The organism is Stenotrophomonas sp. GbtcB23, assembly GCF_019091045.1.
Lineage (GTDB): Bacteria > Pseudomonadota > Gammaproteobacteria > Xanthomonadales > Xanthomonadaceae > Stenotrophomonas > Stenotrophomonas rhizophila_A.
Genome location: NZ_JAGXKC010000001.1, coordinates 55,492 through 111,095, shown reverse-complemented (window position 1 = coordinate 111,095; position 55,604 = coordinate 55,492). Strand labels below are relative to the sequence as shown.

53 protein-coding genes (2 of these 53 only partly in view) are annotated in these 55,604 nt (G+C 66.6%); 23 read left to right on the top strand and 30 right to left on the bottom strand.

Going from position 1 to position 55,604, the window contains the following annotated elements; all coding sequences use genetic code 11:
• Together mreC and KVS69_RS00540 are read right to left on the bottom strand one after the other, a co-directional pair.
• Positions 1–500 carry the 5' end (the start) of a rod shape-determining protein MreC gene (mreC, locus tag KVS69_RS00545; RefSeq protein WP_210131082.1) on the bottom strand. It extends 505 nt beyond the left edge of the window, so only the first 500 of its 1,005 coding nucleotides appear in the window; its start codon is at positions 498–500; its stop codon lies beyond the left edge, outside the window.
• 159 nt (positions 501–659) lie between these two features.
• Positions 660–1,706: a rod shape-determining protein gene (locus KVS69_RS00540; protein WP_038686189.1), complete on the bottom strand. Its 1,047-nt coding sequence runs from the start codon at positions 1,704–1,706 to the stop codon at positions 660–662.
• A 274-nt stretch (positions 1,707–1,980) separates the two neighbouring features.
• Between KVS69_RS00540 and KVS69_RS00535 the strand changes: the two genes are divergently transcribed.
• Positions 1,981–2,919: a carbohydrate kinase family protein gene (locus KVS69_RS00535; protein WP_184125666.1), complete on the top strand. Its 939-nt coding sequence runs from the start codon at positions 1,981–1,983 to the stop codon at positions 2,917–2,919.
• Between the two features lie 274 nt (positions 2,920–3,193).
• Here KVS69_RS00535 and KVS69_RS00530 read toward each other — a convergent pair whose 3' ends face one another.
• The 3 genes from KVS69_RS00530 to ubiE form a co-directional block, all read right to left on the bottom strand.
• Positions 3,194–3,925 (bottom strand): hypothetical protein, encoded by a 732-nt coding sequence (locus KVS69_RS00530; RefSeq protein WP_217535760.1) that lies wholly within the window; start codon positions 3,923–3,925, stop codon positions 3,194–3,196.
• 109 nt (positions 3,926–4,034) lie between these two features.
• Positions 4,035–5,966, bottom strand: a complete 1,932-nt coding sequence (locus KVS69_RS00525; protein ID WP_217535758.1) for a M1 family metallopeptidase — start codon at positions 5,964–5,966, stop codon at positions 4,035–4,037.
• A gap of 150 nt (positions 5,967–6,116) precedes the next feature.
• Positions 6,117–6,878: a bifunctional demethylmenaquinone methyltransferase/2-methoxy-6-polyprenyl-1,4-benzoquinol methylase UbiE gene (ubiE, locus tag KVS69_RS00520; protein ID WP_068854053.1), complete on the bottom strand. Its 762-nt coding sequence runs from the start codon at positions 6,876–6,878 to the stop codon at positions 6,117–6,119.
• 71 nt (positions 6,879–6,949) lie between these two features.
• On the opposite strand from ubiE, the gene KVS69_RS00515 reads away from it, so the two are divergent.
• The 3 genes from KVS69_RS00515 to KVS69_RS00505 all read left to right on the top strand — a co-directional run bounded on the left by KVS69_RS00515 (position 6,950) and on the right by KVS69_RS00505 (position 8,396).
• Positions 6,950–7,402 (top strand): nucleoside deaminase, encoded by a 453-nt coding sequence (locus tag KVS69_RS00515; protein WP_068854054.1) that lies wholly within the window; start codon positions 6,950–6,952, stop codon positions 7,400–7,402.
• Positions 7,403–7,601: 199 nt separating this feature from the next.
• The gene (locus KVS69_RS00510; RefSeq protein WP_068854055.1) at positions 7,602–7,934 is read left to right on the top strand and encodes a hypothetical protein; all 333 of its coding nucleotides are present in this window, start codon (positions 7,602–7,604) and stop codon (positions 7,932–7,934) included.
• A 69-nt stretch (positions 7,935–8,003) separates the two neighbouring features.
• Positions 8,004–8,396 (top strand): low affinity iron permease family protein, encoded by a 393-nt coding sequence (locus KVS69_RS00505; RefSeq protein WP_217535755.1) that lies wholly within the window; start codon positions 8,004–8,006, stop codon positions 8,394–8,396.
• On the opposite strand, the gene KVS69_RS00500 is transcribed toward KVS69_RS00505, so the two are convergent.
• Genes KVS69_RS00500 through smeD form a run of 3 tightly spaced genes read right to left on the bottom strand, consistent with a single transcriptional unit; the run spans position 8,397 to position 14,148 of the window.
• Positions 8,397–9,791: an efflux transporter outer membrane subunit gene (locus KVS69_RS00500; RefSeq protein WP_217535752.1), complete on the bottom strand. Its 1,395-nt coding sequence runs from the start codon at positions 9,789–9,791 to the stop codon at positions 8,397–8,399. It lies immediately after the preceding gene.
• On the bottom strand, positions 9,784–12,960 hold the full coding sequence (gene smeE, locus KVS69_RS00495) for a multidrug efflux RND transporter permease subunit SmeE (RefSeq protein ID WP_217535749.1): 3,177 nt from the start codon (positions 12,958–12,960) through the stop codon (positions 9,784–9,786). The genes KVS69_RS00500 and smeE overlap by 8 nt, the downstream gene beginning before the upstream one ends.
• 12 nt (positions 12,961–12,972) lie before the next feature.
• Positions 12,973–14,148, bottom strand: coding sequence for a multidrug efflux RND transporter periplasmic adaptor subunit SmeD (smeD, locus tag KVS69_RS00490; RefSeq protein ID WP_217535735.1), 1,176 nt, complete (start codon positions 14,146–14,148; stop codon positions 12,973–12,975).
• Between the two features lie 161 nt (positions 14,149–14,309).
• Between smeD and KVS69_RS00485 the strand changes: the two genes are divergently transcribed.
• Positions 14,310–14,978 (top strand): TetR family transcriptional regulator, encoded by a 669-nt coding sequence (locus KVS69_RS00485; RefSeq protein WP_217535733.1) that lies wholly within the window; start codon positions 14,310–14,312, stop codon positions 14,976–14,978.
• Positions 14,979–15,402: 424 nt separating this feature from the next.
• Here KVS69_RS00485 and hslU read toward each other — a convergent pair whose 3' ends face one another.
• From hslU to KVS69_RS00445, 8 genes are all read right to left on the bottom strand, one after another.
• Positions 15,403–16,776, bottom strand: coding sequence for an ATP-dependent protease ATPase subunit HslU (hslU, locus tag KVS69_RS00480; RefSeq protein WP_254621945.1), 1,374 nt, complete (start codon positions 16,774–16,776; stop codon positions 15,403–15,405).
• Positions 16,777–17,008: 232 nt separating this feature from the next.
• Positions 17,009–17,560: an ATP-dependent protease subunit HslV gene (hslV, locus tag KVS69_RS00475; protein ID WP_017356659.1), complete on the bottom strand. Its 552-nt coding sequence runs from the start codon at positions 17,558–17,560 to the stop codon at positions 17,009–17,011.
• A 91-nt stretch (positions 17,561–17,651) separates the two neighbouring features.
• Entirely contained in the window at positions 17,652–18,542 is an 891-nt protein-coding gene (xerC, locus tag KVS69_RS00470; RefSeq protein ID WP_093533981.1) for a tyrosine recombinase XerC, read from the bottom strand.
• Between the two features lie 22 nt (positions 18,543–18,564).
• Positions 18,565–19,242, bottom strand: coding sequence for a DUF484 family protein (locus tag KVS69_RS00465; RefSeq protein ID WP_068854063.1), 678 nt, complete (start codon positions 19,240–19,242; stop codon positions 18,565–18,567).
• The gene (gene dapF / locus KVS69_RS00460; RefSeq protein ID WP_093533983.1) at positions 19,239–20,090 is read right to left on the bottom strand and encodes a diaminopimelate epimerase; all 852 of its coding nucleotides are present in this window, start codon (positions 20,088–20,090) and stop codon (positions 19,239–19,241) included. Before dapF ends, KVS69_RS00465 begins: the two co-directional genes overlap by 4 nt.
• Positions 20,083–20,328 (bottom strand): lipoprotein, encoded by a 246-nt coding sequence (locus KVS69_RS00455; protein ID WP_068854065.1) that lies wholly within the window; start codon positions 20,326–20,328, stop codon positions 20,083–20,085. Before KVS69_RS00455 ends, dapF begins: the two co-directional genes overlap by 8 nt.
• 127 nt (positions 20,329–20,455) lie before the next feature.
• Entirely contained in the window at positions 20,456–20,872 is a 417-nt protein-coding gene (locus KVS69_RS00450; RefSeq protein ID WP_095362982.1) for a YbaN family protein, read from the bottom strand.
• Positions 20,873–20,929: 57 nt separating this feature from the next.
• Positions 20,930–23,047, bottom strand: a complete 2,118-nt coding sequence (locus tag KVS69_RS00445) for a S9 family peptidase (protein WP_217535724.1) — start codon at positions 23,045–23,047, stop codon at positions 20,930–20,932.
• Positions 23,048–23,144: 97 nt separating this feature from the next.
• Between KVS69_RS00445 and KVS69_RS00440 the strand changes: the two genes are divergently transcribed.
• Positions 23,145–24,332 (top strand): pyridoxal phosphate-dependent aminotransferase, encoded by a 1,188-nt coding sequence (locus tag KVS69_RS00440; protein WP_176472591.1) that lies wholly within the window; start codon positions 23,145–23,147, stop codon positions 24,330–24,332.
• 137 nt (positions 24,333–24,469) lie between these two features.
• On the opposite strand, the gene KVS69_RS00435 is transcribed toward KVS69_RS00440, so the two are convergent.
• On the bottom strand, positions 24,470–26,563 hold the full coding sequence (locus KVS69_RS00435; RefSeq protein ID WP_217535722.1) for a prolyl oligopeptidase family serine peptidase: 2,094 nt from the start codon (positions 26,561–26,563) through the stop codon (positions 24,470–24,472).
• A gap of 34 nt (positions 26,564–26,597) precedes the next feature.
• Positions 26,598–26,954 (bottom strand): hypothetical protein, encoded by a 357-nt coding sequence (locus tag KVS69_RS00430; RefSeq protein ID WP_217535720.1) that lies wholly within the window; start codon positions 26,952–26,954, stop codon positions 26,598–26,600.
• Between the two features lie 164 nt (positions 26,955–27,118).
• Between KVS69_RS00430 and KVS69_RS00425 the strand changes: the two genes are divergently transcribed.
• Complete coding sequence (locus tag KVS69_RS00425) at positions 27,119–27,721, top strand: lipocalin family protein (protein WP_217535718.1); 603 nt, start codon at positions 27,119–27,121, stop codon at positions 27,719–27,721.
• On the opposite strand, the gene KVS69_RS00420 is transcribed toward KVS69_RS00425, so the two are convergent.
• From KVS69_RS00420 to KVS69_RS00400, 5 genes are all read right to left on the bottom strand, one after another.
• Positions 27,722–28,024 (bottom strand): HigA family addiction module antitoxin, encoded by a 303-nt coding sequence (locus KVS69_RS00420; protein WP_095363104.1) that lies wholly within the window; start codon positions 28,022–28,024, stop codon positions 27,722–27,724. It lies immediately after the preceding gene.
• Positions 28,025–28,035: 11 nt separating this feature from the next.
• On the bottom strand, positions 28,036–28,314 hold the full coding sequence (locus KVS69_RS00415; protein ID WP_217535715.1) for a type II toxin-antitoxin system RelE/ParE family toxin: 279 nt from the start codon (positions 28,312–28,314) through the stop codon (positions 28,036–28,038).
• Positions 28,315–28,446: 132 nt separating this feature from the next.
• The gene (locus KVS69_RS00410) at positions 28,447–29,136 is read right to left on the bottom strand and encodes a methionine ABC transporter permease (protein ID WP_217535714.1); all 690 of its coding nucleotides are present in this window, start codon (positions 29,134–29,136) and stop codon (positions 28,447–28,449) included.
• A complete protein-coding gene (locus tag KVS69_RS00405; RefSeq protein WP_217535859.1) occupies positions 29,133–30,140 on the bottom strand; it encodes a methionine ABC transporter ATP-binding protein in 1,008 nt (335 codons plus the stop codon). Before KVS69_RS00405 ends, KVS69_RS00410 begins: the two co-directional genes overlap by 4 nt.
• Before the next feature lie 132 nt (positions 30,141–30,272).
• The gene (locus KVS69_RS00400) at positions 30,273–31,169 is read right to left on the bottom strand and encodes a DMT family transporter (RefSeq protein ID WP_217535713.1); all 897 of its coding nucleotides are present in this window, start codon (positions 31,167–31,169) and stop codon (positions 30,273–30,275) included.
• A 78-nt stretch (positions 31,170–31,247) separates the two neighbouring features.
• Here KVS69_RS00400 and KVS69_RS00395 point away from each other — a divergent pair, with 78 nt between their 5' ends.
• Genes KVS69_RS00395 through KVS69_RS00385 form a run of 3 tightly spaced genes read left to right on the top strand, consistent with a single transcriptional unit; the run spans position 31,248 to position 33,124 of the window.
• Complete coding sequence (locus KVS69_RS00395) at positions 31,248–31,730, top strand: YajQ family cyclic di-GMP-binding protein (protein WP_095362991.1); 483 nt, start codon at positions 31,248–31,250, stop codon at positions 31,728–31,730.
• A 6-nt stretch (positions 31,731–31,736) separates the two neighbouring features.
• On the top strand, positions 31,737–32,330 hold the full coding sequence (locus KVS69_RS00390; protein ID WP_095362992.1) for a DUF1415 domain-containing protein: 594 nt from the start codon (positions 31,737–31,739) through the stop codon (positions 32,328–32,330).
• Positions 32,321–33,124 (top strand): SDR family oxidoreductase, encoded by an 804-nt coding sequence (locus KVS69_RS00385; protein ID WP_217535712.1) that lies wholly within the window; start codon positions 32,321–32,323, stop codon positions 33,122–33,124. The genes KVS69_RS00390 and KVS69_RS00385 overlap by 10 nt, the downstream gene beginning before the upstream one ends.
• 119 nt (positions 33,125–33,243) lie before the next feature.
• Here the strand turns inward: KVS69_RS00385 and KVS69_RS00380 are convergent, their stop codons facing one another.
• A complete protein-coding gene (locus tag KVS69_RS00380; protein ID WP_217535711.1) occupies positions 33,244–35,274 on the bottom strand; it encodes a M3 family metallopeptidase in 2,031 nt (676 codons plus the stop codon).
• 117 nt (positions 35,275–35,391) lie between these two features.
• On the bottom strand, positions 35,392–36,504 hold the full coding sequence (locus tag KVS69_RS00375; RefSeq protein WP_093534005.1) for a PLP-dependent cysteine synthase family protein: 1,113 nt from the start codon (positions 36,502–36,504) through the stop codon (positions 35,392–35,394).
• Positions 36,505–36,606: 102 nt separating this feature from the next.
• On the opposite strand from KVS69_RS00375, the gene gloA reads away from it, so the two are divergent.
• The 6 genes from gloA (at position 36,607) to KVS69_RS00345 (ending at position 41,648) form a co-directional block, all read left to right on the top strand.
• On the top strand, positions 36,607–37,134 hold the full coding sequence (gene gloA / locus KVS69_RS00370; protein ID WP_217535709.1) for a lactoylglutathione lyase: 528 nt from the start codon (positions 36,607–36,609) through the stop codon (positions 37,132–37,134).
• A 92-nt stretch (positions 37,135–37,226) separates the two neighbouring features.
• Entirely contained in the window at positions 37,227–37,655 is a 429-nt protein-coding gene (locus tag KVS69_RS00365; RefSeq protein WP_068854082.1) for a VOC family protein, read from the top strand.
• Between the two features lie 131 nt (positions 37,656–37,786).
• Positions 37,787–39,094, top strand: a complete 1,308-nt coding sequence (locus KVS69_RS00360; protein ID WP_217535706.1) for a putative DNA modification/repair radical SAM protein — start codon at positions 37,787–37,789, stop codon at positions 39,092–39,094.
• Positions 39,091–40,554 (top strand): UdgX family uracil-DNA binding protein, encoded by a 1,464-nt coding sequence (locus KVS69_RS00355; protein ID WP_217535704.1) that lies wholly within the window; start codon positions 39,091–39,093, stop codon positions 40,552–40,554. Before KVS69_RS00360 ends, KVS69_RS00355 begins: the two co-directional genes overlap by 4 nt.
• 249 nt (positions 40,555–40,803) lie before the next feature.
• The gene (locus tag KVS69_RS00350; RefSeq protein WP_217535702.1) at positions 40,804–40,947 is read left to right on the top strand and encodes a hypothetical protein; all 144 of its coding nucleotides are present in this window, start codon (positions 40,804–40,806) and stop codon (positions 40,945–40,947) included.
• Entirely contained in the window at positions 40,944–41,648 is a 705-nt protein-coding gene (locus KVS69_RS00345) for a hypothetical protein (protein ID WP_217535701.1), read from the top strand. Before KVS69_RS00350 ends, KVS69_RS00345 begins: the two co-directional genes overlap by 4 nt.
• Before the next feature lie 54 nt (positions 41,649–41,702).
• Here KVS69_RS00345 and KVS69_RS00340 read toward each other — a convergent pair whose 3' ends face one another.
• Both KVS69_RS00340 and glmS read right to left on the bottom strand, forming a co-directional pair.
• Complete coding sequence (locus KVS69_RS00340) at positions 41,703–42,134, bottom strand: CBS domain-containing protein (RefSeq protein ID WP_095362998.1); 432 nt, start codon at positions 42,132–42,134, stop codon at positions 41,703–41,705.
• A gap of 252 nt (positions 42,135–42,386) precedes the next feature.
• The gene (gene glmS, locus KVS69_RS00335; protein WP_068854088.1) at positions 42,387–44,228 is read right to left on the bottom strand and encodes a glutamine--fructose-6-phosphate transaminase (isomerizing); all 1,842 of its coding nucleotides are present in this window, start codon (positions 44,226–44,228) and stop codon (positions 42,387–42,389) included.
• 203 nt (positions 44,229–44,431) lie between these two features.
• On the opposite strand from glmS, the gene KVS69_RS00330 reads away from it, so the two are divergent.
• The 7 genes from KVS69_RS00330 (at position 44,432) to KVS69_RS00300 (ending at position 52,189) form a co-directional block, all read left to right on the top strand.
• Positions 44,432–45,700 carry an efflux RND transporter periplasmic adaptor subunit gene (locus KVS69_RS00330; RefSeq protein WP_093534630.1) on the top strand — a complete coding sequence of 423 codons (1,269 nt, stop codon included), beginning with the start codon at positions 44,432–44,434 and terminating at the stop codon, positions 45,698–45,700.
• Positions 45,701–45,732: 32 nt separating this feature from the next.
• Entirely contained in the window at positions 45,733–46,452 is a 720-nt protein-coding gene (locus KVS69_RS00325) for an ABC transporter ATP-binding protein (protein ID WP_068854090.1), read from the top strand.
• Positions 46,453–46,463: 11 nt separating this feature from the next.
• On the top strand, positions 46,464–47,765 hold the full coding sequence (locus KVS69_RS00320; protein ID WP_068854091.1) for an ABC transporter permease: 1,302 nt from the start codon (positions 46,464–46,466) through the stop codon (positions 47,763–47,765).
• 16 nt (positions 47,766–47,781) lie between these two features.
• Positions 47,782–49,002 carry an FtsX-like permease family protein gene (locus tag KVS69_RS00315; RefSeq protein ID WP_184125710.1) on the top strand — a complete coding sequence of 407 codons (1,221 nt, stop codon included), beginning with the start codon at positions 47,782–47,784 and terminating at the stop codon, positions 49,000–49,002.
• Position 49,003: 1 nt separating this feature from the next.
• Entirely contained in the window at positions 49,004–49,414 is a 411-nt protein-coding gene (locus tag KVS69_RS00310; RefSeq protein WP_217535700.1) for a PDZ domain-containing protein, read from the top strand.
• 79 nt (positions 49,415–49,493) lie between these two features.
• Entirely contained in the window at positions 49,494–50,837 is a 1,344-nt protein-coding gene (locus KVS69_RS00305) for a sigma-54 dependent transcriptional regulator (protein WP_068854093.1), read from the top strand.
• Positions 50,834–52,189, top strand: a complete 1,356-nt coding sequence (locus KVS69_RS00300; RefSeq protein ID WP_217535698.1) for a HAMP domain-containing sensor histidine kinase — start codon at positions 50,834–50,836, stop codon at positions 52,187–52,189. The genes KVS69_RS00305 and KVS69_RS00300 overlap by 4 nt, the downstream gene beginning before the upstream one ends.
• A gap of 132 nt (positions 52,190–52,321) precedes the next feature.
• Here the strand turns inward: KVS69_RS00300 and glmU are convergent, their stop codons facing one another.
• From glmU to atpD, 3 genes are all read right to left on the bottom strand, one after another.
• Positions 52,322–53,686 carry a bifunctional UDP-N-acetylglucosamine diphosphorylase/glucosamine-1-phosphate N-acetyltransferase GlmU gene (glmU, locus tag KVS69_RS00295; RefSeq protein WP_217535696.1) on the bottom strand — a complete coding sequence of 455 codons (1,365 nt, stop codon included), beginning with the start codon at positions 53,684–53,686 and terminating at the stop codon, positions 52,322–52,324.
• A gap of 134 nt (positions 53,687–53,820) precedes the next feature.
• Complete coding sequence (locus KVS69_RS00290) at positions 53,821–54,243, bottom strand: F0F1 ATP synthase subunit epsilon (protein ID WP_068854096.1); 423 nt, start codon at positions 54,241–54,243, stop codon at positions 53,821–53,823.
• 2 nt (positions 54,244–54,245) lie between these two features.
• Positions 54,246–55,604, bottom strand: the 3' portion of a protein-coding gene (gene atpD, locus KVS69_RS00285) for a F0F1 ATP synthase subunit beta (RefSeq protein WP_068854097.1). The gene runs 48 nt beyond the window's last position; the window shows 1,359 of its 1,407 coding nt (coding positions 49–1,407); its start codon lies beyond the right edge, outside the window — the gene reads right to left on this strand; the stop codon is at positions 54,246–54,248.

The following is a 55,604-nucleotide window of genomic DNA, read 5'->3' as shown; positions in this document are numbered from 1 at the left end:
TGCCCCATCAGGCCGCCGGCGTCGATCACCGCCTGCCCCATGTGCACGCCATCGCGGGTGCCGGCGGCCAGCACCAGGCGCTGCCGGACCGGGTCCAGGTCGATGTCCAGGATCGGGGCCAGCTGCACGTCCAGCCCGCTGCGTTCGGCCACGTTGAGCAGTTCGCGCAGCTGGGCGTTGTCCAGCGCGGCGGTCTGCAGGCGGGTCAGGCGTGCATTGGCGATCAGCAGCTGGTTGCGCAGCTCGCGGTTCTCATCGACCAGCTGGCCGTGGCTGGCCGCATTGTCCTTGACCTGGGTGCCAAGCCGGCCCGGCAGGCCGGCCAGCGCCCACACCGGCTGCACCAGCACGTTGGCCTGGGCGCGCGCGCGCGCCAGCCAGCCGGCCTGGTCATCGAGCACGATCAGGGTGATGGCCAGGGCCAAATAGGCGAGCAGCCGCAGGGGGCTGCTGGCATCACCCTGGCGGGAGGCTACGGGAGGACCGGCGTAGGGCGGCACGACTGGCTTCGACTGGACAAGGTGGAAAGGGAGCGCGGGGCCGCCACGTGCGGCGGCACCGGGATGCAACAACGCCCCGGCGCTGCGATGCCCGGCGTGGCAGGCACGCAGCGGGCATCACGCCGCAGGGGCGCGTCCAACACACAGGACCGGTACGGCTTACTCCGGCGCAAAGAACTCGTTGCCGTGCATGTCCACCAGCTCCAGCGCACGACCGCCACCGCGGGCCACGCAGGTGAGCGGGTCGTCTGCCACCTGCACGTGCAGGCCGGTTTCCTCGGAGATCAGGCGGTCCAGGTCGCGCAGCAGGGCGCCACCACCGGTCAGCACGATGCCGCGCTCGGCGACGTCGGCGCACAGTTCCGGCGGGGTCTGCTCCAGCGCCAGCTTGACCGCACTGACGATGCCCGAGAGCGGTTCGTGCAGCGCTTCGAGCACTTCGTTGGAGTTGATCTTGATCATCTTCGGCACGCCCTCGGCGAGGTTCCTGCCGGAGATTTCCATCTCGATGACCTCGGCCTGCGGGTAGGCGCAGCCCAGCTCGACCTTGATCCGCTCTGCGGTGGCCTCACCGATCAGCATGCCGTGGTTGCGGCGCACGTAGTTGGTGATCGACTCGTCGAAGCGGTCGCCGCCGATGCGCACCGAGGCCGAATAGACGATGCCGTTCAGCGAGATCACGGCCACTTCGGTGGTGCCGCCCCCGATGTCGATGACCATCGAGCCACGGGCTTCGGTGACCGGCATGCCGGCGCCGATCGCGGCGGCCATCGGCTCTTCGATCAGGAACACGTCACGGGCACCGGCTTCCTCGGCCGATTCCTTGATGGCGCGGCGCTCGACCTGGGTCGAACCGGCCGGCACGCAGACCAGCACGCGCGGGCTCGGGCGCAGGAAGCGCGACTTGTGCACCTTCTTGATGAAGTGCTTGAGCATCGCCTCGGTGTAGGTGAAGTCGGCGATGACGCCATCCTTCATCGGGCGGATGGTGGTGATGTGGCCCGGGGTACGGCCCAGCATCTGCTTGGCTTCGGCGCCGACGGCGGCCACCGAGCGGGTGCCACCGATGGCACGGTCCTGGCGCACGGCCACGACCGACGGTTCGTTCAGCACGATCCCCTGCCCGCGCACGTAGATGAGGGTATTGGCCGTGCCCAGGTCGATGGACAGGTCATTGGAGAACATGCCACGCAGTTTCTTGAACATCTGGGAGTTGATCCTGAGGGGTGTCGCGCCCAACGCGGGATGGCGAAAAATTGGGCAGAATTCGAGGTCGACAAGCCTAGCAATCCCCCTGTGCGCGAGCAAGGAGAAATGTCCGTCAACGCCAGCCTTGGCGGCCATTCAGCCCAATCCGGACAGCCGGGGTTCTGGCCCTGCGGCGCCGCACCCGTTAACCTTTGCGCCATTGGGCGCCTCAGGGCGCCGTTTCGTTGCCCGCCTGCCGGGCCTCAAACCCCTTCCGCATAGGCCTTAATCGATGTCCGCTTTGATCTGTGGTTCTCTTGCCTTCGACACCATCATGGTGTTCCCGGACCAGTTCAAGAATCACATCCTGCCGGACAAGGTGCACATCCTGAACGTGTCGTTCCTGGTGCCGCGCATGCGCCGCGAGTTCGGCGGCTGCGCAGGCAACATCGCCTACAACCTGCACCTGCTGGGCGGCGAGCCGATCCCGATGGGCACGGTGGGCTCGGACTTCGGCCCGTACCGCGAGTATTTCCAGGGCCTGGGCATCGACCTGAGCCGGATCAAAGTGATCGACGAGCTGTTCACCCCGCAGGCGTTCATCACCACCGACCACGACAACAACCAGATCACCGCCTTCCACCCGGGCGCGATGATGCGGTCCTACGAGAACCATGTGAAGGACGTGCCGGGCGTGACCCTGGGCCTGGTCGGCCCGGACGGGCGCGAGGGCATGATCCAGAACTCGCAGGAGTTCTTCGAGGCCGGCGTGCCGTTCATCTTCGACCCGGGCCAGGCCATGCCCCTGTTCAACGGGCCGGAGCTGCGCACCTTCATCGAGCAGGCCGACTACGTGGTGGTCAACGACTACGAGTCCAACCTGCTGCAGGAGCGCACCGGCTGGGACGAAAAGGAGATCGTGAGCCGGGTCAAGGCCTACATCACCACCCGCGGCCCCAAGGGCGCGGTCATCCACACCCCGGAAAAGACCTACGACATTCCGCCGGCGCACGAGCGCCGCGTGGTGGATCCGACCGGCTGTGGCGACGCCTTCCGCGCCGGCCTCATCTACGGCATCGAGAAGGGCTACGACTGGCTGACCATCGGCCGCATGGGCAACCTGATGGGCGCGCTGAAGGTGGAGCATCCCGGCACGCAGAACCAGCGGTTCACGTTCGAAGAATTCAACGAGCAGTTCAAACAGCAGTTCGGTTACGCGCTGGGCGGTTGATTCGCCCGGTGGCGCCGGCTGTTGGCCGGCGGCGCTTTGTTCCAAGGCCATGAACGCCTGACGCCCGACTCCGGTTCGTGTCAACGTTGGACGGAATACGGAGGCGGTGATTCTTCCGCTTCCTGATGCTCGGGCCGCGCTACGCGCGGTGTCCGGCCAACGGCCGGACCTACGAATTGCTACGTGCCCATTGGGATCGGGATGAATCAACCATGGGCTCCGGACACCGGTAGCGCCGGCCGTTGGCCGGCCCAGGCGGTGCCTCACCGCTCGGTTAATTCCACCAGTTCGGCATTCGGCTGGCGTCTACGCCGCCGGTTTCGAATACTGCGGTGCGGGTGCCGCCGGCCTTGACCGGGAATTCGATGGTGATGGACCTGGCCTTGCGGGCCAGCTTCCAGAGCGCCTTCTGGTCGGTGATGAACATGGCGATGGCCTCGTCCGTCTTCGGGCGCCAGGCGGCCATCGAGATCGGCTTGCCGTCGTCGACCGTCACCTTCACCGTGCACTGCGGGCAGCGGAAATCACCGGCCTGCAGCACCAGGTAGGCGTGGCGCTTCCACTCCGGGTGGTCTCGGAAGATCAGCTGCACCGTCGTCGGGCCGCTGCCGTCCACGTCCACCCGCTCCTTGCTGTAGATCGAGGCCGAGACCTGGTTGCCCTTGCTGCCCACCGGCACCTGGTTGTACTGCCACAGGCCCTGCATGCGGCGCAGTTCGCGCGCGGTTTCGGCCTTGGCCTTGACCTCGGCGTAGCCCGGTTCGATCCGAGCGGCGACGTCGGTGTCCTTGTACTGGTCCAGCAGCGAACCGCCATGGATGCGCGCACGCTCCCAGTCCTGCGCGACCACGGCCATGTCGTACTGCTTGGCCACGCCTTCGGCCTTTTCTTCCTGCTGCGCCTTGGCGGCGGCAGTCGCGGCTTCCTGCGCCTTGCGCTCTTCTTCCGGGTTGCTGCAGGCAGCCAGGGCCAGTGCACAGGCCGCGGCAAGGATCAGTCGTTTCATTACAGGCTCCAGGTGTCAGCGAGGACGCCAAGAGGCGTCACCTGTGTACTTTAACAATGAAAAACGGCGGGGTTTCCCCCGCCGTTCCTGATCAACGCAGCGCTGGCGGTTACTTGCCCGCGCTTGCCTTGTCCAGCATGTCCTGCACCGATGCCGTGGTGATCGGGTGGTAGCTGGGCTTGGCCTTTTCAAAGGCCGCCTTGGCGAACGCCAGGCCTTCCGGGGTCTTCACCAGTTCGGCGTAGATCGGCAGGATCAGCTTGCGCCGGCCAACGCGTTCGATGAAGGCACCGGCCGCTTCATTGGCCTCCAGATAACCGCTGCGGATGGCCAGCGGGTACCAGCGCATGGCGATCTCGCCATTGGCGGTGCCGGTGAACGCGTACGCCTTGTCCAGCGCGGCCAGCTTGTCCACGGGCAGGGTCTTGCCCATGCCGTCGATGAAGTGCACCCATTCCTGGGTACCCCACTCGCTGGTGATCTGCGCGCTCGGCAGCGTGCCACTGCCCTGCCATGCAATGCGCGCGGTATCGACGATGGAGAAGTTGCGCGAACGCGCCTTGGTGGCGAACGCCGGAATGCCCGGCTCGTCCAGCCATGCCTTCAGCTCGGCGTCGGTCACCGCGCCCGGCTTCTTGGACAGCAGGTTCTTCTTCAGGTACTCGACGAACTGGTCGGTGTTGGCGCTCTGGAACGCATGGTCATCGAACCAGCCACGCAGGAACGGATCGAACACTTCACGCCCAAAGCGCTGCTCCAGGAACTGCAGGAACCACGAGCCCTTGACGTAGGCCACGTTGCTCAGCGCCTCGTCCGGGTCGCGCTCGGTCAGCGGCGGCAGGGCCAGGGCCTGGTCGGCCGGGCTCATGTCCTTGACCTCGGCCAGCAGGTCGTTCTGGTCGATCTCGCGCTCCATCTCGGCCATTTCCTGGCCATACAGCGCTTCGGTGATGCGGCCCTGCACGTAGGTGGTGAAGCCTTCGTTGAGCCAGATGTCCTTCCAGCTGGAGTTGGTCACCAGGTTGCCCGACCAGCTGTGCGCCAGCTCATGGGCCACCAGCGAGACCAGCGACTTGTCGCCCACGATCACGGTCGGGGTGGCGAAGGTCAGGCGCGGGTTTTCCATGCCGCCGAACGGGAACGACGGCGGCAGTACCAGCATGTCGTAGCGGCCCCAGCGGTATTCGCCATAGAGCTTTTCGGCCGCACCGATCATCTTCTCGGTGTCTTCGAACTCCTTGGCGGCCTTGCCGACCATGGTCGGTTCGGCCCAGACGCCGGAACGCCCGGAGATCGGCTCGAACACCAGGTCGCCGGCGGCGATGGCCAGCAGGTAGGACGGAATCGGCTGCGGCATCTTGAAGGTGTAATCACCGTCACGCGCGGCCTTGGGGTCGTTGTCGGCGCTCATCAGCACCATCACGTCCGGGCGCGAAGCCACGTGCGCGCTGTAGGTGAAGCGCACGCTCGGCGTGTCCTGCAGCGGCACCCACGAACGCGCGTGGATGGCCTGGGACTGGCTGAACATGAAGGGCAGCTGCTTGCCTTCGGTCATCGACGGCTCCAGCCACTGCAGGCCCGAGGCGGTCGGCGCGGTGTGGTAGGTCACCCGCACCTTGACCGGCTGGGCCGGGGCGTCGATGGTCAGCTTGCTGCCGAACACCTTGTCGGCCGGCGCCAGCGCGAACTGCAGCGGCGCGGCGCTGCCATCGGCGGCGACGGCTTCGACCTTCTCGATGGTCAGCTCGCGGGTGTCCAGCACCAGCTGCTTGGCTGCCTTGTCCTTCCACTCCAGGGTGTAGGTGGCGGTGCCGCCGATCTGCCTGCTGTCGAAATCCAGCTTCAGGTCCAGGCCCAGGTCCTTGATGACGACCTTGTCCGGTTCGGCGTAGGAACTTTCGTCGTGGCTGCGGTTGACGGCTTTCACGGCAGTGTCGGCGCTCGGCTGGGCGGCGGGGGCCGCGGTCGGGGCGGCGGGCTCTTTGGAGCAGCCGGCGGCAAGCGCGACGGCCAGGGGAATCAGCAGGAACGGGGATCGCATGAATCGGGACCGATCAGGGTGAAACCGCCAGTTTACCCCCGACTTCGCTCGCCCGGGATGTGACCGGCTGCCCATTCCCCATTCAGTCACCCTCGCACAGCAGGCGCGCCCCACTGGCCGCCTCGGCTCAGCGGGAACCGGACCGGTGTCTCAAACCTTGTAACCGGAGTGGATCGAGACGATGCCGCCGGTCAGGTTCTTGTAATGGCAGCGCGCGAAACCGGCCTCGCCCATCATGGTCTTGAGCTGCTCCTGCGGCGGGTGCTTGCGGATGCTCTCGGCCAGATACTGGTAGCTGTCGCCGTCGCGGGCGAACAGCTGGCCCAGCTTGGGCAGGATCTTGAACGAATGGAAATCGTAGATCGGCTTGAACCAGTCGGCGGTGACTTCGGAGAACTCCAGCACCCGCGCCTGGCCGCCCACCTTGAGCACGCGGTACATCTCGCGCAGGGCGGCATCCTTGTCGGTGACGTTGCGCAGCCCGAAGGCGATGGTCACCAGGTCGAAGCTGGCATCCGGGAACGGCAGCGCCTCGGCGTTGCACTGGACGAAGTCCAGGCCAGCCACCAGGCCGCGGTTGGTCAGGCGGTCGCGGCCCACGGTGAGCATGCCGGCGTTGATGTCGCCGACCACCACCTGGCCGTCGTCGCCCACGCGCTCCTTGAGCAGCGCGGCGATGTCGCCGGTGCCGCCAGCCAGGTCGAGCACGCTGTCACCCGGCTTCACCTGCGCGGTAGCCACGTAATAGCGCTTCCACGCCCGGTGGATGCCCAGGCTCATCAGGTCGTTCATCAGGTCGTAGTTGCGCGCGACCGAGGTGAACACTTCGCCCACCAGCTTCTGCTTGTCCTTGGCGGCGACATCGCGGAAGCCGAAATGGGTGGTGCCAGTCTTGTAGGGGGATTCGCTCATGGCCCCGATTATCGCACCGCTGGCCGGCCGGCGGCACCTTATGATGGCCCCTTCAGTTGAACGGACCGCCCATGATCACCACCCCCGACTACGCCGCCCTGCTTGAAACCGCCATCGCCGAAGCCCGCCAGGGCCTGGCCGAAGGCGGCATCCCCATCGGCGCTGCCCTGTACCACAACGACGGCCGCCTGCTCGGCTGCGGCCACAACCGCCGGGTCCAGGAGGGCGACCCGTCCGTCCACGGTGAAACCGACGCGTTCCGCAAGGCCGGCCGCCAGCGCCGCTACCAGGACACCATCATGGTCACCACCCTGGCCCCGTGCTGGTACTGCAGCGGGCTGGTGCGCCAGTTCAACATCGGCACGGTGGTGGTGGGTGAATCGGTCACCTTCCAGGGCGGTATCGACTGGCTGCGCGAAAACGGCGTGCAGGTGATCGACATGCAGAGCCAGGAATGCATCGACCTGCTGGGCGGTTTCATCTCGGCCCATCCCGAGGTGTGGAACGAAGACATCGGCGAGTAAGTACCGGTTCCTGCGCGGCCGCGCAGCGAAACATGCCAGATGCGCCACACCGCCTGCGTGTGGCGCCGCGCAGTCATGAATGCTTCAGTTGAATGGCAGTGCGCGCACGCGCGCTGCACATCGCCATGACGCGCCATGCACCGGGTTTTACGCACTATCAGGTTGCCTTTCCCTTCCTTCCTTTCGAATCGAAGCAGCCATGTCCTCCGTCCCACGCTCCATTCCCGCCGTTATCAATGTCGAGGCCGAGGTGAACTACTGGCGCGAGAAGCATGTCGCTGACGAGCTGAAATCCGCGTCCTTCGGGCATTACATCCCCTGGATCAAGTTCGCCTGCGATTCGCTGATCACCCACCCCAAGGCCTCCGACGAAGAGCGCGAAGAAGCCTTCCAGCACCAGTACGCGGCGCAGATCATGGCCAAACTCAGCGTGGATGACGCGCGGAAATTCGTCGAGGACGTCTGGGAACACGTCTACCTGATGAGCCAGCACGACCAGAATGCCCGTCCGCGCCTGAGCGCGAGCGCCTGAGCCAGGGCTGCACGGCGCCTACACGGGGCGCCTGCCATTGATGGGACCCGTTCCAGCGTTCCGGTTCCCATGAAACTTCGCAGCGTGTTCAACCTCGTCGCCAAGAAGGCGTCCTACGCGGCGGGTACGCCGTGGACCTTCCTCGGTGCGGTCAGCATCGTGCTGATCTGGGCCCTCTCGGGGCCCGTATTCAAGTTCAACGACACCTGGCAGCTGGTGATCAACACCGGCACCACCATCATCACATTCCTGATGGTGTTCCTGATCCAGCACAGCCAGAACGCCGACACCGCCGCCATCCAGATCAAGCTCGACGAGCTGATCCGGGTGACCGCGGCGGCCAACAACGAACTGCTGGATCTTGAAGAACTGGACGAGGAGCGGCTGGAAGAGATCCGCCGCACCTACGAACAGATGGCGCGCGATGCGACCAAAGCCCTGGAAAAGGCACGGAATCGGTAGTTACCGCGCGGCCACATCGCCGCGTTCATACCATCCCCCACCCAGCACCTTGTACAGGGCCACCTGGTTGGACAACCGGTTCAACTGCGTGGTCACCAGCGACTGCCGTGCGGTGTACGCGGTCCGCCGAGCGTCCAACAGGGTCAGGAAGCTGTCCAGCCCAGCGTCATAGCGCGCCTGCGACAGCGTCCGTGCCTGTTCGGCCGCCGCCACCAGCGCCTGCTGTGACGCCAGCTGCGCGTCCAGGCTGTCGTTGAGCGCCAGTGCGTCGGCGGCCTCGCGGAACCCGGACTGGATCGCCTTCTCGTACTGCGCCAGCGCGATATCGCGGTTGGCATTGGCCACGCCCAACCCGGCGCGCAGCTTGCCGCCCTGGAAGATCGGCAGGTTCAGCGTGGGCATGAAGCTCCACGCGCGGGTGCCGGCATCGAACAACCCCGACAGCTCCGACGAGGTGGACCCAACGCTGCCGGTGAGGCTGATCGACGGGAAGAACGCCGCGCGTGCGGCGCCGATGTTGGCGTTGGCCGCCAGCAGCGTGTGCTCGGCCGCCATCACGTCCGGGCGGCGCAGCAGCACCTCACCGGGCACGCCCGCCGGCACCGCGCGCACGGCGGCTACGTCGGTGGCTTCGCTGTCGGGCAGCAACGCCTCGTCGATCGGGCCACCGGCCAGCAGCGCCAGCGCGTTGCGGTCCTGCGCGACCTGGCCCTGGTAGCGGGCAACATCGGTGCGCGCGGTTTCCACCAGCGTGCGGGTCTGGCTCAGTTCCAGCGCCGAGGCACCGCCCAGCTGGTGGCGCGCCTCGCTCAGGCGCAGCGAATCCTCATGGGTGGCCAGGGTGGCCTTTGCGATCTTCAGCTGCTCGCTGTCGGCGCCCAGGGTCAACCACGCATTGGCCACTTCGGCCACCAGCGACAGCTGCGCGTTGCGGCGGTTGGCCGCCTCGGCGAAGTACTGCTGCAGCGCCGCCTGGCTCAGGTTGCGCACACGGCCGAACAGGTCCAGTTCGAACTCGACCACACCCAGGTTGGCGCTGAACTGCTCGGTGACCGGCACATCGCCACCGCTACGGGTCATCTGCCCCTGCACGCCGAGCGCGGGAACCCGGTCGGCACGCTGGATGCGGTACTGCGCACGCGCCTTGTCCACATTGAGCACGGCCACGCGCAGGTCGCGATTGTTCTCCAGCGACTGGGCGATGAGCGATTGCAGCCGCTCGTCGACGAAGTAGTCGCGCCAGCCGATGTCGGCCACCTGCACCGCCGCAGCGGTGGAGGTGGTGGCCGGCCACTGCGCCGGGATCGCCGGGGCGACCTCGGTGCTGCGTGGCTCGAGCATGGCGCAGCCGGAGAGGGCGGCGGTCATGGCCAGGGCAAGGAGCGCCTTATTCATGGGTGTCACCTTCGTTGGAGTTCGTCCCGACCAACGGTCGGGACCCACCGCTCCGGGCGCCGCGGTTGAACAGCTTCTGCACCACGACAAAGAACAGCGGAATGAAGAACAGCCCCAGCACGGTGCCGACGATCATGCCGCCCAGCACGCCCGTACCGATCGCGCGCTGCGCACCCGAACCGGCGCCCGAGGCAATGGCCAGCGGCAGCACGCCCAGGCCGAATGCCAGCGAGGTCATGATGATCGGCCGCAGGCGGTCGCGTACCGCGTGCATGGTGGCTTCCAGCACGCCTGCGCCCTTCTCCAGGTTTTCCTTGGCGAACTCCACGATCAGGATCGCGTTCTTGCTGGTCAGGCCCACCGTGGTCAGCATCGCCACCTGGAAGTAGATGTCGCGTTCCATGCCACGCAGGGTATTGGCCAGCACCGCACCGAGGATGCCCAGCGGCGCCACCAGCAGCACCGAGGTCGGCACGCTCCAACTTTCATACAGCGCGGCAAGGCACAGGAACACGATCAGCAGCGACAGCGTGTACAGCAGCGGCGTCTGCGAACCGGCCTGGCGTTCCTGGTAGGACAGCGCGGTCCATTCGATCTCGAAGCCCGGCGGCAGGTCCTTGGCGATGCGCTCGATCTCGGCCATGGCATCGCCCGAGGCCACGCCCGGTGCGGGCTCACCCTGGATTTCCATCGCCGACACGCCGTTGTAGCGCTCCAGGCGCGGCGAACCATAGTCCCAGCGCTTGGAGGCGAAGGCGCTGAACGGCACCATCTCGCCGGCGTTGTTCTTCACCGACCACAGGTTGAAGTCGTCCGGGTTCATGCGGAACGGCGCATCGGACTGCACGTACACGCGCTTGACCCGGCCACGGTCGATGAAGTCATCGATGTAGCTGCTGCCCCACGCGGCGGCCAGGGTGCTGTTGATCGCGCTGGTCGACAGGCCCAGTGCATTGGCCTTTTCCACGTCCACGTCGATACGCAGCTGCGGGGTGTCTTCCTGGCCGTTCGGGCGCACGTTGGCCAGCAGCTTGCTCTGCCCGGCGCCGCCGAGCAGCTGGTTGCGCGCGTTGAGCAGGGCCTCGTGGCCCTGGCCGCTGTTGTCCTTCAGGAAGAAGGTGTAGCCCGATCCGATGCCCAGCTCCGGCATGGCCGGCGGCGGGAAGGCGAAGATGAAGGCGTCCTTGATCTGGCCCAGCGCGCCCATCGCGCGCCCGGTGATCGGGCCCACGCCCTGCTCGGCATCACGCTCCTTCCAGTCCTTGAGCTTGATGAAGGCCATGCCCGCGTTCTGGCCCATGCCGGCGAAGCTGAAGCCCTGCACCGAGAACACCGACTCCACCGCCTCGGTCTCGTTCTTCAGGAAGTGGTCTTCCAGCTTGTACATCGCCTCGAGGGTGCGTTCCTGGGTGGCGCCGACCGGGGTCTGCACCAGCGCCATCAGGATGCCCTGGTCTTCATTGGGCAGGAACGAGCTGGGCAGGCGCGCGAACAGCACGCCCATGGCCACGGCCAGTGCCACGAAGATGGCCATGAAGCGCCACGGCCGCGCCAGGATGCCTTTGACCCCGCGCTGGTAGGTTTCGCTGGAACGGTCGAAGCCGCGGTTGAAGCCGCCGAAGAAGCGACCGGCCAGGCCCTTGTGTGCCACGTGGTGCTCGCCCTTCTTCAGCGGCTTGAGCATGGTGGCGCACAGCGCCGGGGTGAGCACGATGGCGACCAGCACCGACAGTGCCATCGCGGACACGATGGTGGCCGAGAACTGCCGGTAGATGACGCCGGTGGAGCCGCTCATGAAGGCCATCGGGACGAACACCGCCGACAGCACCAGGCCGATGCCGACCAGCGCGCCGGTGATCTGGCTCATCGACTTGCGGGTGGCCTCCAACGGCGACAGCCCTTCTTCGGACATGATGCGTTCGACGTTCTCCACCACCACGATGGCATCGTCCACCAGCAGGCCGATCGCCAGCACCATGGCGAACATGGTCAGCATGTTGATCGAGAACCCCAGCGCGGCCAGGATGCCGAACGTGCCCAGCAGCACTACCGGTACGGCGATGGTGGGGATCAGGGTGGCGCGGAAGTTCTGCAGGAACAGGTACATCACCACGAACACCAGCACGATGGCTTCGATCAGGGTCTTGATGACCCCCTTGATCGAGACCTGCACGAACGGGGTGGTGTCATACGGCACTACCGATTCCAGCCCGGCCGGGAAGTTTTCCTTCAGGTCCTCCAGCGCGGCGCGCACGCCGTTGGCGGTATCCAGCGCGTTGGCGCCGGTGGCCAGGGTGATCGCGATGCCGCTGGACGGCTTGCCGTTGTAGCGGGTCACGAAGTCATAGCTTTCGGCGCCCAGCTCGACCCGGGCCACATCGCCCAGGCGCAGCTCGCTGCCATCGGCACCGCCGCGGACCAGGATGTTGCGGAACTGTTCCGGGGTCTGCAGGCGGTCCTGCGCGTTGATGGTGGCGTTGAGCTGCTGGCCCTTCACCGACGGCGCGCCGCCGAGCTGGCCGATGGCCACCTGGGCGTTCTGTGCAGTGATCGCCGCGGTGACTTCGTCCACCGACAGCTTGTAGGTGTGCAGCTTGTTGGGGTCCAGCCAGATGCGCATGGCGTACTTGCCGCCGAACACCTGGATGTTGCCCACGCCCGGCACGCGGCTGAGCGGATCGACGACATTGGAGCCGACGTAGTCGGAAATGTCGTTGGCATCCATGCTGCCATCGTTGGAGACGAAGCCGATCACCTGCAGGAAGCCGCTGCTGGACTTGGCCACGTTGATGCCCTGGCGCTGTACCTCCTGCGGCAGCAGCGGCATGGCCAGCTGCAGCTTGTTCTGCACCTGGACCTGGGCGATGTCCGGATCGGTGCCGCTCTCGAAGGTGAGGGTGATGGTGGCCTGGCCGTTGGCCGAGCTGTTGGAGGAGAAGTAGATCAGGCCATCGATGCCCTTCATGTTCTGCTCGATGATCTGGGTCACCGAGTCCTCGACCACCTTGGCCGATGCGCCCGGGTAGGACGCGCTGATCTCGACGGCGGGCGGTGCCACTTCCGGGTACATCGACACCGGCAGCTTGAGCACCGCCAGCGCACCGGCGAGCATGATGATGATCGCAATCACCCACGCGAAGATGGGGCGATCAATAAAGTAACGAGCCATGGAATTCTCCGCTTACTGCTTGTCGGCCGCGGCCGCCGGCGTTGCCGGCTTGGCCGGCGCGGCGCCCATCTCGGTGGCCTGCACGGGCATGCCCGGCTGGATCTTCTGCAGGCCTTCAACGATGACCTTGTCGCCGGGCTTCAGGCCGTCTTCGACCAGCCACTTGCTGCCCAGCGCGCGGCTGACCTTGACCGGACGCACTTCGACCTTGTTGTCCTTGCCGACCACCATGGCGCTGGTGTCGCCCTTGGCGTCGCGGGCGATGCCCTGCATGGGCACCAGCAGCGCGTTGTCGCGCACGCCGCTACCGACCACGGCACGCACGTACATCCCGGGCATCAGCACCTGGTCGGGGTTGGCGACCTTGACCCGCAGCGCGTAGCTGCCGGTGGTGGGGTCGACGCTGACTTCGGAGAATTCCAGGGTGCCCTTGTGGTCGAACTCGGTGCCGTCGTCGAGCAGCACGGTCACCGGCAGGCTCTGGTTGTCCTGCAGGCGGCCACTGGCCAGCTCGCGGCGCAGCTGCAGCAGTTCGCTGGCCGACTGGGTCAGGTCGACGTAGATCGGGTCGAGCTGCTGCACCGTGGCCAGCGCGTCGGCCTGGCCGGCGCTGACCAGCGCGCCCTGGGTGACGCTGGACTTGCCGATGCGGCCACTGATCGGTGCGGTGATCCGGGCAAAGCCCAAGGTGACGTTGGCCGCGTCCAGGGCGGCCTTGGCGGCGCCGACATCGGCTTCGGCCTGTTTCTGGGCAGCCACGGCGTTTTCCAGGTCCTGCTTGCTGACTGCATCGACCTTGGCCAGCTCGGTGATGCGCTTGGCGCTCAGGCGGGCGGCGTTGGCGGTGGCTTCGGCGCGGGCCAGCTGGGCGCGGGCACTGTTGGCGTCGGCGCGGTAGCTGGCGTCATCGACCTGGTACAGCGGCTGGCCGGCGTTGACCAGGCCGCCCTCGGTGAACAGCCGCTTGGCGACGATGCCACTGACCTGCGGGCGAACTTCGGCGACCAGGAAGGCATTGGTGCGGCCGGGCAGCTCGCGGGTGAGGCCGACCTGTTCGGCCTTCAGGGTGGCCACGGTGACCTGCCCCGGCCCGCCCTGCGGACCCTCTTCACCTCCCCCGCCGCAGGCGGACACGGTCAGGGCGATCGCGAGGGACAGCGCGAGAAGACGGTACGGGGTACGGGACATGGGGAGGCTCGCAGCAGGAACGGGAATGGGGGTGGCCGGGCCCGCGCGGGTACGCGCACGCCTCACCGGATAGCCGTGGGGCGTAAATATACATACATGCATGTTTGTTTGTAAACGGGTACAATTCAGGCCGGTTTCATCCAGCACGTGCACACAGCGCCATGGCCAGAAAAACCAAAGAAGCGGCGCAGGCCACCCGGGAAGGCATCCTGGATGCGGCCCAGAGCTGCTTCCACGAATTCGGGGTCGCCAACACCAGCCTGGCGATGATCGGCGAGCGCGCGGGCTATACCCGCGGCGCGGTGTATTGGCATTTCAAGAACAAGACCGAAGTGCTGACGGCGATGATCGACCGCGAGCGGGTGCCGTTCATCGAGCGGCTGCGGCGGACGACCTCGTCACGGCGCAACACGCCGGTACTGGACCTGCGCTCGGCGCTGCTGGTCTCCTTCCGGGAACTGGCCACGGACGAGCGGCTGCGCAACATGATGGAGATCATGCTGCGCAACGATCTTTCGGTGGAAAGCCAAGCCATGCAGCAGCTGCAGCTGGAGGCGTCACGTGAGGAGCTGGCGATTTTCAGCGCGGCATTCGAGCGCGCGCGCGAGCTGGGGCAACTGCGCGAGGGCGTGGACGTGGACACGGTAGCCCGCATCATCAGCACCAGCCTGACCGGCGTGCTGTACAGCGCGATGCTGGAACCGGAACTGTTCGAGCTGCAGCGCGACGGCACCCAGACCCTGGACGCCGTTTTCGGCGCCTTCGTAAATCCCGGCGTATTCGTACCGGGCGCCCCACCCGAAGCCCTGCCGACCGACGACGAGGCGTGATTGGTCCGATGTCGCCCCTGTGCCGGCGACAAGGGTGACTGCTGGGTGGTTTCGGTCTGGGTTTACACCCGGACGCATGAATCCGACCGGTCACGTCACCGGCTCCGGACATTCGGGCCGCGCTGCGCGCGGTGTCCGGCCAACGGCCGGGGCTACGAATTTCTACGGGGCCATTGGGATCGGGATCAATCAACCATCGGCGTCGGCTGGCATATCCAGATCTCCGGACGTTACGTAACAACTCGTAGCCCCGGCCGTTGGCCGGACACCGCGCGTAGCGCGGCCCAACCGTCCGAAGGCGTTTGCGCGACGATCACGGCCAACATTCCGGCGTTTAGAGGTTCCGAAGCCGCCCATCAGGCGCCATGACGTTCGAGCGAAGAGCAGCCGGGCAAAGCCCGGCTCTGCCTCGTTGACCCGCCGCTTACAGGATGTACCGGCTCAGGTCCGGATCCTTGACCAGCTCGCCCAGGTGCTTGTCGACGTAGGCGGCATCGATGGCCAGGGTTTCGCCGTCGCGGTCCGGGGCTTCATAGCTCAGCGAATCCAGCAGGCGTTCCAGCACGGTGTGCAGGCGGCGGGCGCCGATGTTTTCCTGGCGCTCGTTGACCTGGAACGCGATTTCGGCCAGCCGATCCACGGCGTCTTCGGTGAAGTTCACGGTCACGCCTTCGGTGGCCAGCAGCGCTTCGTACTGCTTGGTCAGCGCGGCCTTGGGCTCAGTCAGGATGCGGACGAAATCCTGCTTGCTCAGGGCACCCAGTTCCACGCGGATCGGGAAGCGGCCCTGCAGTTCGGGAATCAGGTCGCTCGGCTTGGCCAGGTGGAACGCGCCGGAGGCGATGAACAGGATGTGGTCGGTTTTGACCGTGCCGTACTTGGTGGACACGTTGGAGCCTTCCACCAGCGGCAGCAGGTCGCGCTGCACGCCTTCGCGGGAGACATCGCCGCCGCCGACGTTGTCGCCGCGCTTGGCGACCTTGTCGATCTCGTCGATGAAGACGATGCCGTGCTGTTCGCAGGCGTCGATCGCGGCGCTGCGGATGTCGTCTTCGTTGACCAGCTTGCCGGCTTCCTCTTCCACCAGCAGCGGGCGCGCGGCCTTGATGGTGACGGTGCGCTTCTGCGCCTTGCCGCCGCCCAGGCTGGAGAACATCTGGCGCAGCTGCTGGCCCATTTCCTCCATGCCCGGCGGGGTCATGATGTCCACGCCGATGTTGGCGGCCACTTCCAGTTCGATCTCGCGCTCGTCCAGCTCGCCGTTGCGCAGCATGCGGCGGAACTTGATGCGGGTTTCGTTGTCCTGGGCGGAGGGTTCGTTGCGGGCGGCTTCCGGATCAAAGCCGATGCCGCCGGCACGACGCGGCAGCAGTGCGTCAAGGATGCGGTCTTCGGCACGCTCTTCGGCCTGGTTGCGCACGCGCACCTTGGCCATTTCGCGGTACAGCTTGACGGCGGTATCGGCCAGGTCGCGGATGATCTGTTCGACGTCCTTGCCGACGTAGCCGACTTCGGTGAAGCGGGTGGCTTCCACCTTGACGAACGGGGCCTTGGCCAAGGTGGCCAGGCGGCGTGCGATTTCGGTCTTGCCGACGCCGGTCGGGCCGATCATCAGGATGTTCTTGGGCATCACTTCATCGCGCAGCTCGGTTGGCAGCTGCATGCGCCGCCAGCGGTTGCGCAGGGCGATGGCCACGGCGCGCTTGGCGTCGTGCTGGCCGACGATGTGGCGGTCCAGCTCCTGCACGATTTCGCGCGGGGTCATGGTGGCGGAGGATGATTCGTTGTTATGCGGCATGGGTGCGCTCACAAAAAATTCTGGGGAAAATGGCAGGGCTGTCCGGACCTGCGACACTGACGTAACGGTGAGGTAGAGCCGACCGGTAGAGCCGACTGTTAGTCGGCTGCTGATCCATGCTGCCGACTAACAGTCGGCACTACTGCTGATCCATGCTGCCGACTAACAGTCGGCACTACTGCTGATCCATGCTGCCGACTGACAGTCGGCACTACCGATCTGACCCGCAGGGTCAAAGCTCCTCGACCACCACGTTGCGGTTGGTGTAGATGCAGATGTCGCCGGCGATGTTGATCGATTCGGTGGCGATGGTGCGCGCGTCCAGTTCGGTGTGCGCCAGCAGTGCGCGCGCGGCGGACAAGGCGTAGGAACCGCCGGAACCGATCGCGATGATGCCGTCTTCCGGTTCGATAACGTCACCGGTGCCGCTGATGATCAGCGAGGTGTCCTTGTCGGCCACGGCGAGCAGGGCTTCGAGCTTGCCCAGGCGGCGTTCGGTACGCCAGTCCTTGGCCAGCTCCACGGCGGCACGCTGCAGCTGGCCGTGCTTTTCCAGCTTGGCTTCAAACAGCTCGAACAGGGTGAAGGCGTCGGCGGCGGCACCGGCGAATCCGGCCAGCACCTGGCCCTCGCGGCCCAGGCGGCGCACCTTGCGCGCGTTGCCCTTCATGACGGTGTGGCCGAGGGTGACCTGGCCATCGCCGGCGACGGCGACATGACCGTTGCGGCGCACCGAAATGATGGTGGTGGCGTGAAACACGTTGGGGTTCTGACTGGGGTCCATGGAGCCTCCGGGGTGACAAGAACAGAGGTGGGGCCACCGGCCGATCCTTCAAGCCGCCCAGCCCTGCGCCCGGGTGACGCAGTGGTCCGGTTCAGCTTTCGTTGTCGCCCGTGCGCCGCTTTGCCCGTGGGTGCGCGGCGTCGTAGACCTTGGCCAGGTGCTGGAAATCCAGGTGGGTGTAGATCTGCGTGGTGGCGATATCGGCATGACCCAGCAGCTCCTGCACGCCGCGCAGGTCACCGGAGGATTCGAGGATATGGCTGGCGAAACTGTGCCGCAGCATGTGCGGGTGCACGTGCTTGAACAGGCCCTGGCGCTGGGCCAGCTGGCGGATGCGGATCTGCACGGCGCGCTGGGTGATCGGACCGCCCTTGCGCCCGGGGAACACCGGCTGCGCATCGCCGCCGCCGCTCTCCGCACGCCATCCCAGCAGCGCCTCGCGCGCGTGCGAACCAAACGGCACGCGACGCTGGCGATTGCCCTTGCCGAGCACGTTGACCAGACCGGTGGCGAAATCCAGGTCGCGCCAGATCAGCGCGCACAGTTCGCTCAAACGCAGGCCGGAGGAATAGAACAGTTCGAGCAGCGCGCGGTCGCGCAAGCCGAGCGGTGCATCGGTGGGCAGTTCCACCAGGCGCACCGCTTCGTCGGCATCGAGCACCTGCGGCAATTTGCGCGGTGCCTTCGGGGCCTTCAGGCCGGCGGCGGGACTGACTGCGATGCGGTGGTGCTTGAGCAGCCACGCGTAGAAACTGCGGCAGGCCGACAGCCGGCGCTGCAGTGATTTTGGCGCCAGCCCGCGGCGGTGTTCGGCCGCGATGAACTGGCGCAGCTGCGCGCCATCAAGCCCTTCCGCGCTGCCTTCCTGCTGGATCGCCCAGGCATCGAGCGCGGCCAGGTCACGTCGGTAGGCATCCAGCGTGTGCGCCGATGCGCGGCGCTCCACCTGCAGGTACCCGAGGAAATCCTGGACGGCGTTCATGCGGGATGCCGCCGGCGCGGTCTCAGGCCGGGTCGAAGCGCTTGAGGGCCACGGCCAGCGCCTCGCCCATCATGCGCAGGAACAGCGTGCCCATGCCCGGGTAGAAGCGGTTGCCATCATGGCTGCCCACCGCGATCAGGCCCACGCCCGGCAACGGCAGCAATGCGCTGGACTGCACTTCATCCACGCGCCCGCCGTACAGCACCGTGTTCTTCTCCGGCTGCAGGCGGCCGCAGATCGGCTCGCCATCCTTCAGGCAATCGCGGAACGAGGCCAGCAGCGGGCTGCCTTCTTCGATCACCTGCAGCCACGGCGCCTGCTCCAGGCCCTGCACCGGGTGCAACACCACCAGCCGTACCAGGTCACCGGCGAAGTCTTCCTCCAGCGAGGCGGCCATCGCGCGCAGGGTATCGGCGGCGCTGTCCTGCTTCATCAGTGCCAGCGTGAGCTGGTGGGTGCGCACGGCCAGGCGTTCGTTGACCTGCGCGTTGGCCGCCAGGTCGGCCAGCCGGCGCGACAGCTCGCGGTTCTTGTCGCGCAGCACTTCCAGCTGGTAGCTTGCCAGCGACGCGGTGGGGCCATCGTCGCGCGGCACCACCAGGGTCAAGGCCAGGTCCGGGAACTGCTTCAGGAACGCCGGGTGCCGGCGCAGCCACGCGGCGACTTCATGTGCGCCGATCTTCTCGATGGTGTCGCTCATGCGTTCCACTCCCCTTCGAAGACGAATGCAGCCGGGCCGGACATCACCACCTGGGCGTCGTCGGCCGGCCAACGCAGGCGCAGGTCGCCCCCCGGCAGCGACACCGTGGCGTCGCGCTGCAGGCGGCCGCGCTGCATCATCACCACGGCGGCGGCGCAGGCGCCACTGCCGCAGGCCAGCGTTTCGCCGACGCCGCGTTCGAACACGCGCAGGCGCGCATGCTGTGGATCGATCACCTGCACGAAGCCGACATTGACCGACTGCGGAAAGGTCGCGTGCTGCTGCAGCAGGGGGCCCAGCCGTTCGACCGGGGCGGCGTCGACCAGGCCGACTTCGATCACGGCATGCGGGTTGCCCATGGAGACCGCGCCAAAGCGCACGGTATCGCCCTGCAGCGGCAGCAGGTATTCCTCGCGCGCACGGGCAAAGCCCAGCAACGGCACCTGGTCCGGTTCGAAGCGCGGCACGCCCATGGCCACCGCGTAATGATCGGCGCCGATACGTTCAATGGCGTGGGTGGCCAGCGGGCTGTCGATGTTGAAACGTTCGCCCTGCGCCGCACCATCGCGCACCAGCCAGGCCGCGACGCAGCGCGCGCCGTTGCCGCACTGTTCGGACTGCGAGCCGTCCGAATTCCAGATGCGGTAGGCCGCAACCGAGCCTTCCGCGCGCGGCGGTTCGATGGTCAGGATCTGGTCGCAACCCACGCCGGTGTGGCGGTTGGCCAGCTGGGCCGCCAATGCCGGGGTGGGTGCCGGGGTACCGTCGCGCAGGTCGAGCACGACGAAGTCGTTACCCGCGCCGTGCATCTTGCTGAAGCGCAGCGCGGTGGAGGCGGCCTTACTCATTCCCGTCGTCGGAGTTGAGCTGCGGGTCGACCGGATCGGGCACGACCGGCGGATCGTCGGTGGCGTTGGTGTCTTCCGGTACCGCCTCGGCATCGGCGGCCGGCTCGACGGCCTGCTCTTCGACCGGCACCGGCTTCTGCGGCATGACCAGCGGGCCCTTGTTGCCACAGGCCGAAAGAAACAGCAGCGCCAGCGCTGCCAACGGAATCAGGATGCGATTGCGATGGGGGATGCTCATGGCCCGAGTATAGCGGCGAGCGAAAGGACAGGTGTGCCGATTCAATGAACGCCCAGATGGGACCGGTGCGCCCGGACCGGTGACTGCCGCCGCGGGTAGCGCCGGCCGTTGGCCGGCCCAGGCAGCGCTAGGGCGGCAACGGCCGGGTCCACAGCCACGCCGCCACCACCGTCATGCAGCCGATCGACAGCCACTTCACCCAGGCGATCGGCACGCACCACAGCATGATGCCGGCGCACACCGCCATGGTCAGGGTGGCCATCCATTTGCCCTTGCGGCTGACCGCGCCATGCGCCTGCCAGTTGCCGATGGCCGGGCCGAACCGTGGGTGCTGCAGCAGCCAGGTGTGCAGGCGCTCGGAACCGCGTGAGGCGGCCCAGGCCGAAATCAGGATGAACACCGTGGTCGGCAGGCCGGGCACGAAGATGCCGACGATGCCGGTGCCCAGGCTGGCATAGGCAAGCAACCACCAGGCCCAGCGGAAGCGCACCGGTGGCCGCGCAGGCGCGGCATCGGGGTGCTCGGGGCGTTCGGGCAGGGTCATGCCCTGAGGATAGCGAGGCCCGGCGCCGACCGCGATGGTCGGCGCCGGCACGCAGCGTTACGGCGCCGTATCGACGCCCAGCTGGTCGAGCACGAACGCATACGACTCGGCCAGCTCCAGGTAACGCTGGAAGCGGCCGGACTTGCCGCCGTGGCCGGCTTCCATGTTCGTGCGGAACACGATCGGCGCGGTGCCGGTGTTGTCGTCGCGCAGGCGCGCCACCCACTTGGCCGGCTCCCAGTACTGCACCTGCGAATCCCACAACCCGGTGCCGACGAACAGCGACGGGTAGGCCTGGCGCTGCACGTTGTCATACGGGGAGTAACCCAGCATGTAGTCGTAGTACTCGCGGTTTTCCGGGTTGCCCCACTCGTCGTATTCGTTGGTGGTGAGCGGGATGCTGGCATCCAGCATGGTGGTCACCACGTCCACGAATGGCACCTGTGCCACCATCACCCGGTAATCCTGCGGGGCCTGGTTGGCCACCGCACCCATCAGAAGGCCGCCGGCGCTGCCACCGGACGCGGCCACCCGGTCCTTGGCGGCATAGCCCTGCCGGACCAGTTCGCGGGTGACATCGACGAAGTCGTTGAAGGTGTTCTGCTTCTTCAACAGCTTGCCGTCCTCGTACCAGGCGCGGCCCATTTCCTCGCCGCCGCGGATGTGCGCGATGGCATACACCACGCCGCGATCGAGCAGGCTGACCACGGTCTGGTTGAAGCCCGGGTCCATCGACATGCCATAGCTGCCGTAGGCGTACTGATACAGCGCGCCCGTGCCGTCCTTCCTGAAACCGTTGCGGTAGACCAGCGACACCGGCACCTTGGCGCCGTCACGCGCGGTCACCCACACCCGTTCGGTGGTGTACTGCGCCGGGTCATAGCCGATCACCGGCTGCTGCTTGAGCTGGCGGCGCTCACCGGTGGTGGTGTTGAGCTCGTAGGTGGTGGTCGGCGTGGTCAGCGAGGTGTAGGCATAGCGCAGCCACGGCGTATCCGCTTCCGGATTGGCGGCCAGCCCCATGGAGTACGCCGGCTCGTCGGCCTTGACGTAGTCCTGGCGCCCATCGGCGAACAGCAGGCGCACCCGCTCCAGCGCGTTGGAGCGCTCGGCGATCGCGGTGAAGCCGTCGAACAATTCGAAGCCCTCCACCAGCACGTTGTCATCGTGCGCCACCCAGTCGGTCCACTGGCTGCGTGCGGTGGCATCGGTGGGCGCGGTGACGATCTTGAAGTTCTTCGCACCGGCATCGTTGGTGCGGATCACCCAGCGCCCACCGAAATGGTCGGCGTCGTATTCCACATCGCGCGCACGTGGCGCCAGCACCGTAAACTGCTGCGGGTTGGCGGCGGGTGCGTAGCGGCTTTCCGAGCTGACGGTGCTGTGCAGGTCGATGGTGATGAAGCGGTCGTCACGGGTGCGGCCCACGCCCATGTAGAAGCTGTCGTCCGCTTCCTCGTACACCAGCACGTCGCTGCGGGTCGGGGTACCCAACACGTGCTTCTTCACCCGCACGGTGAGCAGGGTTTCCGGGTCGTTTTCCACGTAGAACAGCGTGCGGTTGTCGTCGGCCCAGACCACGTTGGCCGAGACATTCTCAATGCGGTCCGGCAGCACCTCACCGGTGCGCAGGTCCTTGAAACGGATCACATACTGGCGGCGGCCGACGTCGTCCTCGGCCCAGGCCAGCAGGTGGTTGTCCTGGCTTACGTCGGCATCGCCCACGTCGAAGTAGCCCTTGCCCTCGGCCATCACGTTGAGGTCGAGCAGGATTTCTTCCGGCGCGTCCATGCTGCCCTTGCGGCGCGCCTGGATCGGGTAGTCCTTGCCGGTTTCGTAGCGGCTGTAATACCAGTAGCCGCGCTCGCGCGCCGGCACGCTGGCATCGTCCTGCTTGATGCGGCCGACGATCTCCTTGTACAGGGTGTCCTGCAGCGGCTTGAGCGGGGCCATCACCTGGTCGGTGTAGGCGTTCTCCGCATTCAAATAGGCCAGCATGGCCGGCGCTTCGCGCTTGTCGTCCCGCAGCCAGTAGTAATCGTCATTGCGGGTCGCACCGAACGGAGTGGTGACCGCGTGCGGATGCTTCTCGGCGTCGGGTGGGGTCAGCGCGGGGGCGGCATGCACGGAAGCGGTCATCAGGGTGGCAACCAGAAAAGGAAGGGGGGATTTCACGAGATAGGGCTCCTTGCCAGTGAATGCAATGGTGGCCAGTCTGGCGGCGCGGCGGCACCCACGGCAAGCGCGCAGGCCCTCGCCTATCATGGGGTGCATGAGCACCCGCATCCCCACGGCCGGCTACAGCCGCCGCAGCCAGGAAATCGAACCCTTCCACGTGATGTCCCTGCTGGCCCGCGCGCAGGCGTTGGAACAGGCCGGCCATGATGTGATCCACCTGGAGATCGGCGAGCCGGACTTCACCACGGCCGCGCCCATCGTGCAGGCCGGCCAGGCCGCGCTGGCCGCCGGGCATACCCGCTACACCGCCGCGCGCGGGCTGCCGGCCCTGCGTGCGGCCATCGCCGGGTTCTACGGCACCCGCTACAACCTGGACCTGGACCCGGAGCGGATCCTGGTCACCCCGGGCGGCTCGGGCGCGCTGTTGCTGGCCAGCAGCCTGCTGGTCGATCCCGACCGCCATTGGCTGCTGGCCGACCCGGGCTACCCGTGCAACCGCCATTTCCTGCGGCTGGTGGAAGGCGCGGCGCAACTGGTGCCGGTGGGGCCGCACACCGCCTACCAGTTGACCCCATCCCTGGTGGACACCCATTGGAATGCCGCCAGCGTCGGTGCGCTGGTGGCGTCACCGGCCAACCCGACCGGTACGGTGTTGTCGGCGGCGCAGCTGGCTGCGCTGTCGCAGTCGTTGAAGGCGCGTGGCGGCCACCTGGTGGTGGATGAGATCTACCACGGCCTCACCTACGGCATGGATGCGCCAAGCGTGCTGCAGGTCGACGACGAGGCGTTCGTGCTCAACAGCTTCTCCAAGTACTTCGGCATGACCGGCTGGCGGCTGGGCTGGCTGGTGGCACCGCCGCAGGCCGTGGCGGATCTGGAGAAGCTGGCCCAGAACCTGTACATCAGCGCCTCCAGCATTGCCCAGCATGCCGCGCTGGCCTGCTTCGAGCCGGACACCATCGCCCTCTTCGAGCAGCGCCGCCACGCCTTCCAGGCACGCCGCGACTACCTGCTGCCCGCCCTGCGGGCGTTGGGCTTCCGCATCGAGGTCGAACCGGAAGGCGCGTTCTATCTCTATTGCGACGTCAGCGGGTTCACCGATGACGCGCAGGCCTTCTGCGCGCACTTCCTGGAAACCGAGCACGTTGCATTCACCCCGGGCCTGGATTTCGGGCATTACCGCGCCAACCAGCACGTGCGGCTGGCGTATACGCAGGAAATTCCGCGATTGGAAGAAGCCGTGGCAAGGATCACGCGCGGCCTGGAAACCTGGAAGGGCTGAAAAAAAACGCCGCGCATCACGCGCGGCGTTCAAAAGGGGTGGAGCCAACCAGACGCCCCACCACCCGGAGGAGAAGCTTGCCCGCGCCGCGGCGGGCAAGCATCGACGGGTAGCCCCGGCCGTTGGCCGGAAACCGGTTATTTCAACCGTTCCCACAGGAAGCTGTAGGCCAGCGCCGACATGTGCGCGGCCTGCGCATTGTTCGCCGCGCCGCCGTGGCCGCCTTCGATGTTCTCGTAGTAGGTGACGTCCTTGCCCGCCTCGATCATCTTCGCCGCCATCTTGCGGGCATGGCCCGGGTGGACGCGGTCGTCACGGGTCGAGGTGGTGAACAGCACCGGAGGATACGTCTTCTTCGGATCGAACAGGTGGTACGGCGAGAAGGTTTGAATGTACGCCCAGTCGGCGGTGTCGGGGTTGCCGTATTCGGCCATCCACGAGGCGCCGGCCAGCAGGTGGCTGTAGCGCTTCATGTCCAGCAGCGGCACCTGCACCACCACCGCCCCGAACAGTTCCGGGTACTGGGTGAGCATGTTGCCGGTGAGCAGGCCACCGTTGCTGCCGCCCTGCACGCCCAGGTGCCGGGGCGAGGTGATCTTCCGGCTCACCAGGTCGCGGGCGACTGCGGCCATGTCCTCATACGCCTTGTGCCGGTTCTGCTTCAGCGCCGCCTGGTGCCAGCGCGGGCCGTACTCGCCACCGCCACGGATGTTGGCCACCACATATACGCCGCCCTTTTCCAGCCAGGCGCGGCCCATGCCGCCGGAGTACGACGGGGTCAGCGAGATCTCGAAGCCGCCGTAACCGTACAGCAGGGTCGGGTTGGACCCGTCCAGCTTCATGTCCTTGGCATGCACCACGAAGTACGGCACGCGGGTGCCGTCCTTGCTGGTGGCGAAGTGCTGCTCGATCACCTTGCCTTCGGCAGCGAAAAACGCCGGCATGGTCTTGAGCACTTCCGGCTGCTTGCCGATCTCAGCCAGCGCCAGGGTGGTCGGGGTCAGGTAGTCGGTGACGGTCATCCACACCGCATCGCTTTCGTCGGCATCCACCGCGCCTACCGCCACGGTGCCGAACGAGGGCGCGCCGGTGAAGTCGCTCTTCTTCCAGCCCTCGGCCGACGGCGTCAGCACCTGCAGGCGGCTCTTGACGTCATCAAGCACGTTCAGCACCAGGTGGTTCTTCGTCCAGCTCGAGCCGGCCAGCGAGGTGGTCGCGGTGGGGGCGAACAGCACCTCGAAATCACGCTTGCCGGCAATGAAGTCGTCCAGCCTGGTGATCAGCAGCGAACCGGCGGCATAGGTCTTGCCACCCACCGTCCACGGATCGCGCAGCTCCAGGGTGAGCCACTGCTTGCGCAGGCCTTTTTCGGCCGAGTTCGGCGCATCGATCTTGGTCAGCGTGCCATCGTCGGCGCGCAGGTAGATCTCGTTGTTGTAGAAGGCCAGCGTGCGGCTGACCAGGTTGCGCTCATAGCCGGGCGTATCGTCGTGCATCGCCGCGATGTACATGTCATCGGGCTTGCCTTCGTAGACCACGCTGGCCGCCGACAGCGGCGTGCCGCGCTTCCACAGCTTGGCCACCCGCGGGTAGCCGGAGGTGGTCATGCTGTCCTTGCCGAAATCGGTGTAGACGAACACGGTGTCGCGGTCGATCCAGCCCAGCCCGCCCTTGGATTCGGGACGGAAGAAGCCGTCCTTGATCCAGCGCTTGTTGGCCAGGTCGAATTCGCGGGTCACGTCGGCATCGGCGCCACCGCGCGACAGCGCGATGAGGCAGCGGGTGTACTCCGGGCGCAGGCATTCGGCACCGTGCCATACCCAGTTCTCGCCTTCGGCCTTGTTCAGCGCGTCCAGGTCGAGCACGGTCTCCCACTTCGGGGCCGGCTTGCGGTACTCATCCAGCGTGGTGCGCCGCCACAGGCCGCGCTCGTGCTGCTTGTCCTTCCAGAAGTTGTAGTAGTACTCGCCGATCTTCTGCACGCCCGGGATCTTGGCATCCGAATCGAGCACCTCGCGGATGCTGGCTTCCATCTGCTTGAAGGCCGGGGTCTGGGCCAGGCGGCCTTCGGACTTGGCGTTCTGCTGCTTGACCCAGTCCAACGACGTGTCGCCGGTGACATCTTCCAGCCAGGCGTAGGGATCGGCGGGGGTCTCAGCGGCCATCGCGGTTCCAGCGGCACCAGCAGAGAACAGGCCTGCCATCAGGCAGGCAGAGGCGAGTCGTGACATTGCGGCTCCAGGCGGTCATATCCCCCGGACGCTATCACACGGCCTGCCCCGCTCCCCCCTGTCGAAGGTCAGGGCGAAGGCGGGGAGCCGCGCGGCGGACCCGGCGCCGCGCCTGCGGGCCGCGCCGGCGGCGGGCCTGCCAGGCCAACAGCGACGTCGGCAGGCGGAAGCGGTACAGGCTCCACCACGCCAGGCACGGCATGCCGACCAGCCACATCGGCAACCACCCCACCCATTCACTGCTGCCACGCGCGGCCGGCCACACCAGCACCACGGCCAGACCGGCCAAGGCCAGCTGGCGAACGCCCCGCAGGATGCGGGGATCGGGGGCCTGCAGGGCGCGGGTGCCAGGCTGCGGGGTGCGGCAACGGCGCGAAGACGACAGGGTCATGACAGGGCTCCATGCGAAAGTGATGCGTCACCTTGCCGTGCTGCCATCTCACAGGCTGCGACCTTCGCATTCCCGCCATTGACGTTCTCTTCCGTCCCACCCACCATGCCTGCAGCCACGCTGACCGACCCATGGCCTGTACCACCACTGGAGCTTTTCGCCGCATGTCTTCGAACCGCCCGCTTCGCGTTGTCCTGCTGCTGTCGACGCTGTCGCTGCTGTCCGCCTGTGCGTTCGGCGACAGCAAGCCGACCCCGGTGCCGACGGTCAGCACCCCGGCCAGCGCGCCGATCGACCTGCAGCGGTTCATGGGCACCTGGTACGTCATCGGCCGCGTGCCGAACCCGGTCGAGCGTGGCCACGTGGCCAGCGTGAACCAGTACACGCTGCGCGGCGACCAGAAGGTCTCGATCACCTATCGGTTCCGCGACGGTTTCTCGCAGCCGCAGCAGGAGCTGACCGTGCGTGCCTCGGTGGACGAGGAGAGCGGCAACCACAACTGGCGCACCTGGTTCTACAAGGTGGTGCCGACCCATACCCGCGTACTGGAAGTGGCGCCGGACTATTCGTGGGCGATGCTGGGGTACCCGGGCCGCGAGATGGCCTGGATCTTCGCGCGCAAGCCGGACATGGACAAGGACCTGTACAAGGAACTGGCCACCCGCCTGCGCGACCAGTACGGGGTCAACACCGACAAGCTCAAGCGCGTGCCGCAGCACCCCGAGCAGGTGGACCGCCTGGGCTACGAGGTTCCGAACGTAAGGTGATCAGGCCGCAACGCGCGGCATGACCCTGCGTTCGATGTCCTGCCACGTAGACAGGGTCTTGAGGTCGTATTCGGCCTGCAGTGCGAGCCACGAGGCGGCGTCACCGCCGAAATGGCGCGCCAGCCGGGCCGCCGTATCCGCGGTGACGCCCCGGGTTTCATGCACGATGGCATGCAGCCGGGTGGCCGGTACGTCCAGGGCACGCGCGAGCGCATTGATGCTCAGCTCGAGCGGCACCATGAATTCCTCCCGCAGGATTTCGCCCGGGTGGATGGCCCTCAGTTTGTTGGCGGCACGGCTCATGGTCGGCATCCTCAGTGGTAATCAACGATTTCGACATGGCACGGACCTGCATCCGTCCAGGTGAAACACACGCGCCATTGGACATTGATGCGGATGCTGAACTGCCCTCGTCGTTCGCCCGCCGGCGCTTCAAGACGGTTGCCGGGCGGACTGCGCAGGAACTGCAGGGTCTGCGCCGCGTCCAGCATCTGCAGCTTGCGCTCGGCAACCGCCTGGATGCTGCGGAACCGTCGCGGGCATCGGCCTTCGAACAGGGCAAGCGTATGGCGGCAGCGGAAGGACTGGATCATTCCGTTTAGCGTAATACGCTGAACGGAATATAGCACAGACGCGGATCACGCAATGCCGACGCGGTCGAACGTCGGATCAATCCGATCGCCGGTTCGTATCGCCAGGCTCAATGATTGCGCCAGGCGCACCCCTTACTTGCGCGAATACCGCCCCACCAGCCAGTCACCCAGCATCTGCAGCAGTTGGACCAGCACCAGCAGCAGCACCACGGTGACCAGGGCCACATCGGTGTGCGAGCGCTGGTAGCCGTCGCGGAAGGCCAGGTCGCCCAACCCACCGGAGCCGATCGCGCCGCCCATGGCGGTGAAGCCGATCAGGGCGATCACCGTGACGGTGGCGCCGGCGATCAGGCCCGGCCGTGCTTCGGGCAGCAGCACCCGGCTGACAAGCTGCCAGGTGGTGGCGCCCATCGCCTGGCTGGCTTCGATCACGCCACGATCCACTTCGCGCAGCGCGGTTTCCACCAGGCGCGCGTAGAACGGTGCGGCACCGATGACCAGCGGCACGATCGCACCGCGTACGCCGAGCGAGGTGCCCATCATCCACAGCGTGATCGGAATCAGCACGATCATGAGAATGATGAAAGGCACCGAGCGCAGCAGGTTGACCAGCAGCGCCAGCCCGCCATACAGCACCGGCTTGCGGTGCAGCTGCGGCGAACCGGTCAGGAACAGCAGCACGCCCAGCGGCAGGCCGATGGCCAGCGTGAGCGGCAGTGAGCCGGCCAGCATCAGCAGGGTGTCGACGGTGGCCTGGCCGATATCGGCCCATTTGGCGGCGTCGAGGTGGCGGAAGAACCCGCCCGCAGTAGCGATGATCATCGGCGCAGCTCCTCCAGGTGGACGCCGGCGGCAACGAAGCCGGCCTGCGCGGCCTGAACGTCGCCGCCTACCAGCGATACCGTCAGCTGGCCATACGGGGTGTCCTTGATGCGGTCGATGCGGCCGGACAGGATGTTGTAGTCCACCCCCGTCTCGCGGGCGATGCGGCCCAGCACCGGCTCATAGGTATCGGTACCGAGGAAGGTCAGGCGCACGATGCGCCCGGCCACGGCGTCGAAATCCTTGTGCAGCTCGCCTTCGTCGACCTGCTCGGATTCATTGACGAAGCGGCGCGTGGTCGGATGCTGCGGGTGCAGGAACACCTCGGTGACCGGCCCGGTTTCTACCAGGTGGCCAGCATCGAGCACGGCCACGCGGTCGCAGACGCGGCGGATCACATCCATCTCGTGGGTGATCAACACGATGGTCAGGCCCAGCTCGCGGTTGATCCGGCCCAGCAGCTTCAGCACCGAGGCGGTGGTCTGCGGGTCGAGCGCACTGGTCGCTTCGTCGCACAGCAGGATCTGCGGGCGGGTGGCCAGGGCGCGGGCGATGCCGACGCGCTGCTTCTGGCCGCCGGACAGCTGTGCCGGATACTTGTTGGCGTGCGCCTCCAGGCCCACGGTGTGCAGCAGTTCGTCCACGCGCGCGTCGATGTCCGCACGCGGGGTACCGGCCAGCTCCAGCGGGAAGGCCACGTTGGCCGCTACCGTACGCGAGGACAGCAGGTTGAAGTGCTGGAAGATCATGCCGATCTTCCGGCGCAGCGCACGCAGGCCGTCGGTGTCCAGCGCGGTGACGTCCTCGCCGTTGATCAGCAGGCGGCCACCGGTGGGTTCTTCGAGCCGGTTGATCAGCCGGATCAGGGTCGATTTGCCCGCGCCGGAATGGCCGATGATGCCGAACACTTCGCCGGCCTCGATGGTCAGGTCGAGCGGCTGCAGCGCGGCGATCGCGCGGCCGCCGACGGCATAGGATTTGTGCAGGCGCTGGAACTCGATCACTTCGCGGTCAACCGGGGCATCGACGGGAGGGGGCGTGCAGCCTACCAGCGCGGGACGGCCCTGGCCCGCGCGGCAGCAGCGAATCATATTCCGTTTGATTATAAGGCGGCGTCATCGCCCGCCCGGCGGCGCTCAGGGATGGTCCAGCGGCTGCGGCGCCCGCACCTGGCGGACCCGCTCGCGGTGCAGCAGGTACAGCCCGGAGGCCACGATGATCGCCGCGCCCAGCCAGGTGAAGCGGTCCGGCAGCACGTCCCAGAACAACAGGTCCCAGCCGATCACCCAGACCAGCCCGGTGTATTCCAGCGGGGCGATCAGCGAGGCCTCGCCCAGCTGGAAGGCGCGGGTCAGGGCTACCTGGCCACCCGCCCCGGCCAGGCCCATGCCGGCGATCAGCCAGCCATGGCGCAGCTGCAGCGGCTGCCAGTCCGGGATCGCCAGCAACCCGGCGCCCAGCGCCAGGATCACCAGGAACCAGACCACCATCGACTGCGGCGTATCGGTGCGGGTCAGCATGCTGACGGTGATCGCCGCCACCGCATAGGCGGTGGCGGCCAGCAGCACCATCAGGCCCGGAATGGAAATGAAGCCATCCACGCCGGGACGCAGCACCACCAGCACCCCAACCAGGCCGATGCCGATGGCGATCCAGCGGCGCGGCCCGACGTATTCACCGAGCAGCGGCACCGACAGCGCGGCGATCAGCAGCGGCGCGACGAAATAGATGGTGTAGGCGGTGGACAGCGGCAGGCTGCGCAGGGCGAACACGAAGCACCCGATCATGGCCATGCCGAGCAGCCCGCGCAGCAGGTGCAGGCCCCACCGGACCGGGATCAGCGAGCGCGGCCCGGCCGTGGCCAGCACCCAGACCAGCACGAACGGCAGCGACGCCGCGCCACGCAGGAAGGTGACCTGCAGGGTCGGGTAGCTGGAGGACAACTGCTTCATGCCCGCATCCATCAGCGAGAAGCAGGCCACGGCCATGAGCATCCAGGCGACGGCACGGGTGGGGGTGCGTTGGGATTCCATGGCCCATTATCACCGCCCTTGCCGGGACGTCCATGCAGGGTTGTTAGAATGGCGGCTTCACCTGCAGGAGTTTGCCCCATGCCCTCTTTTGACGTCGTTTCCGAAGTCGACATCCACGAACTGACCAACGCGGTCGACCAGGCCAACCGGGAGCTGTCCACCCGCTTCGACTTCAAGGGCGTGGACGCGAAGTTCGTGCTGGAAGACAGCGTCATCAGCCAGTCCGCCCCCAGCGACTTCCAGCTGCAGCAGATGACCGACATCCTGCGCCAGCGCCTGACCGCGCGGAAGATCGACGCTGCCTGCCTGGAATTCGGCGATATCGAAACCAACCTCGCCGGCGCCCGCCAGAAGATCACGGTCAAACAGGGCATCGAACAGAAGGTCGCCAAGAAGATCGCTGCGGCAATCAAGGAAGCCAAGCTCAAGGTCGACAGCCAGATCAACGGCGACAAGCTGCGCGTGACCGGCAAGAAGCGCGACGACCTGCAGGACGTGATGGCCCTGCTGAAAAAGGGAACGTTCGAGGTACCTCTGCAGTTCGACAATTTCCGCGACTGATTGCCCATGAATGACATGCCCCTCATCGCCGACACCGCGCCGGACGGCAGCGATCCCATCGCGGAAACCCGGCGTTGGCTGGAGCAGATCGTCATCGGCCTGAACCTGTGTCCGTTCGCCAAGGCCGTGTACGTGAAGGACCAGGTGCGCTTCGTGCTCAGCGACGCCACCACCGTCGAAGCGCTGGTGGAAGAACTCGCCGAAGAGCTGGTGCTGCTGCGCGACACCCCGGCCGAGCAGATCGACACCACGCTGATCGTGCACCCGGACGTGCTGACCGATTTCCTGGATTACAACGACTTCCTCGACAACGCCGATGCCGCGATCGAAGCCTTGGACCTGCAGGGCATCCTGCAGGTAGCCAGCTTCCACCCGCAGTACCAGTTCGCCGGGGTCGCGCCGGATGACGTGAGCAACTACACCAACCGCGCGCCCTACCCGACCCTGCACCTGCTGCGCGAAGACAGCGTGGAACGCGCCGTGGCCGCCTTCCCGGACCCGGACGTGATCGTCGAGCGCAACATCGAAACGCTGGACAAGCTGGGCATCGAAGGCTGGACCCGACTGCTCGGCCGCAAGGACACCCCCCGGTGCCACTGACCCCCGCCATCACCGACTGGCCCGCACAACCGCTGCGCGACCGCGTGGTGATCGTCACCGGTGGCGCGCAGGGCGTAGGCCGTGGCATCGCGCAGGCGGTGCTGGGCGCCGGCGGCAGCGTGATGATCGCCGACCTGGACGCCGACGCCGGCCGCGCCTGCCTGAAGGAATGGGCACTGCCGGAGCGCGCTGCGTTCCAGCGCGCGGATGTCGCCAGCGAACGCAGCGTGCAGGCGCTGGTCAAGGCAACGCTGAAGCGTTTCGCGCGGATTGATGGGCTGGTCAACAACGCCGGGATCGCCAGCGCGCATGGCACCCCGCTGGCGGAGATGACCCTGGCCGAATGGCAGCGCCGCCTGTCGAGCCTGCACGGCGCGTTCCTGTGCAGCAAGCACGCACTGCCGGCGCTGCGCGCGCAGGCCGGCGGGTCAATCATCAACATCGCCTCCACCCGCGCCTGGCAGTCCGAGCCGGACAGCGAAGCCTATGCGGCGGCGAAGGGTGGGCTGGTGGCGTTTACCCACGCGCTGGCGATCAGCAGCGGGCCCGATGTGCGGGTCAACAGCATCAGCCCCGGCTGGATCACCACCGATGCCTGGCAGGCCCCGGCCCGGCGGCGCACGCCGAAGCTGTCGCGCCGCGACCACGCGCAGCATGCGGTGGGGCGTGTCGGCCAGCCGGAAGACATCGGCGCGCTCGCGGTGTTCCTGCTCTCGGACCTGTCCGGCTTCATCACCGGACAGGACCACATCGTCGATGGCGGCATGAGCCGCACGATGATCTACGCCGAGTGATTCACCGCCGTGCCGACCAACGGTCGGCACCTACCCGGATCCATGGTACGTGCGGACCAACGGTCGGCACCCGCCCCGAATCACCGGTAGGTACCGACCGTTGGTCGGTACCCATCGCATCAACCGGCCATGCCGTTGTGGCGCAGCAACGCGTCCACGTTCGGCGCACGCCCGCGGAACGCGGCGAAATTCTCCGCTGCACTCCGGCTGCCGCCCCGCGACAACACTTCATCGCGGAAGCGCCTGCCCGTTTCGGCCACCTGCTCCGGCGCTTCCTCGAATGCGGCGTACGCATCGGCGCTGAGCACCTCGGCCCACTTGTAGCTGTAGTAGCCCGCCGCATACCCACCCGCGAAAATGTGGCTGAACTGGTGCGGGAAGCGGTTCCATTCCGGCGGGCGGTTGACCGCCACTTCGTCGCGCACGCGTTCCAGCAGCTGCAGCACGCTGTCCTGCACCGGATCGAAACTGCTGTGCAGCTGCATGTCGAACAGCGCGAACTCCAGCTGGCGCACGGTGAACATGCCGCTCTGGAAATTGCGCGCGGCCAGCATCCGGTCAAACAGCGCGCGCGGCAGCGGCTCGCCGCTGTCCACATGCGCGGTCATGGCCTGCACGCGGTCCCATTCCCAGCAGAAATTCTCCATGAACTGGCTGGGCAGCTCCACCGCATCCCATTCCACGCCGTTGATGCCAGCCACGCCGAGCTCGCCGATGCGGGTCAGCAGCTGGTGCAGGCCATGGCCCATTTCATGGAACAGCGTGGTCACTTCGTCGTGGCTGAAGGTCGAGGCCTTGCCATCGGCGCCCTTGCCGAAGTTGCACACCAGATACACCAGCGGCGTCTGCACGCCCTGCGCGGTATCGCGGCGGTTGCGGCAGTCGTCCATCCACGCGCCGCCGCGCTTGCCTTCGCGCGCGTACAGGTCCAGGTAGAACTGGCCGACCAGCGCGCCCTGCGCATCGACCAGGCGGAAGAAGCGCACGTCCGGATGCCACACCGGCGCCTGGTCGGGCTGCACCTGCAGGCCATAGAGGCCGTGGATGACGCTGAACAAACCCTCCAGCACCTTCGGCTCGGTGAAGTACTGCTTCACTTCCTGCTCGGAATAGCTGTAACGCGCCTGCTTCAGTTTCTCGGAGGCAAAGGCGAGGTCCCACGCTTCCAGCGCAGGCAGGCTCAGCTCGTCGCGTGCGAATGCGTCCAGCTCGGCGCGATCGCGCTGCGCGTAGGGTTTCGCACGCGCTGCCAGGTCGCGCAGGAAACCCAGCACCTGCGGCGCATCATCGGCCATCTTGGTGGCGATGGAGTACTCGGCGTAGTTGGCAAAGCCCAGCAGGGCCGCCAGCTCGGCGCGCAGCGCCAGCACGCGATCGATGTGCGCGCTGTTGTCCAGCTTGGGATCGCCGAACTCAGAGGCGCGCAGCGCGTTGGCGCGGTACAGCGTCTCGCGCAGCGGGCGGTGTTCTGCATAGGTCTGCACCGGCAGGTAGCACGGCATCTGCAGGGTCAGCTTCCAGCCTGGAAGAACGTCCTTCTCCGCGGCGGCGCGCGCAGCGGCGACCACATCGTCGGGCAGGCCGGCCAGCTCGCTGCGGTCTTCCACGTGCAGCGACCACGCATCGGTCGCATCGAGCACGTTCTGCGAGAACGTCGCCGACAGCGCCGAGAGCTCCTCGCGGATCGCGCTGTAACGCGCCTTGCCGGCCTCGTCCAGCTCGGCGCCGCCCAGGCGGAAATCCCGCAGCGCGTTGTCCAGCACCTTGCGCCGGGCCGGGTCGTACTGCGTCGCTTCCGGCGTGGCGGCGAGCGCGCGGTACTGCTCGAACAGCGCCAGGTTCTGGCCGAGCGCGCTGCCAAAGCGGGTCACCTTCGGCAGGTTGCTGTTGTAGGCCTCGCGCAGCGCCGGGGTGTTCACCACCGCCTGCAGGTGGCCGACCTGGCCCCAGGCGCGCCACAGGCGTTCGGTGGCATCGTCCAGCGGCTCGACGAAGCTGGCCCAGCTGACCGGCTGCACGGTTTCGGCGGCTTTCACCGCCGCTTCGGCCTGCGCCAGCAAGGTGTCGATGGCCGGCCCGATGTGCTCGGGCTGGATCGCATCGAAACGGGGCAGGCCGGAAAAATCGAGCAGGGGATTGGCAGGGGTCACAGGGGTCTCCAGACAGCGGGGCCGGCACGCCGGCGTTTCCCACGATATGGCACCGGACCCGGCGCTGCACAAGCCCCGCCGGCCACGGGTTCGTGGCCGTTCACCCGCCTGCGGTGCTCAGTACAGGGCTTCCAGCGCGGCGTTGGGCAGCTCCGGCAGGCCCTGCCCGGCAACGGCCGCCGCGATCACCGCATCAGCCTGCTCCACGTCGATGCCCTGACGCGGGTACCAGTCCGGGTTGTAATAGCTGTGCGCATAGCGTTCGCCGCTGTCGCACAGGATCGTCACGATCGAGCCGCTGCGCCCGGCCGCACGCATGCGCTCGGCGGCATGCAGCACACCGATGAAATTGGTACCGGTAGAGCCGCCGACCCGGCGCCCCAACTGGCGGCTGACGTGGCGCATGGCGGCCAGGCTCAACGCGTCGGGCACCTTGACCATCGCATCCACGCTGGTTGGGATGAAGCTCGATTCCACCCTGGGCCGGCCGATGCCTTCCACCCGCGAACCACCGCTGCAGGTGAGCTCGCGCCACGGTTCACCGGCCAAGGCCGCGCGGTAGCCGTCGAAGAACACCGACACTTCCGGGTCCGCGCACAGGATGCGGGTGTCGTGCCGGCGGTAGCTGACATAACGGCCCAGCGTGGCGGCGGTACCGCCGGTGCCGGGGCTGCACACGATCCATTCCGGCACCGGATGCGGCTCTTCGGCCATCTGCTTGAAGATGGATTCGGCGATGTTGTTGTTGGCACGCCAGTCGGTGGCGCGCTCGGCGTAGGTGAACTGGTCCATGAAGTGGCCGCCGGTTTCGCGGGCCAGCTTTTCCGAATCGCAGTTCAGGTCGCAGGCGCGTTCCACCAGGTGGCAGCGTCCGCCATGGAATTCGATGGCGGCGATCTTTTCCGGCGAGGTGGTGGCCGGCATCACGGCAATGAATGGCAGGCCCAGCAGGCGCGCGAAGTAGGCTTCGGACACCGCGGTTGAGCCGCTGGACGCCTCGATCACCGGGCGCCCTTCGCGCAGCCATCCGTTGGCCAGTGCGTACAGGAACAGCGAGCGCGCCAGGCGGTGCTTCAGGCTGCCGGTGGGATGGCTGGATTCATCCTTGAAGTACAGCTCGATGCCCGGGTGGCCCGGCAGGTCCATCGGAATGAGGTGGGTATCGGCCGAACGGTTGAAATCGGCTTCGATCTTGCGGATGGCGGCGGCCACCCATTCACGCTGCGACATGTCGACGACGGGCCAGGAAGATGCAGCATTCTACGTCCCCTTGCCGCCGCCCCGCTAAAATGAACGGCCAGCCGCGTTGCGCGGCCCCCCACAGGATCCCCCATGAGCCTTGCCTCCCTGCAGTCCCAGCCGGGCGTTGCCGCCCAGCCGCCGGCCGAAACCACCGGCTTCGTGTTCAACCACACCATGCTGCGCGTCAAGGACGCCGCCGCCTCGCTGGACTTCTACACCCGCGTACTCGGCTTCCGCCTGCTCGACCAGCGCGATTTCCCCGAGGCGCAGTTCAGCCTGTACTTCCTGGCCCTGCTGCCGGCGGGCACGTCCATCCCCGAGGGCGACGACGCCCGCCGGGTGTGGATGGCCGGCCTTCCGGGCGTGCTGGAACTGACCCACAACCATGGCACCGAAACCCAGGAAGGCCGCGTGTACCACGACGGCAACCAGGACCCGCGCGGCTTCGGCCACATCTGCGTCTCCGTGCCGGACATCCAGGCGGCCTGCAAGCGTTTCGATGATCTGGAGGTGCCCTACCAGAAGCGCCTGGAAGACGGCCGCATGAAGCACCTGGCCTTCATCAAGGACCCGGACGGCTATTGGGTGGAGATCATCTCCAACACCCCGATCGGCTGACCGCCCCGGCTTCAACAATGTGCACGCCCTGCCAAGGCGGGCGTGCACCGCCGGTGGTATACCTGCGTTCCTTTCCACCCGAAGGAACCCGCATGGAAACCATGGAACTGCACCGCGGCCGGCTCATCGACCACCTGCAACTGATCGTGCGTGACCTGCCGGCCAGCCGCCGCTTCTACCAGGCCGTGTTCGACACCATCGGCATTCCCATCGCCGGCGAGGGCGATACGTATTTCTGGGCCGATGAGCTGTTCATTTCCACCGCCGACAGCGAAGCGGCCGCCGGTGAACTGACCGGCCGCCACCACCTGGCCTTCCAGGCCCGCGACCGCGCCACCGTCGATGCCTTCCACAAGGCGGCGTTGGCCGCAGGCGGCAAGGACAACGGCGCCCCCGGCGAACGCCCCTACCACCCGGGCTATTACGCCGCCTTCGCGATCGATCCGGACGGCAACAACATCGAGGTCGTCTACCACGGCCCGGCGACCTACAGCGCCGACTCGGTGAAAGTCACGTTCTGAGTACCGTTACCCAGCCGCGCCTTCGTAGAGCCACCCCTTGGGTGGCTGCATCCATGCCGGCACCCTGAACCCTTCAGCCACCACCGACGCCAGTCTCACAACGTGAGACTGGCCGCCCCTACCGTCTCCCCATGGAGACGATTCGCAAACTGGCGATCCTGGCCGATGCCGCCAAGTACGACGCGTCCTGCGCCTCCAGTGGCGCGGGGCGCCGGGATTCGCGCGCGTCCGGCGGCATCGGCAGCACCGAAGGCGCCGGCATCTGCCACAGCTACACCCCCGACGGTCGCTGCGTTTCGCTGCTGAAGATCCTGCTCACCAACTTCTGCATCTACGACTGCGCCTACTGTGTGAACCGGGTCTCCAGCAACGTACCGCGCGCACGCTTCAACGTGGCCGAAGTCGTCGCGCTGACCATGGATTTCTACAAGCGCAACTACATCGAAGGGTTGTTCCTTTCCAGCGGCATCATCCGCAATGCCGACTACACCATGGAGCAGATGGTGGAAGTGGCGCGGCAGCTGCGCGAGGAACACCGGTTCTCCGGCTACATCCATCTCAAGACCATTCCGGAAGCCTCGCCTGAACTGCTGGCGGCCGCCGGTCGCTACGCCGACCGCCTGTCGATCAACATCGAGCTGCCCACCGAGGAGGGCTTGAGCAGCTTCGCACCAGAGAAATCGCTGCCTTCCATTCGCGGCGCGATGGGTGAACTGCGCTGGCGCATCGAAGAAGCCAAGGAGGCCAAGACCGCCAGCGAGGCCGAGCCCACCACGGTGGCGGCACCGACGCCGACCGCCCCGGCCAAGCGCGCTGGCCGCGCCCGTGCGCCGCGCTTTGCACCTGCTGGCCAGAGCACGCAGATGATCGTCGGTGCCGACGGCGCCAGCGACCAGCAGATCCTGGGTGCTGCCGACAACCTGTACGGCAATTACCGCATGCGCCGGGTGTACTATTCGGCCTTCAGCCCTATCCCCGATGCGAGCCGGCTGCTACCAGTGCAGGCACCGCCGCTGGCGCGCGAACACCGCCTGTACCAGGCCGACTGGCTGCTGCGCTTCTATGGCTATGGCGTGGAGGAAATCACCGATACCACGCAGAACGGCATGCTCGACCTGGACATCGACCCGAAGTTGGCCTGGGCGATCCGCCACCCCGAACGCTTCCCGGTCGATCTCAACGTGGCGTCGAAGGAGATGTTGCTGCGCGTGCCGGGGTTGGGCGTGCGCAACGTCAAGCGCGTGTTGATGGCACGCCGCCATGGCCGCCTGCGCGTGGCCGACGTCGCCCGCCTGCGCGCACCGATGAGCAAGCTGCTGCCGTTCGTGCAGCTGGCCGACCATCACCCGCGTCGCGCACTGGATGACCCCACCGCGCTGCGCGCGCGGCTGGCACCGCCACCGCGCCAGGCCTCGCTGTTTCCCGACGCTGCCGCATGACCCGCTGGAGTGTGCGACTCGACGCGGCGTGGTCGGTGCAGTCCTGGCGTGAGGCCGCGCGGCGGGCGCTGCAGCACCGCGTCGCACCGGAGCAGCTGGACTGGCTGCAGGAGGGTGAAGGTTCGCTGCTGGACGCGCCGGCGCTGGCCACCCTCTCAGTGCCTGACGCTGAAGCCACCGCCATTGCGGTGCCGAAGGCGTTCCTCGAACTGGCCGCCACCTGCCTGTGCCACCGCGATCCGCAGCGCCACCCGCTGCTGTACCGCATGCTGTGGCGGATCACCCACGGCGAGCGTGGCCTGCTCACCAACCCGGCCGATCCGGACGTGCTGCGTGCGATGGCCCTCGCTCAGGCGGTGCGCCGCGACAGCCACAAGATGAAAGCCTTCGTGCGTTTCCGTGAAGTACCGGGCGAAGAGGATGCTTTCATCGCCTGGTTCGAGCCCGATCACTTCATCGTGGATCGGGTCGCGCCGTTCTTCGCGCGCCGCTTTGCGGGCATGCGCTGGGCGATCCTCACGCCGTATCGCAGTGCACGCTGGGACGGCCAGGTGCTGGCATTCGGCCCCGGCAGCAAGCAGGCCGATGCGCCGGTGGAGGATGCCCGCGAAGAGCTGTGGCGCACCTACTACGCCAACATCTTCAACCCTGCCCGGCTCAACACGCGGATGATGCAGCAGGAAATGCCGGCCCGGTACTGGAAGCACCTGCCGGAGGCAAGCCTGCTGCCCACGCTGGTGCGCGATGCCGGTGACCGCGTGCAGGAAATGCATGACCGTGAAGCGCAGGCACCACAACGTCGGATACCGGAGCAGCACATTCCCCTGCGCGGCCCGGCGACGGCCAATGGCGACTCACTTGATGAACTGCGCAGCGCGGCCGCTGGCTGCCGCCGATGCCCGCTGTGGGAGCCCGCCACGCAGACCGTGTTCGGCGAGGGACCGCAGGATGCGCAGGTAATGCTGGTCGGCGAACAGCCCGGGGACAGCGAAGACCTCAGTGGACATCCGTTTGTCGGCCCGGCCGGGCAGCTACTGAACCGTGCGCTGCAGGAGCTGGGCATCGACCGCAGCACGTTGTACCTGACCAATGCGGTGAAGCACTTCCGCTACGAGCGGCGCGGCAAGAAGCGCATCCATTCCAAACCTCAGGTCACCCATATCAACGCGTGCCGGCCATGGTTGCTGGCGGAGATTGAACAGGTGAGCCCGAAAGTAATCGTCTGCCTGGGCGCCAGCGCCGCACGGGCGGTGTTCGGCAGCGGCTTCCAACTCGGGCGTGACCGTGGCCAATGGCACACCTTGGAGGACGGCACGCGCGGTTTCGCTACGGTCCACCCGTCATGGGTGCTGCGGCAAGCCGGGGGGCAAGCGCAGGGGGATGCGTATCGCCTGTTGCTCAGCGACTTGGCGAACCTTGCAGATTACGTTTCGAGCAACCCATCCGGCGACATAAGGTAGGTCGAAACATACGAGGTTGCCGTTCGCGACAATGGGCAGGGGCGAATGCGCAACGCTCCTGGAATGATTGAAATACACTTTTTCTGCGTTTTTCCTGCTCCTTCACTGGTTCGACATTCTCATCCTTGGCAGGCTGATGAAGCGCTTATGAGGTACCACGCTGCGCGAAGGTATGCTGCGTCCATGGCTACTTCAAAATCCAGTCCGCAGTCATTCACTGCGCAAAGGGTCGAAAGCAGACGTGTCCGGATGACCGCTGCGGACCTGCTCACCTTGAGCGATGAGGAAAGGATTCGCCGAATCTATGACATGACGCCGGAGCAGGCGGAGGCGATCATACGCAAGTCGGGGATATTGACCGCTTCCGGAAAGCTGAAGCGCGGCTACCGATGAACGATGGACATCTTCAGATCGGCTACCACGGCTGCGATGTCACTGTAAGAGACGGGCTGGTTTCCGGACGACTGTCGCCTGCGCCCAGTGGCAATCAGTACGACTGGCTTGGCCCAGGCTTCTACCTTTTCGAAGGCGACGAAGAAAGGGCGATGGCCTTCGCCGAAGCAGCGGCCAGCCAACCGCAGCGCAGGCTGACTGCCAGGCCGATTGCGACACCTGCCGTCGTCGGCTGCGTCTTCAGCGTTCACCGATGCCTCGATATGACCACCAGGGCCGGCCGCCTGGAGTTCGAAAATGCGTACCTGAACTTTCAGGCAGGCTACCTTCGCATTGGGCAGTCACTACCACTGAATGTTCCGGTGGATGCACGTGACGAAGAGATCCTCCTGCGCGGGCTGGATAGAGCGGTGATCCAATTCATACATTCAAGCCGCCAGGACGTTGCCGGGCTTGAGCAGTTCCAAGCAGTCCGGGGCGCCTTCCGACAAGGCCCCGAAATCGCGCCGAACTCCGGATTTCACAGGGATAGCCATGTGCAGATTGCCTTGAGAGACATCGGCTGCATCAAGGGCTGGTTTCTCCCTCCGGGTACGAAGCAGCTCTCTCAACCAGAGCTCACCAAGGCGCAAACCGCGCTGCGTCTAGTACGAGAAAGCACTGCGAAGTCCCGCCAACGCGTTGAAACTGGCACGCGCTGAGCCAGTAGAGCGAGGCTCTGAACCGCTGCGCAGAGCCCCGCTCACGGCATTCCTTTAATGCGCGGCCATATAGATGTCCTGAAGCACCGCCTTCTCCAGCTCCAGCTCGCTGAGCAGGTTCTTGACGATGTCACCCAGGCTCAGGATGCCCACCAGCTTGCTGCCCTCGGTCACCATCAGGTGGCGGTGGCGCGAGTAGGTCATCAGCGCCATGGCCTGCTTCAGCGTCGCCTCGGGGGCGATGCCTTCCAGACCGGCCGAGGGAAGCGTGGCGATCACCCGGCGACCCGCCTGCGGGCCGTCGTCGGCCAGGCTGCGCACGATGTCTTTCTCGGAGATGATCCGGACCGGCACATCATCCTTCATCACCACCAGCGCGGCGATCTTGTGCGCGCTCATCTTGTGGGCAGCGGCGCCGATCGTGTCTTCGACGTCGATGGTGACAACGGAGTCTTTCTTGGATTGCAGAAGTTCGCGGACGTTCATTCTTTTTCCTGTTGCAGACTGGGTGAAGCCACACGCCTTGCGTGGTGGGACCGATTGACGCAGCCAGCGGCTGACACCCCGAGAATGGCATTCCGACTAGAACCGACGCTGAATGTCGCTGGCGCCCGCGACTAAAGTTTTCCCAACGCCAGAAACGGCAAAGGGCGGCCCTGCTGGGCCGCCCCCTTTTTTTTTGTTGAAGCGTGCCCACCAACGGTGGGCACCTACCCGCGAGCGACCTGGGTCGATCGCTTACTCCACCGTCACGCTCTTGGCCAGGTTGCGCGGCTTGTCCACGTCGGTGCCGCGCGCCAACGCGGTGTGGTACGCCAGCAGCTGCACCGGGATGGTGTGCACCACCGGGCTGAGCACGCCAGCGTGGCGTGGAGTGCGGATGACGTGAACGCCTTCGGATTCGACGAAGTTGCTGTCCTGGTCGGCGAACACGAACAGCTCGCCGCCGCGCGCGCGCACTTCCTGCATGTTGGATTTGACCTTCTCGAGCAGGCTGTCGTTCGGCGCGATCACCACCACCGGCATGTCTTCATCCACCAGCGCCAGCGGGCCGTGCTTGAGCTCGCCGGCCGGGTAGGCTTCGGCGTGGATGTAGGTGATTTCCTTGAGCTTGAGCGCGCCTTCCAGTGCGATCGGGTAATGCAGCCCGCGGCCCAGGAACAGGGCGCTGTTCTTGCGCGCGAAGCGCTCTGCCCAGATGGCGATCTGCGGTTCCATGTTCAGCGCATGCTGCACGCTGCCCGGCAGGAAGCGCAGCTGCTCCAGGTACTCCGCTTCCTGCGCAGCATCGATGCGGCCGTGCAGCTTGCCCAGCACCACGGTCAGCTGGAACAGCGCGGCCAGCTGGGTGGTGAACGCCTTGGTCGAGGCCACGCCGATCTCGGCACCGGCACGGGTGTAGCAGACCAGTTCGCTGGCGCGCGGGATGGCGCTTTCCGGCACGTTGCAGATCGACAGCGTATGCAGGTGGCCCAGCGATTTGGCGTACTTCAGCGCCTCCATCGTGTCCAGGGTTTCACCGGACTGGGAGATGGTGACGATCAGGTGCTTGGGGTTGGCATACGCGGCGCGGTAGCGGTACTCGCTGGCGATCTCCACGCTGCACGGCAAGCCGGCGATGGATTCGATCCAGTAGCGCGCGGTCAGGCCGGCGTAGTAGCTGGTACCGCAGGCCAGGATCTGCACGCCTTCAATGCCGGCCAGCACGCTTTCGGCGTTCTTGCCGAACAGCTCGGCCGGGAAGCCACCGGCGTCGATCGCCGCTTCGATGGTGTCGCCCAGCGCGCGCGGCTGTTCATGGATTTCCTTCTGCATGAAGTGGCGGTACGGGCCCAGCTCCAGCGAGGCCAGCGATACATCCGACTGGTGCACGCCACGGTCCACCGGCTGGTTGTGTTCGTCATACACCTGCACGCCATCGCGGCGGATGTCGGCGGTGTCGCCCTCTTCCAGGAAAATCACGTTGCGGGTGGCCGAGATCACCGCTGACACGTCGGAGGCCACGAAGTTCTCGCCCTGGCCCAGGCCCACCAGCAGCGGGCAGCCCATGCGCGCACAGACGAAGTGGTCCGGCTCGGCGCGGCTCATCACCGCCAGCGCGTAGGCACCGGTCAGTTCCTTGACCGTGCGCTGCAGCGCCGACAGCAGGCTGTCGCCGTTCTTGAGGTTGTGGTGCATCAGGTGGGCGATGACTTCGGTGTCGGTCTGCGACTCGAACACGTAGCCCAACCCGCGCAGGCGTTCACGCTGCTCTTCGTGGTTTTCGATGATGCCGTTGTGCACCAGCGCCACGCCGTGACTGATGTGTGGGTGGGCATTGGCCTCGGTCACGCCGCCATGGGTAGCCCAGCGGGTGTGGCCGATGCCGAGCGTGGCGTCGAAGCCTTCGGCAATGGCGGCCTTTTCCATCTCGGCCACGCGGCCGGTGCGGCGCACGCGGCGCACGTCGGCCTGGGCCTGGGTCTGGTCCAGTACCGCGATGCCGGACGAGTCGTAGCCCCGGTATTCCAGCCGCTTCAGTCCTTCGATGAGTACCGGTACCACATCGCGATCCGCGATCGCCCCCACAATCCCGCACATAGATTCAGATCCCTGCTGTCGAACGCCCATTCTAGCGTGGGCGGCTGGACCGCTTGGACGCTGTCCGCTTAACAAAAGTGTCCGCTGCGGTGTCCGCGGACACCCGGACAATCGCGCCCGCTTCGCAAGTGGTTGTTTTCAAAGGGGCCAATGTTGGCACGCGGTGTGCGTGGTATTCCGCAACCCAACCGCGAACGAGCCCGATGATCCGCGACACTTCCGCACAGGACCAGACCCTCTCCACCCCGGGCACGGCCGCGCCGTGGAAGCGCTGGCTGTGGCCGGGCATCGCCGCGCTGGTGGTGCTGCTGGCGATCGTCTTCGCTGCCCGCGCCTGGCTCGGGTCCAGCCGCTCCTTCGACAGCGCGCGGGTGCGCATTGCCGAGGTCAAGCAAGGCGACCTGGTCCGCGACCTGGCCGCCGATGGCCGGGTGATCGCCGCCAACAGCCCCATCCTGTACGCGATCTCCGCCGGTACGGTGGACCTGAAGGTGGTGGCCGGCGACGTGGTGAAGAAGGGCCAGGAGCTGGCCGTGATCGACAGCCCCGAGCTGCGCAGCAAGCTGGCCCAGGAGCGCACCACCCTGGCCGGGCTGGAAGCCGAAGCCAGCCGCGCCGTGCTCGATGCCACCCTGGCCCGGGCCAAGGCCAGCAAGGAAACCGACCAGGCCAGCATTGAGCGCCAGGCCGCCGAACGCGACCTGCAGCGCTACCAGCGCGGCTATGACGGCGGCGCGGTGCCGCAGATCGACCTGGCCAAGGCCAACGACAGCCTGAAGAAGGCCGACATCTCGCTGGCCAACGCCCAGACCGACGCCCGCCTGCAGGGCCAGGGCGCGGACCTGGATGCCCGCAACAAGCGCCTGCTGGCCGACCGCCAGCGCGCGGTGGTGGAAGAAGTGCAGCGTCAGGTGGACGCGCTGACCCTGCGCGCACCGTTCGATGGCCAGGTAGGCCAGGTCCAGGCCACCCAGCACACCCAGGTAGCGGCCAACGCGCCGATCCTGGGCGTGGTCGATCTGTCGCGCTTCGAGATCGAGATCAAGGTGCCGGAAAGCTTCGCCCGCGATCTGTCGATCGGCATTCCGGCCCAGCTCACCAGCGGCAATGGCCAGCCGTTCCCGGGCGAGATCAGCGCGGTATCGCCCGAAGTGGTGGCCGGCGAAGTCAATGCCCGCATCCGCTTCACCGACAAGCAGCCGCAGGGCCTGCGCCAGAGCCAGCGCATGCAGTCGCGGATCGTGCTCGATACCCGCCGCAATGTCATCAAGGTCGAGCGTGGCCCGTTCGTGGAACAGGGCAACGGCCAGGCCTACGTCATGGATGGCGATACCGCGATCCGCCGCCCGGTCCGGCTGGGCGTCAGCAGCCTGGGCGAAGTGGAAATCCTGTCCGGCCTGCGCCCGGGCGACCGCGTGGTCGTCTCCGGCGCTGACCTGTTCGGCGATGCCGAATCCGTCTCCATCAACTGATCACCCTCATCACTTCAACCAAGGAAACAGCCATGCTCGAGATGCGCTCGGTCGCCAAAGTATTCCGCACCGAACAGGTGGAAACCCATGCCCTGCGTTCGCTGGACCTGCACGTGCGCGAGGGTGAGTTCGTTGCGGTAACCGGCCCGTCCGGTTCGGGCAAGACCACCTTCCTCAATATCGCCGGCCTGCTGGAAACCTTCACCAGCGGCACCTACATGCTCGATGGGCAGGACGTGAGCAAGCTGGGCGACGATGCCCGCAGCCGCCTGCGCAACCAGAAGATCGGCTTCATCTTCCAGGGTTTCAACCTGATCTCCGACCTCAACCTGTTCGACAACGTCGACGTGCCGCTGCGTTACCGCGGCATGCCGGCCAGCGAACGCAAGCAGCGCATCGAACGCGCACTCGGCCAGGTCGGGCTGGGCTCGCGCATGAAGCACTACCCCTCCGAACTGTCGGGCGGCCAGCAGCAGCGCGCCGCCATCGCCCGCGCCCTGGCCGGCAGCCCGCGCCTGCTGCTGGCCGACGAACCGACCGGCAACCTGGACAGCCAGATGGCCCGCGGGGTGATGGAACTGCTGGAAGAGATCAACGCCGCCGGCACCACCATCGTCATGGTCACCCATGACCCGGAACTGGCCGCGCGTGCCCAGCGCAACGTGCACATCGTCGATGGCCAGGCCACCGACCTGGTGCGCGAACCGGTGCTGGCCACCCCGCGCGTTGCCGTCGCCACGCTCAACGACTGAGGCCCGCCACCATGCTCGCCTACTACTTCCGACTGGCCCTGCGCAGCTTCCGGCGCAACAAGGTGCTGACCGCGCTGATGGTGATCGCCATCGCGCTGGGCATCGGTGCTTCCATGACCACCCTGACCGTGTTCCATGTGCTGTCAGGCGATCCGATCCCGCAGAAGAGCGACCGCCTGTTCAACGTGCAGGTCGACCCGCGGCCGATGATCGGCTACCAGCCCAGCGAAGAGCCCGAAGAACAGGTCACCCGCTTCGATGGCGAAACGCTGCTGCGTGAGAAGAAGGCCAAACACCAGGTGCTGATGACCGGTGGTGGCGTCACGGTGGAACCGGACAACAGCACGCTGCGCCCGTTCGACACCGATGCGCGCTACGCGTCCAGCGATTTCTTCACCATGTTCGATGCGCCGTTCAAGTACGGCCAGGGCTGGAAGCCCGACCAGGACGAAGGCCGTGGCCGGGTGGCGGTGATCTCCAAGGCCTTGAACGAGAAGTTGTTCAACGGCCAGAACAGCGTGGGCAAGCCATTGCGCATGGATGGGCACACCTTCAACATCGTCGGCGTGCTGGACGAATGGAATCCCAACCCGCACTTCTACGACCTGGAAACCGGCCGCTACGGCGACAGCGAAGACATCTTCGTGCCGGTGTTCACCGCGCTGGACCTGAAGTTCGGCCGCAACGGCAACATGAACTGCTGGGACAACGCCAACGGCGAGGAAACCGCACTCAATGCACCGTGCGTGTGGATGCAGTACTGGGTTGAGCTGGCCTCGCCGGCCGACGCCGGCGACTACCGGGCGTACCTGGAAAACTACTCGGCACAGCAGAAGGCCGCCGGTCGCTTCCAGCGTCCGTCCAACGTGCGCCTGCGCAACGTGATGGAGTGGCTGGACTTCAAGCAGGTGGTGCCCAGCGACGTGCGCCTGCAGCTGTGGCTGGCACTGGGCTTCCTGGCGGTGTGCCTGATCAACACGGTGGGCCTGCTGCTGGCCAAGTTCCTGCGCCGCAGCGGCGAGATCGGCGTACGCCGCGCACTGGGTGCCAGCCGTGGGCAGATCTTCCTGCAGTCGCTGGTCGAAGCCGGCACCGTCGGCCTGGCCGGTGGCGTGCTGGGCCTGGGACTGGCCCTGCTGGGCCTGTATGCGGTTCGGCAGCAGCCGGTGGACTACGCCAAGCTGGCCACGCTGGACGGCAAGATGCTGCTGCTCACCTTCGGCCTGACCCTGGCCGCCAGCCTGTTGGCCGGTTTCCTGCCGGCGCTGCGCGCCATGCAGGTCACCCCCGCCATTCAACTCAAATCGCAGTAAGGATCCGGAGCACATCATGGATATCCGACCCATCCTGAGCACGTTGCGCCGGCACAAGACCGCCGCCGCACTCATCGTGCTGGAGATCGCGCTGACCTGCGCGATCGTCTGCAACGCGTTGTTCCTGATCGGCCAGCGCCTGGAGAAGATCAACCAGCCCAGCGGCATTGCCGAGCAGGAACTGCTGGAAGTGCGCCTGGGCGGCATCGGCACCCAGGTCAATGCCACCGCGCGCACCCGCGAAGACCTGGCTGCGCTGCGTGCCATCCCCGGGGTGAAGAACGCGGTGCCGATCAACCAGCTGCCGTTCCGGCGCAATTCCTGGAATACCAGCCTGTCCCTGATCCCCGACCAGGAACGCCCCAACTTCAACGCCGCACAGTTCTTCGCCAGCGAAGGCACGCTGGATACGATGGGCCTGCAGCTGGTGGCCGGCCGCGACTTCGAGGGCGATGAGTTCGCCAACCTGGAAGACGTGGAGAAGGACGCCACCATCGAGCAGCGGGGCTCGGCGGTGATCCTGAGCAGCAAGGCCGCCAACAAGCTGTTCCCGGATGGCCAGGCCGTCGGCAAGACCATCTACAGCGGCCGCATGCCGCTGCGCATCGTGGGCGTGGTGAAGGAACTGGCGCGCCCGGTGACGGTGGAGTCCGACACCGGCTACTCGATGATCCTGCCGGTACGCGTGAATTACGATATGGGGCTGTACCTGATCCGGGTGACCGACCCGGCACGTCGCCAGGAAGTGCTGGCGGCCGCCGTGGCCGCGCTGGAGAAGGTGGACAGCAGCCGCATGGTGCGCGCCAAGCTCACCTACACCGAGCAGCGTGAGAAGTACTTCCAGAACGACCGCGCCATGGTCGGCCTGCTGATCACCGTGTGCGTGGCACTGCTGGTGGTCACCGCGCTGGGCATCGTCGGCCTGGCCAGCTTCTGGGTGCAGCAGCGTACCAAGCAGATCGGCATCCGCCGTGCGCTGGGCGCCACCCGTGGCCAGATCCTCCGGTACTTCCAGACCGAGAACTTCCTGCTGGCCACCGTGGGTATCGTGCTGGGCATGCTGCTGGCGTACTCGATCAACCTGTGGCTGATGGGTGCCTACGAGCTGCCGCGCATGCCGATCACCTACCTGCCCATTGGCGCAGTGCTACTTTGGCTGCTGGGCCAGATCGCCGTGTTCGGGCCCGCCCACCGCGCCGCGGCGGTACCGCCGGCCGTCGCCACCCGGAGTGCCTGACATGACCTTTTCCCCCATCCGTCTCACGCTGGCCGCCCTGCTGCTGATCAGCACCACCGCCTGCGCCGAAAGCACCCAGACCGAGTCGTCGCGTATGGACTGGCGCCAGGATGGCGCGCGCCTGACCCTCGAATCCGAACAGGGCGCGGTGAGCGTTACCGCCGCGTCGCCGGCCAGCCGCTTCGGCGTGCAGGCCGGCGACCAGGTCCTGCGCGTGGACGGCGTGCCGGTGCGCAAGGTGGGCGAATTGACCGACGCACTGTCGGCCAGCGACAAAGCCAGCGTGCCGGTCACGGTGCGCCGCGCCGGCCGCGACCAGGTAGTCAGCGTGCCGACCTCAGCATGGCGCGCGGTGCAGCCACCGCCCCCGCCTCGCCCGCCGGCGCCGCCGTCACCGCCGGAACGCCCGTAAGCCGCCTTCCGGGCCCACCCTGCCGGTGGGCCCGGCGCTCGGGTACTCTCTGCCTACTTTTCCGGTCCTTCGTTGCCGCATGCCTTCGATCCTGATCATTGACGACAACGCCAGCGTGGCTACCGCGCTGGAGGTCCTGTTCTCGCTGCACGACATCGACGCCGTGCACGCGCTGTCGCCAGACGAAGGCTTGGCGCTGCTGGAACAGCAGCCGGTGGACCTGGTCATCCAGGACATGAACTTCACCGAAGACACGACGTCCGGTGAAGAAGGGGAAGCGCTGTTCCAGCAGATCCGCGCCCGCCACCCGGACCTGCCGGTGATCCTGCTCACCGCTTGGACCCATCTGAGCAGCGCGGTGGACCTGGTCAAGGCCGGCGCGGCCGACTACCTGGCCAAGCCCTGGGACGACCGCAAGCTGCTGACCACGGTCAACAACCTGCTGGAGCTGTCTGAAACCCGCCGAGAGCTTGACCGTCGTCGTGCGCGCGAACAGCGCGACCGCACGGCGCTGGAAGCACGCTACGACCTGCGCGGTGCGGTGGTGGCCGACCCGGCCAGCGAACGCGTGGTGAACCTGGCCTGCCAGGTCGCGCGCTCCGAGCTGCCCGTGCTGATCACCGGGCCCAACGGCGCAGGCAAGGAGAAGATCGCCGAGATCATCCAGGCCAACTCGCTGGTGGCCAAAGGCGCGTTCGTGGCGCTGAACTGCGGCGCCATTCCGTCCGAGCTGATCGAGGCTGAACTGTTCGGCACCGAGGCCGGCGCCTACACCGGCGCCAACAAGGCGCGCGAAGGCAAGTTCGAAGCCGCCGATGGCGGCACGTTGTTCCTGGATGAGATCGGCAACCTGTCGCTGGGCGGGCAGATGAAGCTGCTGCGCGTGCTGGAAACCGGCCGTTTCGAGCGGCTGGGCTCCAACCGCGAGCGCCAGGTCAAGGTGCGCGTGATCAGCGCGACCAACGCCGACCTGCCGGCGATGATCCGCGACGGCCAGTTCCGCGAAGACCTGTATTACCGCCTCAACACCGTTGAATTGGCACTGCCGCCACTGGCCGAGCGGCCGGGCGACATCCTGCCGTTGGCCGAACGCTTCCTGGGCGATGGCAAGCCACTGTCCAATGCCGCCGCCAGTGCGTTGCAACGGCACGCGTGGCCCGGCAACGTGCGCGAGCTGCGCAACGTGATCCAGCGCGCCGGCCTGCTCGCACAGGGCCCGCGTATTGAAGTGGGAGACCTGAACCTGCCGCGTGCCGTGGCGGCGCCGCGTGCGGCCACGCCTGCCGCCGATCCGGACCGCAGCCGGATCGAATCGGCGCTGTCGCACAGCCACGGCATCATTGCCCAGGCTGCGGCCGAACTCGGCCTGAGCCGGCAGGCGCTGTACCGCCGCATGGACCGCTACGGTATTCCGCGCGAATGAAGCGCACCTCGTTCACCTTCCGCCTGTTCCTGCGCCTGCTGCCGGTGCTGGCGCTGGCTGCGGCCGGGCCGTGGCTGCTGGCGTACTGGATGGACCAGGGCTGGCTGGTGACGCTGGTGTCCACCGTGGCGCTGCTGGTGCTGATGTGGTGGACGTTGCGCCGTGCCACCGCACCGGTGCGCTCGCTGCTGCGGGCGCTGTCGGGGACCACCAGCAGCTACCGCGATGGCGAATACAACTTCAGCGTGTACTGGCCGGGCAACGATGAACTGGGCGACCTGGTCCAGGCGCACCGCGAGCTGGGTGACGTGCTGCGCGAACAGCGACAGGGGCTGGTGCAGCGCGAACTCTTGCTGGACACCATGGTGCAGAACACGCCGGTGTCGATGCTGCTGCTGGCCAACGGCGGCGATGGCGTGCAGCGCGTCATGTTCTCCAACCTGGCTGCGCGCAAGCTGCTGCACAACGGCTGGAAGCTGGAAGGCCAGGCCATGCAGAACGTTCTGGAGACCATGCCGGTGGAGCTGCGCGATGCCATCGAACGCGGCGGCGACAGCCTGTTTGCCGTGCGCGGCCCGGGTGACGTGGATGACGAGGCGGATGACGATGACGAGCAGGTTTATCACCTGTCGCGGCGCAGCTTCCATCTCAACGGCCGCCCGCACGACCTGCTGCTGATCCGCCTGCTCACCGCCGAGCTCCGGCGACAGGAAGTGCAGACCTGGAAGAAGGTGATCCGGGTGATCAGCCACGAACTCAACAACTCGCTGGCACCGATTGCGTCGCTGGCGCATTCGGGGGGCGAGCTGGTGCGGCGTGGCAAGACCGAGCGCCTGGAAGAAGTGTTCGCCACCATCGAAGACCGGTCACGGCACCTGGAAGGCTTCATCCGCGGCTACGCGCGCTTTGCCAAGCTGCCGCAGCCGCAGCTGCAGAACGTGCAGTGGAAGCAGTTCCTGGCCGGGCTGCAGCTGCAGATTCCATTCCGCATGGCGGACATTCCCGAAGACCTTCAGGGGCGCGTGGACATCTCCCAGCTGGGACAGGCGCTGCTGAACCTGCTCAAGAACGCGCATGAAGCGTGCGCTGAAGCCGAGCCACCCAATGATGACGTGGAGCTGCGCCTGACCCGGCTGCCGCAGTGGCTGCGGATCGAGGTGCTGGACCGTGGCAAGGGCATGAACGAGGCGGTGCTGCAGAACGCGCTGATGCCGTTCTATTCCACCAAGCGCAATGGCACGGGACTGGGCCTGGCGCTTACCCGAGAGATCGTCGAGGCGCATGGTGGCCGCGTGTCGCTGCAGAACCGCCGCGAGGGCGGTCTGTGCGTGGCGATCTTTTTGCCGGGCTGAGGGGTTCGCCTGGGCCGGCCAACGGCCGGCGCTACGAATTTTTACGGGTCCATTGGGATCCGGATCAATCAACCATGGGCTCTGGATACGCCGCGGTGGCGCCGGCCGTTGGCCGGCCCAGGCAATGCCCGGTTACTTCTTCACCGGGCGGTGCCAGCCTTCAATCGTCTGCTGGCGCGCGCGCGCGACGGTCAACTCACCTTCCGGTGCATTGCGGGTAATCACCGAACCGGCCGCGATTGTTGCGCCCTGCCCGATCGTCACCGGCGCCACCAGCGAGCTGTTGGAGCCGATGAAGGCGTTGTCGCCGATGGTGGTCTGCGACTTGTTCACGCCATCGTAGTTGCAGGTGATGGTGCCGGCGCCGATGTTGACCTTGCTACCGATCACCGCATCACCCAGGTAGGTGAGGTGGTTCGCCTTGCTGCCCGGCCCCAGGTGCACCTTCTTGGTTTCCACGAAATTGCCCACGTGCGAACCGTCGGCCAGCACGGTGCCCGGACGCAGCCGCGCGAACGGGCCGATGTCGGCCGCGCCCTCGCTGACCACGCCGTCCAGGTCACAATGCGGCTTGACCACCGTGCCGGCGGCCAGCTTGACGTCCTTGAGCCGGGTGAACGGGCCGATGCTGACCCCGTCGCCCAGTTCAACGGTGCCTTCCAGGATCACGTTGACGTCGATCTGCACGTCGCGTCCGACCGTGACCGTGCCCCGGATATCCAGCCGCGACGGGTCGATCACGCGTGCGCCCTGCGCGCACAGCGCCCGCACTTCGCGCAGCTGCCACGCGCGTTCCAGCTGCGAGAGCTGCCAGGGGTCGTTGGCACCCTCGGCCTCCTGCGCGTCGGCCACGAAGGCCATGTCGGCGGGCGTGTAGTCCGCTGCGGCGGACGCGAACACATCGGTCAGGTAGTACTCGCCCTGCGCGTTGCTGTTGGAGAGCTGCGACAACCAGGTGCGCAGCGCGGTCGATTCGGCGGTGATGATGCCGGTGTTGATGGTGCGGATGGCCAGCTGTTCGTCGGTCGCGTCCTTCTGCTCGACGATCGCGCCCACCTTGCCTTCGGCATTGCGTACGATCCGGCCATAGCCGGTCGGGTTGACCATATCGGCCACCAGCACGGCCAGGCGGCCCGGCTGGGCGAGCAGGTGGCGCAGGGTATCCACCTGGATCAGCGGCACGTCGCCGTACAGCACCAGCACCGTGGCCGCATCGGGCACCTGCGGCATGGCCTGCTGCACGGCATGGCCGGTGCCCAGCTGCTGGGTCTGTTCGGCCCACTGCAGGTCCGGCTGGTCGGCGAACGCCGCGCGCACCGCTTCACCACCGTGGCCGTACACCACATGGATGGCGTCGGGCCGCAGCTGGCGCGCGGTATCGATCACATGGGCCAGCATCGGGCGGCCGGCAATCGGCTGCAGCACCTTGGGCAGGTCCGACTTCATGCGCTTGCCAGCGCCGGCGGCGAGGATGATGACGTGCAGGGCTTGGGTCATGGGGATGGAGGGTGATTAAAGGTGACGACTGCGATTCTAGAACGCCCGCCGTCAATGTGCCGCGTTTCCGGTACGCGGAAACAACAACGCCGGCAGAAGCCGGCGTTGTCGAATGCAGCGGTAAGCGCTGGAACTCAGTGCTTGAGGGTCTTGCGCAGGCGCTCCAGCGCCTGCAGCTGGACCACGGCTTCGGCCAGCTTCTGCTGGGCTTCGGCTACTTCCATCGCTTCGCCACGGTTGGCCAGGATGCGCTCGGCTTCTTCCTTGGCCTTGCGGACCGAGGTTTCGTCGATGTCCTGCGCGCGGATCGCGGTGTCGGCCAGCACGGTCACGACCTGCGGCTGCACCTCGAGGATGCCGCCGGAGATGGCGAAGTCCAGCTGTTCGCCATTCGGGGTGGTGACCACCACCTTGCCCGGCTTGAGCCGGGTGATCAGCGGGGCGTGCTTGGGCGCGATGCCCAGTTCGCCAAGCTCACCCGTAGCCACGACCAGAGTCGCTTCACCACGGAAGATTTCCTGCTCGGCGCTGACGATGTCGCAACGGATGGTGCTCATGATCAGGCCTTCTCAGCCATCTTCTTGGCTTTCTCGACCGCTTCTTCGATGCTGCCGACCATGTAGAACGCCTGCTCCGGCAGGTGGTCGTATTCGCCGTCGACGATGGCCTTGAAGCCGCGGATGGTGTCCTTCAGCGACACGTACTTGCCCGGCGAGCCGGTGAACACTTCGGCCACGTGGAACGGCTGGCTGAAGAAGCGCTCGATCTTGCGGGCGCGCGACACGGCCTGCTTGTCTTCTTCGGACAGTTCGTCCATGCCCAGGATGGCGATGATGTCCTTCAGTTCCTTGTACTTCTGCAGGGTCTGCTGGACGCGCTGGGCGGTGTCGTAATGTTCGTGGCCGATGACCAGCGGGTCCATCTGGCGGCTGGTCGAATCCAGCGGATCCACCGCCGGGTAGATACCCAGCGAGGCAATCGAACGCGACAGGGTCACGGTCGAATCCAGGTGGGCGAAGGTGGTCGCCGGGGACGGGTCGGTCAAGTCATCGGCCGGCACGTAGACGGCCTGGATCGAGGTGATCGAGCCGTTCTTGGTCGAGGTGATGCGCTCCTGCAGGACGCCCATTTCCTCGGCCAGGGTCGGCTGGTAACCCACGGCCGACGGCATGCGGCCCAGCAGTGCCGACACTTCGGTACCGGCCAGGGTGTAGCGGTAGATGTTGTCGACGAACAGCAGCACGTCCTTGCCCTTGCCGTTTTCGTCCTTCTCGTCGCGGAAGTACTCGGCCATGGTCAGGCCGGTCAACGCGACGCGCAGGCGGTTGCCCGGCGGCTCGTTCATCTGGCCGTACACCATCGCGACCTTGTCCAGGACGTTGGAGTCCTTCATCTCGTGGTAGAAGTCGTTGCCCTCACGGGTACGCTCACCCACGCCGGCGAACACGGAAAGACCGCTGTGCGCCTTGGCGATGTTGTTGATCAGTTCCATCATGTTGACGGTCTTGCCCACGCCGGCGCCGCCGAACAGGCCGACCTTGCCGCCCTTGGCGAACGGGCACATCAGGTCGATGACCTTGATGCCGGTTTCCAGCAGCTCGGTGGCCGGGGACTGGTCTTCGTACGACGGCGCTTCACGGTGGATTTCCCAGCTGTCGCTGGCGGTCACCGGACCGGCTTCGTCGATCGGACGGCCCAGCACGTCCATGATGCGGCCCAGGGTGCCGGCACCGACCGGCACCGAGATGGCGCGTTCGGTGTTGGTGGCCACCAGGTTGCGCTTCAGGCCGTCGGTGGAGCCCAGCGCGATGCAACGGACCACGCCGTCGCCGAGCTGCTGCTGCACTTCCAGCGTGATTTCGGTGTTGTCCACCTTCAGCGCGTGGTACACCTTCGGCACCGACTCGCGGGGGAATTC

What these genes read in the sequence shown, in the direction of transcription:
- KVS69_RS00540 (WP_038686189.1), bottom strand. Translation starts at nt 1,706, where the DNA reads ATGTTCAAGAAACTGCGTGGCATGTTCTCCAATGACCTGTCCATCGAC.
- KVS69_RS00535 (WP_184125666.1), top strand. Translation starts at nt 1,981, where the DNA reads ATGTCCGCTTTGATCTGTGGTTCTCTTGCCTTCGACACCATCATGGTG.
- KVS69_RS00530 (WP_217535760.1), bottom strand. Translation starts at nt 3,925, where the DNA reads ATGAAACGACTGATCCTTGCCGCGGCCTGTGCACTGGCCCTGGCTGCC.
- KVS69_RS00525 (WP_217535758.1), bottom strand. Translation starts at nt 5,966, where the DNA reads ATGCGATCCCCGTTCCTGCTGATTCCCCTGGCCGTCGCGCTTGCCGCC.
- ubiE (WP_068854053.1), bottom strand. Translation starts at nt 6,878, where the DNA reads ATGAGCGAATCCCCCTACAAGACTGGCACCACCCATTTCGGCTTCCGC.
- KVS69_RS00515 (WP_068854054.1), top strand. Translation starts at nt 6,950, where the DNA reads ATGATCACCACCCCCGACTACGCCGCCCTGCTTGAAACCGCCATCGCC.
- KVS69_RS00510 (WP_068854055.1), top strand. Translation starts at nt 7,602, where the DNA reads ATGTCCTCCGTCCCACGCTCCATTCCCGCCGTTATCAATGTCGAGGCC.
- KVS69_RS00505 (WP_217535755.1), top strand. Translation starts at nt 8,004, where the DNA reads ATGAAACTTCGCAGCGTGTTCAACCTCGTCGCCAAGAAGGCGTCCTAC.
- KVS69_RS00500 (WP_217535752.1), bottom strand. Translation starts at nt 9,791, where the DNA reads ATGAATAAGGCGCTCCTTGCCCTGGCCATGACCGCCGCCCTCTCCGGC.
- smeE (WP_217535749.1), bottom strand. Translation starts at nt 12,960, where the DNA reads ATGGCTCGTTACTTTATTGATCGCCCCATCTTCGCGTGGGTGATTGCG.
- smeD (WP_217535735.1), bottom strand. Translation starts at nt 14,148, where the DNA reads ATGTCCCGTACCCCGTACCGTCTTCTCGCGCTGTCCCTCGCGATCGCC.
- KVS69_RS00485 (WP_217535733.1), top strand. Translation starts at nt 14,310, where the DNA reads ATGGCCAGAAAAACCAAAGAAGCGGCGCAGGCCACCCGGGAAGGCATC.
- hslU (WP_254621945.1), bottom strand. Translation starts at nt 16,776, where the DNA reads ATGCCGCATAACAACGAATCATCCTCCGCCACCATGACCCCGCGCGAA.
- hslV (WP_017356659.1), bottom strand. Translation starts at nt 17,560, where the DNA reads ATGGACCCCAGTCAGAACCCCAACGTGTTTCACGCCACCACCATCATT.
- xerC (WP_093533981.1), bottom strand. Translation starts at nt 18,542, where the DNA reads ATGAACGCCGTCCAGGATTTCCTCGGGTACCTGCAGGTGGAGCGCCGC.
- KVS69_RS00465 (WP_068854063.1), bottom strand. Translation starts at nt 19,242, where the DNA reads ATGAGCGACACCATCGAGAAGATCGGCGCACATGAAGTCGCCGCGTGG.
- dapF (WP_093533983.1), bottom strand. Translation starts at nt 20,090, where the DNA reads ATGAGTAAGGCCGCCTCCACCGCGCTGCGCTTCAGCAAGATGCACGGC.
- KVS69_RS00455 (WP_068854065.1), bottom strand. Translation starts at nt 20,328, where the DNA reads ATGAGCATCCCCCATCGCAATCGCATCCTGATTCCGTTGGCAGCGCTG.
- KVS69_RS00450 (WP_095362982.1), bottom strand. Translation starts at nt 20,872, where the DNA reads ATGACCCTGCCCGAACGCCCCGAGCACCCCGATGCCGCGCCTGCGCGG.
- KVS69_RS00440 (WP_176472591.1), top strand. Translation starts at nt 23,145, where the DNA reads ATGAGCACCCGCATCCCCACGGCCGGCTACAGCCGCCGCAGCCAGGAA.
- KVS69_RS00435 (WP_217535722.1), bottom strand. Translation starts at nt 26,563, where the DNA reads ATGTCACGACTCGCCTCTGCCTGCCTGATGGCAGGCCTGTTCTCTGCT.
- KVS69_RS00430 (WP_217535720.1), bottom strand. Translation starts at nt 26,954, where the DNA reads ATGACCCTGTCGTCTTCGCGCCGTTGCCGCACCCCGCAGCCTGGCACC.
- KVS69_RS00425 (WP_217535718.1), top strand. Translation starts at nt 27,119, where the DNA reads ATGTCTTCGAACCGCCCGCTTCGCGTTGTCCTGCTGCTGTCGACGCTG.
- KVS69_RS00420 (WP_095363104.1), bottom strand. Translation starts at nt 28,024, where the DNA reads ATGAGCCGTGCCGCCAACAAACTGAGGGCCATCCACCCGGGCGAAATC.
- KVS69_RS00415 (WP_217535715.1), bottom strand. Translation starts at nt 28,314, where the DNA reads ATGATCCAGTCCTTCCGCTGCCGCCATACGCTTGCCCTGTTCGAAGGC.
- KVS69_RS00410 (WP_217535714.1), bottom strand. Translation starts at nt 29,136, where the DNA reads ATGATCATCGCTACTGCGGGCGGGTTCTTCCGCCACCTCGACGCCGCC.
- KVS69_RS00400 (WP_217535713.1), bottom strand. Translation starts at nt 31,169, where the DNA reads ATGGAATCCCAACGCACCCCCACCCGTGCCGTCGCCTGGATGCTCATG.
- KVS69_RS00395 (WP_095362991.1), top strand. Translation starts at nt 31,248, where the DNA reads ATGCCCTCTTTTGACGTCGTTTCCGAAGTCGACATCCACGAACTGACC.
- KVS69_RS00390 (WP_095362992.1), top strand. Translation starts at nt 31,737, where the DNA reads ATGAATGACATGCCCCTCATCGCCGACACCGCGCCGGACGGCAGCGAT.
- KVS69_RS00375 (WP_093534005.1), bottom strand. Translation starts at nt 36,504, where the DNA reads ATGTCGCAGCGTGAATGGGTGGCCGCCGCCATCCGCAAGATCGAAGCC.
- gloA (WP_217535709.1), top strand. Translation starts at nt 36,607, where the DNA reads ATGAGCCTTGCCTCCCTGCAGTCCCAGCCGGGCGTTGCCGCCCAGCCG.
- KVS69_RS00365 (WP_068854082.1), top strand. Translation starts at nt 37,227, where the DNA reads ATGGAAACCATGGAACTGCACCGCGGCCGGCTCATCGACCACCTGCAA.
- KVS69_RS00360 (WP_217535706.1), top strand. Translation starts at nt 37,787, where the DNA reads ATGGAGACGATTCGCAAACTGGCGATCCTGGCCGATGCCGCCAAGTAC.
- KVS69_RS00355 (WP_217535704.1), top strand. Translation starts at nt 39,091, where the DNA reads ATGACCCGCTGGAGTGTGCGACTCGACGCGGCGTGGTCGGTGCAGTCC.
- KVS69_RS00350 (WP_217535702.1), top strand. Translation starts at nt 40,804, where the DNA reads ATGACCGCTGCGGACCTGCTCACCTTGAGCGATGAGGAAAGGATTCGC.
- KVS69_RS00345 (WP_217535701.1), top strand. Translation starts at nt 40,944, where the DNA reads ATGAACGATGGACATCTTCAGATCGGCTACCACGGCTGCGATGTCACT.
- KVS69_RS00340 (WP_095362998.1), bottom strand. Translation starts at nt 42,134, where the DNA reads ATGAACGTCCGCGAACTTCTGCAATCCAAGAAAGACTCCGTTGTCACC.
- glmS (WP_068854088.1), bottom strand. Translation starts at nt 44,228, where the DNA reads ATGTGCGGGATTGTGGGGGCGATCGCGGATCGCGATGTGGTACCGGTA.
- KVS69_RS00330 (WP_093534630.1), top strand. Translation starts at nt 44,432, where the DNA reads ATGATCCGCGACACTTCCGCACAGGACCAGACCCTCTCCACCCCGGGC.
- KVS69_RS00325 (WP_068854090.1), top strand. Translation starts at nt 45,733, where the DNA reads ATGCTCGAGATGCGCTCGGTCGCCAAAGTATTCCGCACCGAACAGGTG.
- KVS69_RS00320 (WP_068854091.1), top strand. Translation starts at nt 46,464, where the DNA reads ATGCTCGCCTACTACTTCCGACTGGCCCTGCGCAGCTTCCGGCGCAAC.
- KVS69_RS00315 (WP_184125710.1), top strand. Translation starts at nt 47,782, where the DNA reads ATGGATATCCGACCCATCCTGAGCACGTTGCGCCGGCACAAGACCGCC.
- KVS69_RS00310 (WP_217535700.1), top strand. Translation starts at nt 49,004, where the DNA reads ATGACCTTTTCCCCCATCCGTCTCACGCTGGCCGCCCTGCTGCTGATC.
- KVS69_RS00305 (WP_068854093.1), top strand. Translation starts at nt 49,494, where the DNA reads ATGCCTTCGATCCTGATCATTGACGACAACGCCAGCGTGGCTACCGCG.
- KVS69_RS00300 (WP_217535698.1), top strand. Translation starts at nt 50,834, where the DNA reads ATGAAGCGCACCTCGTTCACCTTCCGCCTGTTCCTGCGCCTGCTGCCG.
- glmU (WP_217535696.1), bottom strand. Translation starts at nt 53,686, where the DNA reads ATGACCCAAGCCCTGCACGTCATCATCCTCGCCGCCGGCGCTGGCAAG.
- KVS69_RS00290 (WP_068854096.1), bottom strand. Translation starts at nt 54,243, where the DNA reads ATGAGCACCATCCGTTGCGACATCGTCAGCGCCGAGCAGGAAATCTTC.